Source organism: Belnapia arida (genome assembly GCF_016773205.1).
Lineage (GTDB): Bacteria > Pseudomonadota > Alphaproteobacteria > Acetobacterales > Acetobacteraceae > Belnapia > Belnapia arida.
The window spans coordinates 218562-272422 of the sequence record NZ_JAETWB010000002.1; the positions used below are offsets into that span (position 1 = coordinate 218562).

Annotated in this window: 55 protein-coding genes (2 of these 55 cut by a window edge); 34 read left to right on the top strand and 21 right to left on the bottom strand. The window is 72.8% G+C overall.

The features are described from left to right. From JMJ56_RS08035 to JMJ56_RS08045, 3 genes are all read left to right on the top strand, one after another. On the top strand, positions 1-1068 hold the 3' portion of the coding sequence (locus JMJ56_RS08035) for a gamma-glutamyltransferase (RefSeq protein WP_202831104.1). The gene continues 387 nt to the left of window position 1, outside the view; 1068 of the gene's 1455 nt are visible here — the last part of the coding sequence; the start codon falls outside the window, past its left edge; its stop codon occupies positions 1066-1068. 4 nt (positions 1069-1072) lie between these two features. Then, the gene (locus tag JMJ56_RS08040; protein ID WP_202831105.1) at positions 1073-2254 is read left to right on the top strand and encodes a pyridoxal phosphate-dependent aminotransferase; all 1182 of its coding nucleotides are present in this window, start codon (positions 1073-1075) and stop codon (positions 2252-2254) included. 119 nt (positions 2255-2373) lie between these two features. Further along, entirely contained in the window at positions 2374-3111 is a 738-nt protein-coding gene (locus JMJ56_RS08045) for a DUF4189 domain-containing protein (protein ID WP_202831106.1), read from the top strand. Positions 3112-3115: 4 nt separating this feature from the next. On the opposite strand, the gene JMJ56_RS08050 is transcribed toward JMJ56_RS08045, so the two are convergent. Then, entirely contained in the window at positions 3116-3466 is a 351-nt protein-coding gene (locus tag JMJ56_RS08050; RefSeq protein ID WP_202831107.1) for an antibiotic biosynthesis monooxygenase family protein, read from the bottom strand. Between the two features lie 97 nt (positions 3467-3563). On the opposite strand from JMJ56_RS08050, the gene JMJ56_RS08055 reads away from it, so the two are divergent. After that, a complete protein-coding gene (locus tag JMJ56_RS08055; protein WP_202831108.1) occupies positions 3564-4265 on the top strand; it encodes an ArsR/SmtB family transcription factor in 702 nt (233 codons plus the stop codon). Beyond that, positions 4262-5467 carry an MFS transporter gene (locus JMJ56_RS08060; RefSeq protein WP_202831109.1) on the top strand — a complete coding sequence of 402 codons (1206 nt, stop codon included), beginning with the start codon at positions 4262-4264 and terminating at the stop codon, positions 5465-5467. The genes JMJ56_RS08055 and JMJ56_RS08060 overlap by 4 nt, the downstream gene beginning before the upstream one ends. Positions 5468-5535: 68 nt before the next feature. On the opposite strand, the gene JMJ56_RS08065 is transcribed toward JMJ56_RS08060, so the two are convergent. Then, positions 5536-8487 (bottom strand): Rne/Rng family ribonuclease, encoded by a 2952-nt coding sequence (locus JMJ56_RS08065; protein ID WP_202831110.1) that lies wholly within the window; start codon positions 8485-8487, stop codon positions 5536-5538. An 864-nt stretch (positions 8488-9351) separates the two neighbouring features. Between JMJ56_RS08065 and JMJ56_RS08070 the strand changes: the two genes are divergently transcribed. After that, the gene (locus JMJ56_RS08070) at positions 9352-10500 is read left to right on the top strand and encodes an N-acetylmuramoyl-L-alanine amidase family protein (protein WP_202831111.1); all 1149 of its coding nucleotides are present in this window, start codon (positions 9352-9354) and stop codon (positions 10498-10500) included. Between the two features lie 96 nt (positions 10501-10596). Further along, a complete protein-coding gene (locus JMJ56_RS08075; protein ID WP_202831112.1) occupies positions 10597-13134 on the top strand; it encodes a penicillin-binding protein 1A in 2538 nt (845 codons plus the stop codon). 212 nt (positions 13135-13346) lie between these two features. Here JMJ56_RS08075 and JMJ56_RS08080 read toward each other — a convergent pair whose 3' ends face one another. The 3 genes from JMJ56_RS08080 to JMJ56_RS08090 form a co-directional block, all read right to left on the bottom strand. Next, positions 13347-13718, bottom strand: a complete 372-nt coding sequence (locus tag JMJ56_RS08080) for a hypothetical protein (protein ID WP_202831113.1) — start codon at positions 13716-13718, stop codon at positions 13347-13349. 239 nt (positions 13719-13957) lie between these two features. Further along, positions 13958-15187, bottom strand: a complete 1230-nt coding sequence (locus JMJ56_RS08085; protein ID WP_202831114.1) for a DUF1501 domain-containing protein — start codon at positions 15185-15187, stop codon at positions 13958-13960. Between the two features lie 12 nt (positions 15188-15199). Then, complete coding sequence (locus JMJ56_RS08090) at positions 15200-16762, bottom strand: DUF1800 domain-containing protein (RefSeq protein WP_202831115.1); 1563 nt, start codon at positions 16760-16762, stop codon at positions 15200-15202. Positions 16763-16919: 157 nt separating this feature from the next. Here JMJ56_RS08090 and prfB point away from each other — a divergent pair. Further along, a protein-coding gene (prfB, locus tag JMJ56_RS08095) for a peptide chain release factor 2 (protein WP_202831116.1) occupies positions 16920-18051 on the top strand; the annotation gives its coding sequence in 2 pieces (ribosomal slippage) (positions 16920-16988 and positions 16990-18051; 1131 coding nt in all). A 66-nt stretch (positions 18052-18117) separates the two neighbouring features. On the opposite strand, the gene JMJ56_RS08100 is transcribed toward prfB, so the two are convergent. The 3 genes from JMJ56_RS08100 to JMJ56_RS08110 are packed head-to-tail and all read right to left on the bottom strand — an operon-like array spanning position 18118 to position 20362. Continuing rightward, a complete protein-coding gene (locus tag JMJ56_RS08100) occupies positions 18118-18963 on the bottom strand; it encodes an NHL repeat-containing protein (protein WP_202831117.1) in 846 nt (281 codons plus the stop codon). Then, the gene (locus JMJ56_RS08105) at positions 18960-19886 is read right to left on the bottom strand and encodes a polysaccharide deacetylase family protein (RefSeq protein WP_202831118.1); all 927 of its coding nucleotides are present in this window, start codon (positions 19884-19886) and stop codon (positions 18960-18962) included. Before JMJ56_RS08105 ends, JMJ56_RS08100 begins: the two co-directional genes overlap by 4 nt. Beyond that, entirely contained in the window at positions 19886-20362 is a 477-nt protein-coding gene (locus tag JMJ56_RS08110) for an ureidoglycolate lyase (protein ID WP_202831119.1), read from the bottom strand. Before JMJ56_RS08110 ends, JMJ56_RS08105 begins: the two co-directional genes overlap by 1 nt. An 85-nt stretch (positions 20363-20447) precedes the next feature. On the opposite strand from JMJ56_RS08110, the gene JMJ56_RS08115 reads away from it, so the two are divergent. The 8 genes from JMJ56_RS08115 to JMJ56_RS08150 all read left to right on the top strand — a co-directional run bounded on the left by JMJ56_RS08115 (position 20448) and on the right by JMJ56_RS08150 (position 26097). Further along, the gene (locus JMJ56_RS08115) at positions 20448-21296 is read left to right on the top strand and encodes an urease accessory protein UreD (protein WP_202831120.1); all 849 of its coding nucleotides are present in this window, start codon (positions 20448-20450) and stop codon (positions 21294-21296) included. A gap of 42 nt (positions 21297-21338) precedes the next feature. Then, positions 21339-21641, top strand: coding sequence for an urease subunit gamma (locus JMJ56_RS08120; protein WP_202831121.1), 303 nt, complete (start codon positions 21339-21341; stop codon positions 21639-21641). Positions 21642-21702: 61 nt separating this feature from the next. Beyond that, the gene (locus JMJ56_RS08125; RefSeq protein WP_202831122.1) at positions 21703-22008 is read left to right on the top strand and encodes an urease subunit beta; all 306 of its coding nucleotides are present in this window, start codon (positions 21703-21705) and stop codon (positions 22006-22008) included. Then, complete coding sequence (gene ureC / locus JMJ56_RS08130; protein WP_202831123.1) at positions 22008-23720, top strand: urease subunit alpha; 1713 nt, start codon at positions 22008-22010, stop codon at positions 23718-23720. Before JMJ56_RS08125 ends, ureC begins: the two co-directional genes overlap by 1 nt. Next, a complete protein-coding gene (locus JMJ56_RS08135) occupies positions 23720-24229 on the top strand; it encodes an urease accessory protein UreE (RefSeq protein WP_202831124.1) in 510 nt (169 codons plus the stop codon). Before ureC ends, JMJ56_RS08135 begins: the two co-directional genes overlap by 1 nt. Next, positions 24156-24914, top strand: coding sequence for an urease accessory protein UreF (locus tag JMJ56_RS08140; RefSeq protein WP_456318783.1), 759 nt, complete (start codon positions 24156-24158; stop codon positions 24912-24914). The genes JMJ56_RS08135 and JMJ56_RS08140 overlap by 74 nt, the downstream gene beginning before the upstream one ends. Further along, a complete protein-coding gene (ureG, locus tag JMJ56_RS08145; RefSeq protein ID WP_202831125.1) occupies positions 24911-25534 on the top strand; it encodes an urease accessory protein UreG in 624 nt (207 codons plus the stop codon). Before JMJ56_RS08140 ends, ureG begins: the two co-directional genes overlap by 4 nt. After that, entirely contained in the window at positions 25534-26097 is a 564-nt protein-coding gene (locus JMJ56_RS08150; protein WP_202831126.1) for a HupE/UreJ family protein, read from the top strand. The genes ureG and JMJ56_RS08150 overlap by 1 nt, the downstream gene beginning before the upstream one ends. Positions 26098-26317: 220 nt before the next feature. Here JMJ56_RS08150 and JMJ56_RS08155 read toward each other — a convergent pair whose 3' ends face one another. After that, positions 26318-26509, bottom strand: coding sequence for a hypothetical protein (locus tag JMJ56_RS08155; protein ID WP_202831127.1), 192 nt, complete (start codon positions 26507-26509; stop codon positions 26318-26320). A gap of 157 nt (positions 26510-26666) precedes the next feature. Between JMJ56_RS08155 and JMJ56_RS08160 the strand changes: the two genes are divergently transcribed. Further along, complete coding sequence (locus tag JMJ56_RS08160) at positions 26667-27464, top strand: SDR family NAD(P)-dependent oxidoreductase (protein WP_202831128.1); 798 nt, start codon at positions 26667-26669, stop codon at positions 27462-27464. A 573-nt stretch (positions 27465-28037) separates the two neighbouring features. Further along, positions 28038-30137 (top strand): selenide, water dikinase SelD, encoded by a 2100-nt coding sequence (selD, locus tag JMJ56_RS08165; RefSeq protein ID WP_202831129.1) that lies wholly within the window; start codon positions 28038-28040, stop codon positions 30135-30137. A 3-nt stretch (positions 30138-30140) separates the two neighbouring features. On the opposite strand, the gene JMJ56_RS08170 is transcribed toward selD, so the two are convergent. Both JMJ56_RS08170 and JMJ56_RS08175 read right to left on the bottom strand, forming a co-directional pair. Next, positions 30141-30686, bottom strand: a complete 546-nt coding sequence (locus JMJ56_RS08170) for a hypothetical protein (protein ID WP_202831130.1) — start codon at positions 30684-30686, stop codon at positions 30141-30143. 103 nt (positions 30687-30789) lie between these two features. Next, entirely contained in the window at positions 30790-31239 is a 450-nt protein-coding gene (locus tag JMJ56_RS08175) for a secondary thiamine-phosphate synthase enzyme YjbQ (RefSeq protein WP_202831131.1), read from the bottom strand. Positions 31240-31276: 37 nt separating this feature from the next. On the opposite strand from JMJ56_RS08175, the gene JMJ56_RS08180 reads away from it, so the two are divergent. From JMJ56_RS08180 to JMJ56_RS08210, 7 genes are read left to right on the top strand one after another with little or no spacing between them, the layout of a single operon-like run. Beyond that, positions 31277-32947 carry a stimulus-sensing domain-containing protein gene (locus JMJ56_RS08180; protein ID WP_202831132.1) on the top strand — a complete coding sequence of 557 codons (1671 nt, stop codon included), beginning with the start codon at positions 31277-31279 and terminating at the stop codon, positions 32945-32947. A 57-nt stretch (positions 32948-33004) separates the two neighbouring features. Next, positions 33005-33937: a hydroxyacid dehydrogenase gene (locus tag JMJ56_RS08185; protein ID WP_202831133.1), complete on the top strand. Its 933-nt coding sequence runs from the start codon at positions 33005-33007 to the stop codon at positions 33935-33937. Further along, on the top strand, positions 33937-34767 hold the full coding sequence (locus tag JMJ56_RS08190) for a TrmH family RNA methyltransferase (RefSeq protein WP_236037558.1): 831 nt from the start codon (positions 33937-33939) through the stop codon (positions 34765-34767). The genes JMJ56_RS08185 and JMJ56_RS08190 overlap by 1 nt, the downstream gene beginning before the upstream one ends. 2 nt (positions 34768-34769) lie before the next feature. Further along, the gene (locus JMJ56_RS08195) at positions 34770-35870 is read left to right on the top strand and encodes an ABC transporter permease (protein WP_202831134.1); all 1101 of its coding nucleotides are present in this window, start codon (positions 34770-34772) and stop codon (positions 35868-35870) included. After that, positions 35870-36622, top strand: coding sequence for an ABC transporter ATP-binding protein (locus JMJ56_RS08200; protein ID WP_202831135.1), 753 nt, complete (start codon positions 35870-35872; stop codon positions 36620-36622). Before JMJ56_RS08195 ends, JMJ56_RS08200 begins: the two co-directional genes overlap by 1 nt. Continuing rightward, complete coding sequence (locus JMJ56_RS08205) at positions 36622-37641, top strand: MlaD family protein (RefSeq protein ID WP_202831136.1); 1020 nt, start codon at positions 36622-36624, stop codon at positions 37639-37641. The genes JMJ56_RS08200 and JMJ56_RS08205 overlap by 1 nt, the downstream gene beginning before the upstream one ends. Next, positions 37638-38258 (top strand): ABC-type transport auxiliary lipoprotein family protein, encoded by a 621-nt coding sequence (locus JMJ56_RS08210; protein ID WP_202831137.1) that lies wholly within the window; start codon positions 37638-37640, stop codon positions 38256-38258. The genes JMJ56_RS08205 and JMJ56_RS08210 overlap by 4 nt, the downstream gene beginning before the upstream one ends. Before the next feature lie 84 nt (positions 38259-38342). Here the strand turns inward: JMJ56_RS08210 and JMJ56_RS08215 are convergent, their stop codons facing one another. The 7 genes from JMJ56_RS08215 to hisF form a co-directional block, all read right to left on the bottom strand. Continuing rightward, positions 38343-38756, bottom strand: a complete 414-nt coding sequence (locus JMJ56_RS08215) for a response regulator (RefSeq protein ID WP_202831138.1) — start codon at positions 38754-38756, stop codon at positions 38343-38345. Between the two features lie 105 nt (positions 38757-38861). Next, positions 38862-39920, bottom strand: a complete 1059-nt coding sequence (locus tag JMJ56_RS08220) for a sensor histidine kinase (RefSeq protein WP_202831139.1) — start codon at positions 39918-39920, stop codon at positions 38862-38864. Between the two features lie 45 nt (positions 39921-39965). Then, complete coding sequence (gshB, locus tag JMJ56_RS08225) at positions 39966-40910, bottom strand: glutathione synthase (protein ID WP_202831140.1); 945 nt, start codon at positions 40908-40910, stop codon at positions 39966-39968. A 119-nt stretch (positions 40911-41029) separates the two neighbouring features. Next, the gene (locus tag JMJ56_RS08230) at positions 41030-41881 is read right to left on the bottom strand and encodes a SirB1 family protein (RefSeq protein WP_202831141.1); all 852 of its coding nucleotides are present in this window, start codon (positions 41879-41881) and stop codon (positions 41030-41032) included. A 3-nt stretch (positions 41882-41884) separates the two neighbouring features. Continuing rightward, positions 41885-42271 (bottom strand): histidine triad nucleotide-binding protein, encoded by a 387-nt coding sequence (locus tag JMJ56_RS08235; RefSeq protein WP_202831142.1) that lies wholly within the window; start codon positions 42269-42271, stop codon positions 41885-41887. Positions 42272-42290: 19 nt separating this feature from the next. Beyond that, positions 42291-42809: a phosphoribosyl-ATP diphosphatase gene (locus JMJ56_RS08240; protein ID WP_202831143.1), complete on the bottom strand. Its 519-nt coding sequence runs from the start codon at positions 42807-42809 to the stop codon at positions 42291-42293. A gap of 3 nt (positions 42810-42812) precedes the next feature. Then, complete coding sequence (gene hisF, locus JMJ56_RS08245) at positions 42813-43589, bottom strand: imidazole glycerol phosphate synthase subunit HisF (RefSeq protein ID WP_202831144.1); 777 nt, start codon at positions 43587-43589, stop codon at positions 42813-42815. 40 nt (positions 43590-43629) lie between these two features. Between hisF and JMJ56_RS08250 the strand changes: the two genes are divergently transcribed. From JMJ56_RS08250 to JMJ56_RS08285, 8 genes are all read left to right on the top strand, one after another. Next, a complete protein-coding gene (locus tag JMJ56_RS08250; protein ID WP_202831145.1) occupies positions 43630-43914 on the top strand; it encodes a hypothetical protein in 285 nt (94 codons plus the stop codon). Further along, a complete protein-coding gene (locus JMJ56_RS08255; protein ID WP_202831146.1) occupies positions 43911-45626 on the top strand; it encodes a putative bifunctional diguanylate cyclase/phosphodiesterase in 1716 nt (571 codons plus the stop codon). The genes JMJ56_RS08250 and JMJ56_RS08255 overlap by 4 nt, the downstream gene beginning before the upstream one ends. Next, positions 45623-47338, top strand: coding sequence for an ATPase domain-containing protein (locus JMJ56_RS08260; protein WP_202831147.1), 1716 nt, complete (start codon positions 45623-45625; stop codon positions 47336-47338). Before JMJ56_RS08255 ends, JMJ56_RS08260 begins: the two co-directional genes overlap by 4 nt. Then, positions 47335-47631, top strand: coding sequence for a circadian clock KaiB family protein (locus JMJ56_RS08265; RefSeq protein ID WP_202831148.1), 297 nt, complete (start codon positions 47335-47337; stop codon positions 47629-47631). The genes JMJ56_RS08260 and JMJ56_RS08265 overlap by 4 nt, the downstream gene beginning before the upstream one ends. A 48-nt stretch (positions 47632-47679) precedes the next feature. Beyond that, positions 47680-49104 carry a LutB/LldF family L-lactate oxidation iron-sulfur protein gene (locus JMJ56_RS08270; RefSeq protein WP_202831149.1) on the top strand — a complete coding sequence of 475 codons (1425 nt, stop codon included), beginning with the start codon at positions 47680-47682 and terminating at the stop codon, positions 49102-49104. After that, positions 49101-49865, top strand: a complete 765-nt coding sequence (locus JMJ56_RS08275; protein ID WP_202831150.1) for a LutC/YkgG family protein — start codon at positions 49101-49103, stop codon at positions 49863-49865. Before JMJ56_RS08270 ends, JMJ56_RS08275 begins: the two co-directional genes overlap by 4 nt. Before the next feature lie 86 nt (positions 49866-49951). Beyond that, positions 49952-50404 (top strand): Smr/MutS family protein, encoded by a 453-nt coding sequence (locus JMJ56_RS08280; protein ID WP_202831151.1) that lies wholly within the window; start codon positions 49952-49954, stop codon positions 50402-50404. Continuing rightward, a complete protein-coding gene (locus JMJ56_RS08285; protein WP_202831152.1) occupies positions 50401-50808 on the top strand; it encodes a helix-turn-helix domain-containing protein in 408 nt (135 codons plus the stop codon). The genes JMJ56_RS08280 and JMJ56_RS08285 overlap by 4 nt, the downstream gene beginning before the upstream one ends. Positions 50809-50811: 3 nt before the next feature. On the opposite strand, the gene JMJ56_RS08290 is transcribed toward JMJ56_RS08285, so the two are convergent. The 3 genes from JMJ56_RS08290 to JMJ56_RS08300 form a co-directional block, all read right to left on the bottom strand. Continuing rightward, on the bottom strand, positions 50812-51345 hold the full coding sequence (locus JMJ56_RS08290) for a hypothetical protein (protein WP_202831153.1): 534 nt from the start codon (positions 51343-51345) through the stop codon (positions 50812-50814). A gap of 98 nt (positions 51346-51443) precedes the next feature. Further along, the gene (locus JMJ56_RS08295) at positions 51444-52055 is read right to left on the bottom strand and encodes a Maf family protein (RefSeq protein ID WP_202831154.1); all 612 of its coding nucleotides are present in this window, start codon (positions 52053-52055) and stop codon (positions 51444-51446) included. Then, positions 52052-52945: a pyruvate, water dikinase regulatory protein gene (locus JMJ56_RS08300; protein ID WP_202831155.1), complete on the bottom strand. Its 894-nt coding sequence runs from the start codon at positions 52943-52945 to the stop codon at positions 52052-52054. Before JMJ56_RS08300 ends, JMJ56_RS08295 begins: the two co-directional genes overlap by 4 nt. 312 nt (positions 52946-53257) lie before the next feature. Here JMJ56_RS08300 and hemE point away from each other — a divergent pair, with 312 nt between their 5' ends. Further along, positions 53258-53861 carry the 5' portion of a uroporphyrinogen decarboxylase gene (gene hemE, locus JMJ56_RS08305; RefSeq protein ID WP_202831156.1) on the top strand. The gene runs 455 nt beyond the window's last position, so the window shows 604 of its 1059 coding nt (coding positions 1-604); it begins with the start codon at positions 53258-53260; its stop codon lies off the right edge, out of view.

The following is a 53861-nucleotide window of genomic DNA, read 5'->3' on the forward strand; positions in this document are numbered from 1 at the left end:
GCCGACCGGCCAGCCGCCGTGCCGCTGCTCGCCCGCGGCCTGTTCGGCCTCTACACCCGCAACCCGGGCCGCCCCTTCGAGGAGCTAATGGCCCCGGCCGAGCAACTCGCCCGCTTCGGCACCGAGGTCAGCCGCGGCCTCGCCAGCGACCTCGCCGCCGTCTCCGGCCCGCTCTTCGCCGACCCTGGCGCGCGGGCGGTCTTCGCCCGGCCGGACGGGCAGCCGAAGGGCGCAGGCGAGACGATGGTCCAGCCGGAACTCGCCGGCACGCTCGGCCAGCTCCGCACCGCCGGCGTCGGCGACCTGCATCAGGGGACCCTCGCCCGGCGGCTGGAGATCGCCTCCCGCACCGCTGGCGGCAACCTGACGCTGGAGGAGCTGCGTGCGGGCCTGCCCAACCTCGCCGCGCCGATCGAGCTGCCCGCCCGCAACGGCGACCGCCTTGCCTTCCTGCCGCCGCCGGCCGATGGCGGGCTGGCCGCCGCCGCTACCTTCGCCGCCTTGCAGGGCGGGGCGAACCTCACCGATGCCACCCGCCGCGGCCTCGCCGCCGCCGCTGCCTGGCGCCAGGGCGGGGGCGACCCGCGGGCCATCCTCGCCGCCAGCCTGCCAGTGGCGGAGCCGGGGCCGGTCGGCGCCTCCACCGGCCTCGTCGTCTTCGACCGCAGCGGCAATGCGGTGACCTGCGCCTTCACTGTGAACAACCTCTTCGGCACCGGGCGGGTGGCGCCGGGCTTCGGCTTCCTGCTTGCCCCGGCGCCGAATATCGGCCAGGTGCGGCCGCCGCTGCTCTCGGCGGCGCTGGCCTACAACCCGAACATCAAGAGCTTCCGCCTCGCCGCCGCGGCCTCCGGGCAGGAGGCGGCGCCGGCCGGCGTGGCCGGGCCCGTGGCGCTGCAACTGCTGCGCTCCGCCGCACCGAGGGACGCCGTCGAAGGCGGCTCGCCGGAGCCGGCGCGGACCCAGCTCGCCGTCTGCCCGAACTACCTGCCGGGCTACCCGGACCGCTGCTCCATCGTCACCGACCCGCGCGGCGCCGGCGTCGCGCTGGGCGCGATCGACCAGTAGCGCCATGCCTCTCAAGGTCGGCCGCGGGGCCGCGGCACCGCCCTTCCTGGTGATGGATGTCATCGCCGCGGCCAATGCGCGGGCGGCGGTGCTGCCCGCCGGCGCCTTCCCGGACGGGCTCGGCATCCTGCGGATGGAGGTCGGCCAACCTGGCACCGGCGCCCCGCGCGGCGCGGCCGAGGCGGTGGTGGCGGCGCTCGAGGCCGGGGCGCCCATGGGCTACACGGAAGCCTTCGGCCTCCGCTCGCTGCGGGAGCGCATCTCGACGCATTACGCCGAGCGCTACAGCGCCGCGGTGCCGGCGGAGCGCATCGCGGTGACGGTCGGCGCCTCGGGCGCCTTTCCGCTGGCCTTCCTCGCCGCCTTCGACCCCGGCGATGCGGTGGCCATGGCGGCGCCCTACTACCCGCCTTACGTCAACATCCTGACCGCGCTCGGCATGCGTCCGCAGATCCTCCCCTGCGACGCCTCGACCCGCTGGCAGCCGACGCTCGCCATGCTGGAGGCGCTCGACCCCCGCCCCGCCGGCCTGATCCTCGCCAGCCCCTGCAATCCCGCCGGGACCATGCTGCCGGCCGAGGAGTTCATCGCCATCGCCCGCTGGTGCGAGGCGGAGGCGGTGCGGCTGGTCTCGGACGAGATCTACCACGGCCTGACCTACGGCACGGTGGAGGAGCGGACGGCGGCCGCCCATCCCAGCAGCGCCGTCGTGGTCAACAGCTTCTCCAAATACTTCTCGATGACCGGCTGGCGCATCGGCTGGCTGGTGCTGCCGGAGGACCTGGTCCGTCCGGTGGAATGCCTGGCGCAGAACCTCTTCATCAACGCGCCTCATGTCGCCCAGGTCGCCGCCGAGGCCGCCTTCGCCTGCCGGCCGGAGCTCGAGGCCAACCTCGCCCGCTACCGCCGCAACCGCGATGCGCTGCTCGTCGGCCTACCCGCGGCCGGGCTCGACCGGCTCTCGCCGGCGGACGGCGCCTTCTATCTTTGGGCGGATGTCGGCCACCTGACCAATGACAGCCCGGACTTCTGCCGCCGCCTGCTGGCCGAGGCCGGCATCGCGGCGACGCCCGGCGTCGATTTCGACGCGGAGCGGGGCGGGCGTTTCCTCCGCCTCTCCTATTGCGGGCCGGAAGCAGCGATGGCGGCGGCCCCGGCGCGAATCACCCGCTTCCTTCAGCGGTAACGGCGCCGTGTAGTTCCGTTGCTGGAAGTTATCTTTTTAGTTGATAAAACCTTACCCGTGTGAGCCGTCTCGCGTGAGGCGTGCCCAGCAGCCGAAACGGCGCATCACGGGGAGATCGCATGCCTGGGCCGTTCCGCAGCCTCGCCATATGGCAGGTCGTGCTGGGGTTTCTGCTCGCGCCTGCCCTGGCCAAGGCGCAGCTCACCACGGCGACACCCGCCTGTACCCGGAGCTGCGAGGCCGCCTCGCCCAGTATCCGTGCTAATCCGTCACCCGTGCAGGCCTGCCTGATCCGCTGCGTCGCCGGGCAGAATTTCCAGCGCAGCGGCGGCCAGGCCGCCTTCGCGGGCCGCAGCGTGCCGACCCATGACCCGAACCACGCCGCGTTGCGCGGCCCGACCGGGCAACGCCTGGCCTCGATCGGCAACGGCCCCTACACGCCGCAGGTGCGCGGCCTCGCCGCCCTGCCGGTACCGCCGGCGCATGGCGGGCCCGGGAGCACGGGCGGGCGGAGCGGCGCCGTCTACCTCGCCCCGGCTCCCAGCGGCAGCTTCGGCCTGACCTATGGCATGACCGATCGCATCGCCGCCCATGGCCAGGCGGAGCGGCGCTGCCAGGCCCAGGGTACCGCCTGCCGCCTCGTCTTGGAATTCACCGACCGCTGCGGCGCGGTGGCGCAGGCGCGGCGGAGCAACGGGCTGGTCCGCACCGCCGACCCGAGCACCTACACCATCACCTATGCCGCCGGCGGCTCTGGCCCGACCCGCGAGGCGGCGGAGAGCCATGCGATGGCCAGTTGCGGCAACCGCGACCGCAGCACCGCCTGCGAGGTCGTCGCCAGCGGCTGCGGCGGCTGACCCTTTACCAGCCATGCAGGGCGAGGCTGTCGGCCGGCGCCTGCTCGCGCCGCTCCGCCATCCCGTAGTCGCGCAGCACGGCGGCGACGCGCAGCCTGTAGCCGGCGAAGATGCCCGCCCGCCCCGCCGCCTGGCTGTCGCGGTGGGTCTCGTGGTTGCGCCAGCAGGCGACCGCCGCGTCATCCTCCCAGAAGGAGAGGCTCAGCAGCCGCGCCGGGTTGGTCAGGCTGCGGAAGCGCTCGACCGAGATGAAGCCCGGCACTTTCTCCAGCTCGGGCTTCAGCCGGGCAGCGTGGTCCAGGTACTCGTCGAAGCGGCCCTCGGCCGGCTCGACCTCGAAGATGACGGCGATCATGCAGGTCCTCCCAAGGCCGACCCTGCCACGCCGCGCGGCGCCTGTCCTTCGCCCCATGGCGAAGCACCAAGCCACGATCCGCGCTAGGCTTGGAGTCATGACCAGCCCCGCCGCCTTCGCCGCCACCGCCGTCCTCCTCGCCGACCCGGCACGGGCCGCCATGCTGACGGCGTTGCTTTCGGGCGAAGCGCTGACCGCCAGCGAGTTGGCCCGCGTCGCCGGCATCGGCGCCCCGGCGGCGAGCGCGCATCTCGGCCGCCTCGTCAAGGGCGGGTTGATCGCCGTCCATCCGCAAGGGCGGCACCGCTATCATCGCCTGGCCTCGGAGGAGGTGGCGGCGATGCTGGAAACCCTCGGCGGCCTCACCGAAGCCGTCTCCCCGGCGCGACGCTGGCCGCATGGCGAGGCCTTCCGCACCGCCCGGCTCTGCTACGATCATCTGGCCGGGCGCCTCGGCGTCGCCCTGCATGCGGGGTTGACCGGCCAGAGCTGGATCGTCCCGACAGCCGGGGGCTGGGTGGCGACGGAAGCAGGCGAGGTCGGTCTCACCGCCATGGGCGTCGACCTGGCAGCGGCCCGCACCGCGCGACGCTTCGCCTGCGATTGCATGGACTGGTCGGAGCGCCGCGCCCATCTGGCCGGCGGCCTCGGGCGGGAGATCGCCGCCTGCTGCCTGCGCCGCCATTGGCTCACCCGCATCCCGGCGGAGCGGGAGGGCGACCCGCTCGCCCGCCGCCGCCTGCGCATGACGCCGGAAGGGGCACGGCGGCTCGGCGAGGCGCTCGGCATCGCCGCATGAGCCCCGGGACGCGCCTGCTGCTGGCGCTGACGCTGATGACCAGCGCCAGCCAGTTCCACCGCGCCGCGCTCGGCGTCATCGGCCCGGAGCTGGCACGCGACCTCGGCGCCGGGCCGGGGCTGCTCGGCGCGGCGAACGGCGCCTTCTTCCTGGCGCTGCTCGTGTTGCAGATCCCGGTCGGCCTCGCCCTCGACCGCATCGGCCCGCGCCTGACCGTCGCCGCGCTAAGCCTGCCGGCGGCGGCGGGGGCGCTTGCGCAGGGGCTGGCGCCGGATGCGGCCTCATTCCTGGCCGGGCGCTTCCTGCTCGGCCTCGGCTGCGCCGCTTCCTTCATGGCGAGCGTGGTGCTCTGCGCCCGCTGGCATGCCGGCGAGGGGCTGACGACGGCCCTCGCCCGAGTCTTCGCCTTCAGCCAGATCGGCATCCTGCTGGCCGGCGCCCCCTTCGCCTGGGCGGCTTCGCCGCTGGGCTGGCGTGGGGCCTACGCGCTCTCGGCCGCGCTCACCCTCGGCCTTGCCGCGTTGTGGTGGGGCTGGGTCCGCGATGACCCGCCGGACCGCCCAGCACCTGCGCGGCCCCACGAGACGCTGGCCGGGGCGCTCCGCGGCCAGCTCACCGTCTGGACCACGCCGGGGCTGCTGCCGGTGCTGGCGATGCACCTTGTCGGTTATGCGGCGATGGCGACGGTGCTGGCGGTCTGGGCCGGACCCTACCTGTCCGAGGTGCATGGCCTGGCCCCCGGCCCGCGCGGCGCGGTGCTTGGGGCGATGGGGCTGGCGCTGGTGCTCGGCCTGCTCGGCGTCGGGCCGCTGGAGCGCCGGCTGAACACGCGGAAATGGCTGGTGGCGGGGATGGCGGGCGGGGCCGTGCTGGTGCTGCTGGCGCTCGCCCTCTGGCCGCAGGCGCCGCTGCCGGTGGCGGCGGGGCTGCTGGTGCTGCTCTGCCTGCTGAGCTGCTACCCGGTGGTGGTGGTGGCGCAGGGGCGGTCGCTCTTTCCCGACCATCTGGTCGGGCGCGGGGCGACGACGGTGAACCTGGCGCAGACGCTGGGCAGCGCCGCGCTGCCGGCGATGACCGGGTGGGCCGTGGCAGCCGCCCCGGCCGGCACGGCTTGGCCCGTGGCTTTCGCTACCCTGGCGGGCGCGCTGGCCCTGGGCCTCGCCGGCTACCTGACCGGCGCCGATTCACCGCCCCGGCGCTGAACTCCTTCAGGCCCTTCGGTCTCTGGCGGGACGAAATCGAGGAGGGCTCTGCCCTCCTCGATCCTGGCTTATCGCCGCCACCAGCCTCGCCGCTTCGGGGCTGCCTCATCCAGCGCATCGACGCTGACCGGCTGGATGACGGGCCCTTGCACCACTTCGGGCTCCGGCTCCGGCACCGGAGCGGGCTCGGCTGCGACGGGCTCCGGCGCTGGCTCGGGCGCCGGCTCCGGGGCTGCGGCGACCGGAGCGTCGGCGACAGGCGCTTCCACGACCAGCGCTTCCACGACCGGGGCGGCTTCAACCTCGGACTCCGGCGGCGGAGGCGCAACCTCGGCGGCCGGCTCGGGTGCCGGCGGCGGGGCGGCGCGGGCCGAGCGGCGGGCCGCGGCGGCCGCTTCGGCCGCAGCCTCGGCGGCCTCCATCGCGGCCATGATGTCGTCGACATGGCCGGCGAAGGGATCGGCCGGGGTCGGGCCGGTGTAGCGCGGCTTCGGGGCCGGCTCGGCCTCCTGCGGAGCAGCCTCCTCGCCCTCGCGCGGGGTGCCGGCCCGTGGGCCACGGCGGCCGCGGCGGCGGCGGCGGGGGCCATCGCGGCCGCCCTCGCCCTCGCCCTCGGCGTCGGGCTGTCCTGCCGTCTCGGCAGGCTCCTCCGTGACGGCGACAGCCTCGGCGGCGGCGATGGCCTCGGGGAGAGGCTCGGCGGCGGCAGGCGCTTCGGCCTGCTCCTCCTCGCTCTCACCTTCCTCCTCGCTGTCGCCCTCGGCTTGGCCGTTCGCCTGGGCACCCTCGCCCCGCTGGCCATTGCCGCGACGGCGACGACGGCGGCGGCGGCGCTCGCCCTGGCGCTCGGCCTCGGCGCGCTCGGCCTCGCTGGCCTCGGCCGGCGCAGCGGCCTCGACGGCTTCCTCGGCCTCGGCCTCAGCCTCGACTTCCGCCTCGGGCTCCGGCTCGGGTTCCGGGGCGTAGTCCATGCGGAGCGCGCTGGGCGCCTCGGGGATGCGGCCCGGCTCGGCGGCGCGCAGTCGCTCCAGCCGGAAGGCAGGCGGCATCAGCGTGTCGTCCGGCTCGAAGACGACGGACATGCCGAAGCGTGCCTCGATCGCCTGCAGACGCTCGCGCTTCCGATTCAGCAGGTAGAAGGCGACCTGCGAGGCGACATGGACGCAGATCTCGGCGGAGCGGCGGCGCGCCGCCTCCTCCTCGATGCCGCGCAGCACCTGCAGCGCGCTGCTCTCTAGGCTGCGGACCTGGCCGCGGCCCTGGCAATGCGGGCAGGTGACGAAGGTGGTCTCGGTCAGCGAGGGCCGGAGCCGCTGCCGCGACATCTCCAGCAGGCCAAAATGGCTGATGCGCCCGACCTGGATGCGGGCGCGGTCATGCTTCAGCGCCTCCTTCACCCGGCGCTCGACCATGGCGTCGTGCTTGGCCGACTCCATGTCGATGAAGTCGATGACGATGAGGCCGGCGAGGTCGCGCAGGCGGAGCTGGCGCGCGATCTCGTCGGCGGCTTCCAGGTTGGTGCGGAGCGCCGTGTCCTCGATATGCCGCTCGCGGGTGGAGCGGCCGGAGTTCACGTCGATGGCGACCAGCGCCTCGGTCTGGTTGATGACCAGGTAGCCGCCGGAGCGGAGCTGGACCATCGGCGAGTGCATTGCGTCGAGCTGCGCCTCGACCTGGTGCCGGGCGAAGAGGCCGCCGTCGCGGAACAGCTGGATCTTCCTGGCATGCTGCGGCATCAGCATGCGCATGAACTCGCGCGCCTCCTGGAAGGCGTCCTCGCCATCGACGAGGATCTCCTCGACGTCGCGGGCATAGACGTCGCGGATGGAGCGCTTGATGAGGTCGGCTTCCTCGTAGATCAGCGCGGGCGCCGTGGAGGCCATGGTGCGGTCGCGGATGTTGTCCCAGAGCCGCAACAGGTATTCGCAGTCGCGCCGGATCTCGGGTTTCGGCCGCTGCGCGCCGGCGGTGCGGACGATGAGGCTCATGCCGCCCGGCAGGCTGAGTTCGTCGATCACCTCGCGCAGGCGCTTGCGGTCGGTGACGGAGGTGATCTTGCGGGAGACGCCGCCGCCGCGGGGCGAGTTCGGCATCAGCACGGAGAAACGGCCGGCGAGCGAGATATAGGTGGTGAGCGCCGCACCCTTCGTGCCGCGCTCCTCCTTCACCACCTGGACCAGCATGATCTGCCGGCGGCGGATGACTTCCTGGATCTTGTAGTGGCGGAGGAAGCGGGGCGGGATGCGCCGCTCGCGGGAGACCTCTTCCGGGCCTTCGCCGCCGATGGTCTCGGGGGCGGGGGCGTCCTCGTCCTCCTCGTTGTCCTCTTCGGCCCGGTGGTCATGGCCGTTGGGAAGGGCGCCGTTGGCAACGGGGATGGAAAGCTCGGGCTGTTCACCCTCGCCCGGGGCGGGCGCCAAGGCCGGCTCGGGCGCAGCTTCGAAGCGGGCCTCGGCGGCGATCTCGATGGGGCTGCCGGAGGCGGGGGCTTCGGCAGCAGGCTCCGCTGCGGCGGGCGGGTCCGCCTCCGGGAACGGCGGCTCCGCCGCGGGCTCGGCGGCCAAATCCGCCTCGACTCCAACGGCCGGTTCCGCTTCGGCTGTCGGCTCCGCCTCGGGGGCAACGGCCTCGGCCGGCGGGGCCTCGGGGGCCGCTTCGGGCTCGACGGCGGCGGCTTCCAGGGCATCGGCGAGGGCGGCTTCGCGCTCCTCCGATTCCTCCTCTTCGCGCGCCTCGGCGGCCTGCATCTCGATCAGCCGCTGCCGGTCGGCGACGGGGATTTGGTAGTAGTCGGGGTGGATCTCGCTGAAGGCGAGGAAGCCGTGGCGGTTGCCGCCATATTCCACGAAGGCGGCCTGGAGGCTGGGCTCAACCCGGACCACCTTGGCCAGGTAGATATTGCCCTTGAGGGGCAGTCGGCTCGCGGCCTCGAGGTCGAATTCCTCCAGCCGGTTGCCGTCCAGCACCACCACGCGGGTCTCTTCCGCGTGGGATGCGTCGATCAGCATGCGCTTTGTCATCGAAGCGGTGGCTCCACGCCGCGCGGCACCGGGGTGCGGCACGGCGGATCGGGGTGGCGTGACCCGAAGGCGAGGGATGGCGCGACGCGGCCCGCTATCGCGGAGCGGGGGGCCACACGCTGGCGGCCCTCCTCTCCGGTCCACCGGGCTTCGATCCTGGTGACCTGCATCCTCCCGCTGATCGGCGCCCTATGCGGCCAATCGCGGGGGCAGGGCACGAGCGTCATGCGCCCATCCATCCTCCTCCGGCGGGGGCCGGGGCCCGGGCTGCCGCCGCGCCGAAAGCGGCGCAAGGCATCGGCCCAGGGCGGCACCCCAGGGTTCGCGCCCCCGGTGCCAGACCCGCGGGACGGGGCTGGGGCGACGTCGGCCACGCTTGCACCAGGGACGCCCCGAAGGATTGGAAAGGGGCGCCAAGGGTCCGCACGCGACACGTCCCGCATGGCGACGAAGGCGGCGTCCCGGGCAGCCCCACCGACGCCATGCCCCAGGGCGGACCCAGGGGCCTGTCGGGGAACCGTGGCGGGTGGCGGCCCGGCGAAACGCGGAGGCGGCTACCGCCCCCCATGCCGGACTGCCGCGAACCGCACCGCAGGCCCGGCGGACCGGTCCGGTCCATGGCCTGCAGGCGCGGAAGCGCCGTAATCCTCCGCCGACAGCGGGCGCCGCCGGGGCAAGGCACCATAAGGGAGGGGTTTCGCTTCCACAAGGCTGACGCAACCGTCATCTGCACCACCAGTGGTGGCATCGCCCGTATTCTGGTCATAACGACGCCTTAGAAGGGGGCAATGCCCGGCGATGCGGCTTCACCCGCTACTGGCCGGAGGCTAGATTGGCGCCGCAACGCTGGGGGGCGTGGCATCGATGACCGAAGGGGATGGCCGGTTTCGGCTGGGGCGGCGCGGGCTGATCGCCGGCGCCGCAGGACTGATTCTGCCCGGCCTCGCCGAGGCCGCGGCGCCGCAGGCGCAGCTCAGCGCGGCGCGGGGCGAGACGCGGATCACCCTGCCCATCGGGCCGGGCATCGCCTGGCGCGTCTCCGCGACGCTGCGCCCGGCGCGGCTAGTGGTCGAATTGCCCAACCAGCGCTGGCGCGGCCCGGCCCGGCTGTCCGGCGCCGGCCTCGTCACCGAGGCACGGCGCGAAGGCAGCGGCGGCACGCAGACGCTCATCCTGGCGCTGGCCGGGCCGGTCGCGGCGCCGCAGGTGGCGGCCGCGCCGGGCCAGCTCATCATCAGGCTGCGGCCCGGGCCGGCGGAGGAGTTCGCCCGGCTCGCCCATGGCCGGCCGCTCGCCACCGCAGCCCTGCCGCCGCGCGGCCCGCTGCCGCTGGTGATGCTCGATGCCGGGCATGGCGGGCGCGACCCGGGGACGATCGGCAGGCAGGGCACCCATGAGAAGCGCATCACCCTCGCCGCGGCGCTGGAACTCAAGCGCCAACTGGAGGCCGCCGGCCGCTGCCGCGTGGCGCTGACCCGCGGGCGCGACGTCTTCATCCCGCTCGGCAGCCGGGTGGAGATGGCGCGGCGGCGGGAGGCGGCGCTCTTCCTCTCGCTGCATGCCGACAGCGCGCCGGGGGCGCGAGGGGCAAGCGTCTACACCCTCTCCGAGACGGCGACGGACAGCCTGGCGGCCGGCCTCGCCCGCCGGGAGAACCAGGCGGACCGCAACGGCGGCCTCCGCCTGCCGAGCGTCTCGCCCGAGGTGCAGCGCATCCTGCTCAGCCTGATCCGGCAGGAGACGCGCGCCGGCTCGGAGCGGATGGCACGGCTGGTGGTGGACTCGCTGGAGGGCGAGATGGCGCTGCTGCCGAATACCCACCGGCGCGCCGGATTCGTCGTGCTGAAGGCGCCCGACGTGCCGGCGGCGCTGGTGGAGATGGGCTTCCTGTCCAACGCGCAGGACGAGGCGGCGCTGAACCGGGCGAGCCACCGGGCCAAGGTCGCCACGGCGCTGGCGGAGGCGATCCACGGCTTCCTCGGCGCGTCCGGCGCGGTGGTGGCAGGAGGCTGAGGCAGGCCGCACTTCTGCGTGGCGGCGGCGGGCCGGGGGCCTATATCTCGCCTGGTTGCGTGGCCGCCCGCCCCGCGACGCTGTATTGGGACCGCCATGTCGCCGCCTGATTACCGCCCCGAGCCCGCCCTCGACATCGCGCCGCCGCCCCCGCCGCCGCGCGACCCGCCGCCCAGGGAGAAGAAGCGGCGGCGGACACCCTTCCGCGGCGTCTTCGGCGGGCTGCTGATGCTGCTGGCCGTCGGCCTGGCGGGCGGGGCGGTGGCCGGCTACGGGCTCTATCGCCAGGTGGCGGCCGACCTGCCCGATTACCGCTGGCTGGCCGATTACCAGCCGCCGCAGATGTCGCGCATCTATGCCGCCGACAGCAGGCTGCTGGCGGAGCTGGCCACCGAGCGGCGCGTCTTCGTGCCCATCGAGGCGATCCCCCGCCCCTTGCAGGCGGCCTTCGTCAGCGCCGAGGACCAGCGTTTCTGGGAGCATCACGGCGTCGACCCGATCGGCATCCTGCGCTCGGTGCTGACGGCGGTCGAGAATTACGGCAGCGGGCGGCGGCTCGGCGGCGCCTCGACCATCACCCAGCAGGTGGCGAAGAACATGCTGGTCGGCGCCGACCGCACGCTGACGCGCAAGCTGCGCGAGGCGATCCTCGCCATCCGCATCGAGGAGACGCTGCCGAAGGACCGCATCCTCGAGCTGTACCTGAACGAGATCTTCCTCGGCTACCAGGCCTACGGCGTGGCGGCGGCGGCGCAGGCCTATTTCAACAAGGGGCTCGACGAGCTGACGCTTGGCGAGAGCGCCTTCCTCGCCGTGTTGCCGAAGGGGCCGAACAACTACAACCCCATGCGCTTCCCCGAGGCGGCGCGCGCCCGGCGCGACTGGGTGCTGGACCGCATGGCCGAGGACCGGGCGATCACCCCGGCCGAGGCGGCGGCGGCCAAGGCCGAGCCCATCATCCCCCGCCCGGTGAGGCGGCCCGAGGTGCTGCCGGTCGGCCAGTACTTCACCGAGGATGTGCGGCGGGAGCTTTCGACGCGCTTCGGGCCGGAGCAGACGACGGCGGGCGGCCTCGTCGTCCGCACCAGCCTCGACCCGTCCCTGCAAGCGGCGACCGAGGGCGCGCTGCGCGCCGGGCTGCTCGGCTATGACCGCCGGCGCGGCGGCTTCCGCGGACCGGTGGCGAAGATCTCCGCGAGCCCGACCGAATGGCTGCCGGCGCTGGAAGCCGCCCAGCGGCCGGGCGGCGCGCTGCCCGAATGGAAGCTCGCCGTAGCACTCGAGGTCAGGGACCGCGAGGCGAGGCTTGGCTGGATCGAGCGGCCGGACCCGCGCGGGCCGGCGCAGCCGCGCACCGGCACCATGCCGATCGAGGAGTCGGCCTGGGCGCGGCGGGCGCTCGGCGAGGGGCGGCTCGGCCCCGTGCCGCGGCGGATGCAGGATGTACTGGCGCCGGGCGATGTCGTCCTCGTCGAGGTGCAACCGGGCCAGCCGGCGCAGGGCCGCGCGCCGGCGCGGGCGGAGCGGCTGGCGCTGCGGCAGATCCCGCAGGTGGAGGGCGCCATCGTCGCGCTCGACCCCAGCACCGGGCGCGTGCTGGCCATGGCCGGCGGCTGGTCCTTCGAGAAGAGCCAGTTCAACCGTGCCACCCAGGCGCAGCGGCAGCCTGGCTCCTCCTTCAAGCCCTTCGTCTACCTGCCGGCGCTGGAGGCCGGCATCCCGCCGACGCAGCGCTTCCTCGACGCGCCGATCGAAATCAACACGCCGCAGGGCGTGTGGCGGCCGGGCAACTATGGCGATGGCGTCAGCAACAGCTACGTCTCCATCCGCACCGCGCTCGAGAAGTCGCTGAACCTCGTCACCATCCGCGTGGCGCAGGACGTCGGCATGGACAAGGTGGCGAAGACGGCGGCGGATTTCGGCGTCATCCCCAACATGCCGCGGTATCTTGCTATGTCGCTCGGCTCGGGCGAGACGACGGTGCTGCGGATGGCGGCCGGCTATGCGGCCTTCGCCAACGGCGGACGCGAGGTGGCACCGACGCTGATCGACAGCGTGCAGGACCAGCGCGGCCGGGTGATCTGGCGCAGCGACACGCGGGCCTGCGCGGCCTGCAATGCCACCTCGCCAAGCGAGGGGCCGCCGGAGCTGGTGGACAACCGGCGGCAGATCACCGATCCAATCGCGGCCTACCAGATGGTCAACCTGCTGACGGGCGTGGTGCAGCGCGGCACCGGCACGGCAGCGGGGAAAGGCCTCAACCGGCCGATCGCCGGCAAGACCGGCACGACGAACGACTATGTCGACAACTGGTTCGTCGGCTTCACGCCGGACATCGTCGTCGCCGTCTGGATGGGCTTCGACGAGCCGCGGAGCCTGGGCAATGGCGAGACGGGCGGCGGCAATGCGGCGCCGATCTTCCATGATGTGCTGGGGGCGGCGTTGCAGGGCAGCCCGCCGGTACCCTTCCGCGCGCCGCCGGGCGTCGCGCTGGTGCGGATGCAGGCGGGCAACGGGCAAAGCATCATGGAGGCCTTCCGGCCGGGCACCGAGAACGCAGCCCGGCCGCCGGAGGAGGATCCGGCACGGGGAACGGCCGTGGGACTGGACCGGGGGCTGGGCGGGCTCTACTAGAGCATTTTCCGTTCGTACCGGCTCACGGATCCCGCTCTGGCCTGTTGTTTGGACGGGCAAACTGCTCCGACCAGGTGATTTCACCCGATCGGAGTTTGTTCCGGCCCGTCTCAATTATTCAAGCGCGGCAAGCGCAAGTGGCTGATTTGCCTGGGGCCTGCCGTACGTCTTGAAGGGTTGAGGGATTTAGGCGGGTGGCACGCCTCAGGCCCTCAGGCCAGGAGGTAGCCGCCCTGGCCGAAATCGTTCCAGCCCCCGTCGACGAGGACGTAGTCCACCTCCGTCCCCAGGCCGGACAGCGTGCCGGGAAGGCCCTGGCTGTAGTAGTAGGGCTCGTAGACCCCGCCCGTGATCGGGTCGAAGTAGCTGGACACCCAGGTCACCCCCTCTTGGTGGCCGGTCTCCATGCCGTAGTCGAAGACGTTGGTGATGGTGTAGGTCCCGTATTCCGGCCCGTAGGGCGAGGAGAATATCTGGCCCAGCTCGGCATAGGGCTCGTCGGCGACCGTCACCCCGGTCCACTGGTCTCCGGCCGGCGATGCAAAGGTCCAGTAAAAGGCGGAATCCGCTATCCCATTCGGCATGATTTTCTCCCTGATCCCTTCTTATCGAATGGGGCGCGGCGGAGTTGCTGGCTTCGACCGGGCCGTTGACCGTCCAGGAGACTGGTATTGCTTCGGCAATGCTTGCCGGTGCGATGCGAAGCGCCTGCTGAAGCGGCCGCAGCGGTATATCGGCCGAGCATTATCTGGGATAAAATACCTATATCAGCTCGTCATCGCTCAGGCAACACCTAAGGGCCCCGGGGCCCGTCCGCCCTCGCTCAGCTCCGGGCGAAGGGTGGCGGCGGGGCGCCCGGCGCTAGGTCGGCGATGACGGTGCGGAAGACGGCGCGGTAGTCCGTGGCGACGCGCAGGTCGACGCCCTCGTCCAGCGCATCCGGCGTGAGGCCTGGCCAGTCACCGAAGCGGCGGCCGAGGCCGAAACCACGGCCGAAGGCGAGGATCACCCCCGCCCGGCCGTGATCCGTGCCGTTGCTGCGGTTGGAGCGCAGGCGCCGGCCGAACTCGCTCGCCACCAGCACGGTCCAGCGCCGCGGCAGGCCGGCCATGTCGGCATCGAAGGCGCCGAGGCCGCGGGCAAGGACGCGCATGCGATCGGCGAAGCGGCCTGGCTGGGCCTCATGCGTGTCCCAACCGCCGAGATCGGCGGTCGCGGCGATGAGGGCGGGATTCAGCTTCGCGGTCTGGGCGACGACGGCGAGCGCCCGGCCGAATTCGCGGCCTGGCCCGTAATCCACGCCGGCGGCGGGGGCATAGGCGAGCAGCTTGCCCTCGGCATCGCGCGGCAGCAGCCGGTCGATGCTGCGAAGGCCGGCCAGCGCCTCCTGCCCGGCCGCCGCGGCGGGGCCGTGGCCGCGGCGGTAGAGCGCCTCCAGCATGGCGTCGCCAAAGGCTCCACCGGGCGATGACAGGCCGTCGCCGAGCCCGGCGATGGCGAGGCTGTGCTGCCCGCCCATCAGTTCCGGCGCCAGCCCGCCTTGGGCGGAGAGCGCGGCGACGTCCGCACCGGCGGGGGCGGCGCCGGCGGCCCAGGCGGCGAGCCAGCCGGTGCCGCCGCCCCGCTCGGCACGAAGGCCCTGGCCGAGGCCCATCATGGCCTGGGCCTCGAAATGGCTGCGCGTCGCCTGCGGCACGCCGGCGGCGGGCCAGATCGCCATGCGGCGGTCCTGCCAGATCTCGGCCAGCGGCGCGGCCTCGCGGTGCAGGCGGAAATCCACGGTGGCGGAGGCGTCGAGGCGGAGCCCGGCCTGCGGGCCGGCGGACGGGTTGCGCAGGCTTTCCGCGCGCTGGTCGACGAAATCGGCATCGTCGGCGGGCGAGAGCGCGTGCAGCCCGTCCATCCCGCCGCGCAGGTTGACGAGGACGAGCAGCGGGGCTCCCCGTTGGTCGGCGCCCCCTTGGTCGGCGAAGGCGAGGCTGCGGAGGCCGGGCAGGGCGGCGGCGCCGAGGCCGGCGCGGAGCAGGTGGCGGCGGCCGAGCAGGATGGGCATGGCCTCTCTCCTTCAGGCGATCTGGAAGGCGGGGGCGTTGAGCACCCAGCCGGCCAGCTCGGCGACCTCGCCCGGGGCCGGGCGGGAGTTGCGGCCGGCGGCGGCCCAGACGCCGGCGACGGTCTCGGCCACCGGCGCTCCGGCGGGGCCGAGCGACAGCGCGGCGAGGCGGTGGGCGACGGCTTCGGCCGGAGCCTTGGCGAGTTCCGCGTAATGCGGCGAGAGGCCGGTGCCGCTGCCGTTGCGGGCGAGGTTGAGCAGCATCTGCCAGCGGGCCCGAAGCGCGGTGGCGCCGAGGTAGGGGGCGGCGTCGAGCGGCTGGCCATCGGGGGGCACCCAGCCGAAGGGAAGCTGCCCGGCCGTGGCGAGCTGGCCGATCAGCGCGATGTTGGGCGCGAATGGGATGTCGAGCGCGCGAACCGCCGCGGCCATGACATCGACGGGGCGGCGGGTGCGGCTGAGCGCGGGGTCCAGGACCTCGGGGCCGGTCAGCAAAGCCTGCGCCGTCCGGGCGATCTGGTCGTCGCGGCCGAGGCTGCGCGTCCAGGCGGCTTCGGCGCGGGCAATGGCGGCGGCGGGGGGCGGGTCGCCGAGCAGGAAGCGGGCGAGCTTGGTGCAGAGGAAGCGCGCCGTCGCCGGGTGGGCGGCGAGCGCGTCCAGCACCGCCCTTCCATGCGCCATGGCGGGGGCGAAGGGGTCAAGGTCCTGGCCGAGGAAATGCTTCTGGTAGGGGTCGTGCCACTGGGCGACATAGGCGAACTCGCCGGTGCGCGGCAGGGCGCGGGCGCCGTCGAAGGCCTGGCCGCCGGCGACGCTCCAGCCGGTCAGCGCCCGCGCGGCCTCCCAGACATCGGCATCGACATAGAAGGCGGGGCGGCCATCCGGCAGGCGGGGCACGTCCCGCGCGGTGCGGGCGCTGCCGCGATAGGCGGCGCGGCCGAGCGTGTGCAGCTCCAGCAGCTCCCGCGCATAGTTCTCGTTGGGGGCGCCGGCGCGGGAGCTCTGGTTGTTCAGGTAGAGCAGCATGGCGGGGCTGGTCGCCATCGCCTCCAGCAGGGCGCGGAAGGAGCCGAGGGCGTGGTCGCGGATGCGCCGGTCGTGGTCGGGCAGCGAGGCGGCGACGCGGCCGTCGGCCTGGAAGGCGACGTTGAAATGGTCGTGCCAGAATTCGGCGAGGCGCTCCCGGAGCTGGGCCTCGGCGGCGGTCCGGCGGAGCAGGGTGGCGAGGGTCAGCTCCAGGCGCGGGCGCTCGCGCTCTGCCGGCGGGATGCGCAGGCCGGGCCGGAATTCGCCGAGCCGCCAGCGCTCCGCCTGGGACTGGCGCAGGGTGGCGGGCGGGCGGTGCTCATCGAGGATCTGCTCGCCGGGGCCGGCGGCGTAGCGGATGGGAATGAGCAACCCGTCGACCCGCGCCTCGACCGCCGGCTCCGCGGCGGGCAGGGCGAGCTGGCGGTCGAGCCAGGCGGCGAGGCCGGTGCGGGCCAGCGCCTCCGCCTCGCCCGGCCGGGCGCCATAGCTGGCGCGGGCCAGGATGCGGTGGGCGGTGGCGAGGTCGATCGGCGCGGCGGCTGTCATGGCCCGGTGGGCCCTCCATGCGCGGCCCCGAGGGCCGCTTCCGTTCAGGGCAGATCCTACACCTGGGGTATGACCAAGGTCGAATGAACTTCTCTTCTTTATCCTGTCCATGCCCACGGGCTGGACAGGCTGCCCGGCTTGGCCTAATCGCCCGGCCATGCGCGCTGATGCAGAATCCCTGAACGAGCAGATCACCGCTTCGGTGTCCCTGCTGAGGAGGCATCTTTGACTGGGATGCCGCCCTTCGCCGCCTCGATGAGCTGAACGCCCGGGCGGAAGACCCGAGCCTCTGGAACGATGCCGAGGCCGCCAACAAGCTGATGCGGGAGCGCTCGCGCCTGGCCGACCAGACCGAGGGCGTGCGGCGGATGGAGCAGGCCGTCGCCGATGCTTTGGAATTGATCGAGCTGGCCGAGGCGGAGGGCGATGCCGCGACGGCCGATGCCGCGGTCGCCGATCTCCAGGCGCTGGCCATCGAGGCCAAGCGGCGCGAGATCGAAAGCCTGCTCTCCGGCGAGGCCGACCAGAACGACGCCTATCTCGAGGTAAATGCCGGCGTCGGCGGCACCGAGGCGCAGGACTGGGCCGAGATGCTGCTGCGCATGTACCAGCGCTGGGCCGAGCAGCATGGCTACAAGGTGGCGCTGACCGAACAGTCGGACGGCGAGGAGGCAGGCATCAAGTCGGCCACCCTGCAGGTCACCGGCCCTGCCGCCTATGGCTGGCTGAAGACCGAGACGGGGGTGCACCGGCTGGTGCGCATCAGCCCCTTCGGCGGCAACGACAAGCGGCAGACCAGCTTCGCCAGCGTCTACGTCTACCCGGTGGTGGACGACAAGATCGAGATCGACATCAACCCGGCGGACATCAAGACCGACACCTTCCGCGCCTCCGGCGCCGGCGGGCAGCACGTCAACAAGACCGAATCCGGCGTGCGCTTCACCCATATCCCGACCGGCATCGTCGCGGCCTCGACCCAGGACCGCAGCCAGCACAAGAACCGCGCCATCGCCATGAACATGCTGAAGGCGCGGCTGTATGAGCTGGAGCTGTCGAAGCGCGAGGCGGTGGCGGCGGGCATCGAGGCGGGGAAGACGGATATCGGCTGGGGGCACCAGATCCGCAACTACGTGTTGCAGCCCTACCAGCTGGTGAAGGACCTGCGCACCAATGTCGAGAAGGGCAATCCGGCCGCCGTGCTGGATGGCGACCTCGACGAGTTCATGGCGGCGGCGCTGGCCTCGCGCGTGGGCGCGACGCGGTCGGAGGCATCGGCGGCGGCGAGGTAAGGCTGAGGGGGCTTTGCCCCCTCATACTCCCCCACCAAGGGCCGAAGGGCCCTTGGAACCCTCACGTTAGATCGGGACTAGGCGGGTCAGGCGATTGGGGTTCTGCTCGCTCTGGTAGATGATGCCGCTACGGGGTTCCCACCACATGCCATGGGCGCCGTTCAGCACGGGACGGCAGCGGCCGATCAGCCTTCCCTCGCGGCTGAACTGGCTGAGCCGGGGGGTTTGGTCCGTCACGTAGAAGCTGCCATCCGGGCCGCCATGCACATCCATCGGCTTGTGCAGATCGCGCACATCGAGCAGATGCACGCCCTCGGGGGTGAAGACCTGGACGCGGTTGTTCTCCCGATCCGCCACCAGCACCCGGCCATCCCCCAGCACCCAGACGGAATGCGGCGTGGCGAACTCGCCGTTGCGCTGGCCAGGCCGGCCCCAGGCACCGAGCGGCGTGCCGTCCGCGGCGAAGCGGTGGACGAGCGAATTCCCGTAGCCATCGGCGACGTAGCTGCTGCCGTCGCGGGCGAAGGCGATGTCGCAGGGGGCGTTGAAGGGCTCGCCCGGTGCGTGGCGCTTGCCGAGGGCGCCGAGCCGCTGTCCCGTCTCCGAGAAGATGATGATCTCATGCGCGTCGCGGTCGACGACGAAGACGCGGCCATCGGGGTGGACGGAGACCATGTGCCCGTCCGCCACTTCGCCGGCGCCCCAGGCGCCGATGCGCCGGCCCTCCGGCGAGAGGACGATGATGGCCGCCGCCTCCGGGTCCACATAGGGGTCCGTGCGGTATTGGACGAGAACGTTGCCGGCCGCGTCGCAGGCGACGTCGCTGATGCGGCCGGGCCCCTCCGGCAGGTCGCCCCAGGGGCGCTCGATGCGGTAGCGCCGCTCGCCGAGTGCTACGACCAGGGGCGTCATTCGTTCAGGCCCCGGCCGGAATAGGGATGGGTGGCGGCCCAGTGGCGGGCGATGTCGAGCCTCCGGGCGATCCAGATATCCTTCTGCTGCATCATATGGTCGAGCACGCGTTGCAGGCCCATGGCGCGGGCGGGGTGGCCGATCAGGCGCTGGTGCAGGCCGACGGACATCATCTTCGGCCGGCCGGCGCGGCCTTCGGCGAGCAGCATGTCGAAGGCGTCGCGGATGTAGGAGAACCACTGGTCGCCGGTGCCCATCCAGCCGGCGTATTTCCCGTCGTTGTTGGTGAGCGAGTAGGGCACGACGAGGTGGCCCTGGCCCTCCACCGTCAACCAGAAGGGCAGTTCCTCGCCGTAGTAGTCGCTGTCATAGAGGAAGCCGCCATGCTCGATAACGAGGCGGCGGGTGTTCTCGCTCGGCCCGTAGCGGCAGTACCAGCCAGCAGGCTTCTCGCCGGTGGTGCGCTCGATGCTGGCGACGGCGCGGGCGATGTGCTCGCGCTCCTCCGCCTCCGACAGCTCGAAATGCTTCACCCAGCGCCAGCCATGGCTGCACACGTCGTAGCCGGCGGCACGGATGGCCGCCGCCGCCTCGGGGTTCTGCTCGAGCGCGAGGGCGCAGCCGAAGATGGTGAGCGGCAGGCCGCGCTCCTGGAACAGCCGCGTCAGGCGCCAGAAGCCGACGCGGCTGCCATATTCGAACATGCCCTCGGCGGCGAGGTCGCGGCCCTTCGTCACCTGCCGCACACCGTAGGATTCGGTGAGGCCGTTCTCGGTATAGCCGTCACCCAAGGCAATGGAGGGCTCGGAGCCTTCCTCGTAGTTGATGACGAAATTGACGGCGAGCTTCGCGCCGCCCGGCCATTGCGGGTCGGGCGGGTTGGCGCCGTAGCCGATGAAGTCGCGCCGCACCTCATAGGGCATCAGGGCAGTTCCACGGTGAATTCGGGGACCTCGGCGAATTCCTCGTCGCCCTTGCTGCCGTCGCGCCACATGGTGATGACGAAGCGGGCCGGCGCGTCGAGCACGGTGAAGGGGTGGTGCCAGACATTGGCGCCGAAGGTGACGCCCTGCATCGGCCCGGCGAGGAAGGCGCGGGCGCGGGCCATGTCGGGGCCGCCATCCTTCGCATGTGGCGCGACGATGACGAGCCAGCGGCCGGCCTGCTGGGGGATGAAGCTCTGCGAGGAAAATTCGTGCCGCTCCATGGTGGTGGAGCGCAGCGGCATCGTGGCCGGCTTGTCCTTCACCGTGAGCGAGATGCTGGGCCTGGCATGGGGGCGGTGATTGGCCAGCGCATCCTCGAAATAGGTGCGGCCCGCGATGTCCGGGCATTCGATCACCTCGCCGAAGGCCAGGAAGGCGGCGGAGGTCAGGGGTTCGGCCCGCAGGATCATCATCGGCACCTGTGCTTGATCGCGCGCAGCATGTGCGCGCGGGGCGCGGAACGGAAGGGGGTTCCGGCGCTTGCGCCCGGGCGCGGCCATGCCATGCTCCGCCGCGATGCCGCGCGACGCCCCTGCCCCGCCCTTCCGCCACCAGCGGGCCGATGGCGCCTTCGAGCTGGGCTTCGCCCCTTCCCCGCGCGGCACCGTGCTGCGGCACCTCTTCCAGCAGGCGCCGCTGCGGGTGCTCTTTCCCAACCCGGAGCCGGGCGAGCCGCCGACGGCCGCACTGCTGAACTGCGCCGGCGGGCTGGCGGGGGGCGATGCCCTGCGGCAGTCGGTGCGGCTGGAGCCGGGAGCGCGCGCTACGCTCTGCACCGCGGCGGCGGAGAAGCTCTATCGCAGCCTCGGGCCGGAGACGCGGATCGGCACGCATCTCTCGCTCGGCGCGGGGGCGGTGCTGGAATGGCTGCCGCAGGAGGCCATCCTCTTCGACGGGGCACGGATGGCGCGGCGGATGCAGGTGGACCTGGCCGAGGGGGCGCGGCTGCTGGCCGTCGAGATGCTGGTCTTCGGCCGCGCGGCGGCGGGGGAGCGGATGCGGACGGGCTCCGTCCTCGATTCCTGGCGGCTGCGGGGGCCGGGGGGGCTGCTTTGGGCCGATGCGCTCGCCTTCGACGACCCCGAGGCTGCGCTGGCCGCCCCATTCGGCTTCGGGGGGGCGGAGGCGATGGCCATGCTGCTGCTCGCCGCGCCCGAGGCGGAGGCGATGCGGGACCTGCTGCGCGAGGCCGGCGCCGCCGCCACGCTGCCGCGGCCTGGCCTGCTGCTGGCCCGCTGGCTCGGCGGCGCGAGCGCGGTGCGGCGGGCGGCGGGGGCGGCGATTGCGGCGGTGCGCGGTGCGGCGCTCGGCTTGCCGCCGCGGCTGCCTCGGCTGTGGACGACATGAGGCGGGCCGGGCCATGATCGCGCCGACCCGGATGAGGCCCGCATGAACCTGACGCCGCGCGAGAAGGACAAGCTGCTGATCGCCATGGCCGCGCAGGTGGCGCGGCGCCGGCTGGAGCGGGGCGTGAAGCTCAACCACCCGGAGGCGGTGGCCCTCATCACCGATTATGTGGTGGAGGGCGCGCGGGACGGGCGCAGCGTCGCCGAGCTGATGCGCGATGGCGCCACGGTGCTGACGCGGGACCAGGTGATGGAGGGCATCGCCGAGATGGTCCATGAGATCCAAGTGGAAGCGACCTTCCCGGACGGCACCAAGCTCGTCACCGTGCATGAGCCCATTCGATGATATCCGGTCGCGGAGGACCGCAGCGCAGCGAGGACCGGAGCGTGAATCGGATGTCCAGGCCATGATCCCGGGCGAGCTGTTCCCCGCCGCGGGCGAGATCGAGCTGAACGTCGGCGCCGAGAGCGTCGAGATCGAGGTCGGCAATGCGGGCGACCGGCCGATCCAGGTCGGCAGCCACTACCATTTCGCCGAGACCAATCCGGCGCTGACCTTCGACCGGGCCCAGGCGCGCGGGCGGCGGCTCGACATCCCGGCCGGCACCGCGGTGCGGTTCGAGCCGGGGCAGAGCCGGACGGTGCGGCTGATCTCCTTCGGCGGCAAGCGGCTGGTGCATGGGTTCCGCGGCGAGACGGAGGGGCAGGTCTGATGCCGGCACGGCTTTCGCGCAGCGCCTATGCCGGGATGTATGGGCCGACGGTCGGCGACCGGCTCAGGCTCGCCGATACCGACCTCATCCTCGAGGTGGAGAAGGACTTCACCACCTATGGCGAGGAGGTAAAGTTCGGCGGCGGCAAGGTCATCCGCGACGGCATGGGGCAGAGCCAGGTGACGCGCGCCGGGGGCGCGATGGACACCGTCATCACCAATGCGCTGATCATCGATCATTGGGGCATCGTGAAGGCCGATGTCGGGCTGAAGGACGGGCGGATCGCGGCCATCGGCAAGGCGGGCAACCCGGATACACAGGCGGGCGTAACCATCGTCATCGGGCCTGGGACGGAGATCATCGCGGGCGAGGGGCGCATCCTCACCGCGGGCGGGTTGGATGTGCACATCCACTTCATCTGCCCGCAGCAGATCGAGGAGGCGCTGGCCTCCGGCGTCACCACCATGGTCGGCGGCGGCACGGGGCCGGCGCATGGCACGCTCGCCACCACCGCGACGCCGGGGCCGTGGCACATGGCGCGGATGCTGCAGGCCGCCGAAAGCTTCCCCGTCAATCTCGGCTTCCTTGGCAAAGGCAACGCCGCGCTGCCGGCGGGGCTGGAGGAGCAGGTGCGTGGCGGGGCCTGCGGGCTCAAGCTGCACGAGGACTGGGGGACGACGCCGAAGGCGATCGACACTTGCCTGGCGATCGCCGATGCCTTCGACATCCAGGTGGCGATCCATACCGACACGCTGAACGAAAGCGGCTTCGTCGAGAGCACCATCGGCGCCATCAAGGGCCGCACCATCCAGGCCTTCCATACCGAGGGCGCGGGCGGCGGGCATGCGCCGGACATCCTCCGCGTCGTGGGCGAGCCGAACTTCCTGCCGTCCTCCACCAATCCGACGATGCCCTATACGGTGAATACCGTGGACGAGCATCTCGACATGCTGATGGTCTGCCATCACCTCGATCCGCGCATCCCGGAGGATGTGGCCTTCGCCGAGAGCCGTATCCGGCGCGAGACCATCGCGGCGGAGGACATCCTGCACGACCTCGGCGCGATCTCGATGATGAGCAGCGACAGCCAGGCGATGGGGCGCGTCGGCGAGGTCATCATCCGCACCTGGCAGACGGCGCACAAGATGAAGCAGCAGCGCGGCAGGCTGCCGGGCGAGCAGGGCGAGAACGACAACCTGCGCATCCGGCGCTACATCGCCAAATACACCATCAACCCGGCGATCGCGCAGGGCATCTCGGCGCATGTCGGCAGCGTGGAGGTGGGGAAGCTCGCCGATCTCGTGCTGTGGTCGCCGGCCTTCTTCGGGGTGAAGCCGGACATGGTGCTGAAATGCGGCTCCATCGCCATGGCGCCGATGGGCGACCCCAATGCCTCCATCCCGACGCCGCAGCCGGTGCATTACCGGCCGATGTTCGCAAGCTTCGGCCGCGCGATGGTGGCGAGCGCCGTCACCTTCACCTCCGCCGCGGCGCTGGAGGATGGGATCGGGGCGCGGCTCGGGTTGCAGCGGGAGTTGCTGGCGGTGCGGAACACGCGGGGGGGCATCGGCAAGCGCGGCATGGTGCTGAACGACGCGCTGCCGAGGATCGAGGTCGATCCCGAGACCTATGAGGTCCGAGCGGATGGCGAATTGCTCACCTGCGAGCCGGCGAAGGTGTTGCCCATGGCGCAGCGGTACTTCCTGTTCTGATGAGCGGCGATCTTCCCCGCGCCACCCAGGTACTGCCGGCCGGCGGATGGGTGGAGCGCACCGCGCGCCATGTGGTGACGCTCGACTTCGACGACCGCTTCCGCCGCCGCAGGCGCTATGTCGCCGAGGATGGCTTCGCCTTCCTGCTCGACCTTGAGGAGGCCGTCGCGCTGCGCCAGGGCGACGGGCTGTTGCTGGAGGAGGGTGGCGTCATCCTCGTCCGCGCCGCGCCGGAGCCGCTGGTGGAGGTGCGGGCGGAGAGCGCGGGGCGGCTGATGCGGCTGGCCTGGCATCTCGGCAACCGGCATCTGCCGACGGAGATCCAGCCGGAGCGGCTGCTGATCCGCGACGACCATGTGATCGTCGCCATGCTGCGCGGCCTGGGCGCCGAACTGCGCAAGGTGGAGGAGCCCTTCAACCCGGAGGGCGGCGCCTATGGCGAGCACAACCGGCAGCCGGGGCATCACCATCATCACCATGACGACCATGACCACGACCATCACCACTGAAGACATGGGTACTGGGGGCGCGGCGCTCTACAGGCTGCTGGCCTGGCTGTCGCCGGCCTATCCGGTGGGGGCCTATACCTACAGCCATGGGCTGGAGACGGCGGTGGAGGATGGCGCGGTGCGCGACCGCGCGGCGCTCGTCGGCTATATCCGCACGGTGCTGCTGGCAGGCGCCGGGCGCGTGGACGGAGCACTGCTGGTCGCTGCCTGGCGCGCGGCGGGGGATGATGCCGCGCTGGACGAGGTGGTGGAGCTGGCGGCGGCCTGGCGGGGGTCGGCGGAGCTGGCACTGGAGAGCATGGCGCAGGGCACGGCCTTCACCAGCGTGACGCAATCGGCCTGGCCGGAGCCGCGCTTCGCGGCGCTCGCCGCGCGGCATCCGCGGCGGCTGGCGCATCCGGTGGCCTTCGGGGCGGCGGCGGCGTTCCATGGGCTGCCGCTGCGGCCTTCGCTCGCCGGATGGCTGGCGGCGTTTGCGGCGAACCTCGTCTCCGCCGGGGTGCGGCTGGTGCCGCTCGGGCAGACGGATGGGCAGGTTGCGACCGCCGCCCTGCATCCTGTCGTCGAGGAGGCGGCGGATGCGGCGCTCGCCGCCGATCCCGATGCGCTGGGCACGGCGGCGCCGATGCTCGATCTTTTCTCCATGCGTCACGAGACGCAGTACACGAGGCTCTTCCGCTCATGAGCAACGGACCGTTCAGGGTAGGCATCGGCGGCCCCGTGGGCTCTGGCAAGACGGCGCTGACGGAGCGGCTCTGCCGGCATCTGCGCGGGACGCACGACATCGCCGTCATCACCAACGATATCTACACCAAGGAGGACGCAGAATTCCTGACGCGCGCGGGGGCGCTCGATCCCTCCCGCATCGCCGGCGTCGAGACCGGCGGCTGCCCGCATACCGCCATTCGCGAGGATGCCAGCATCAACCTCGCCGCGGTGCATGACATGGTGGAGCGCTTCCCCGGGCTCGAGGTGCTGTTCATCGAGAGCGGCGGCGACAACCTGGCCGCGACCTTCAGCCCGGAGCTGGCGGACGTGACGATCTACGTCATCGACGTCTCGGCCGGCGACAAGATCCCGCGCAAGGGCGGGCCCGGCATCACCCGCTCCGACATGCTGGTGATCAACAAGATCGACCTCGCGCCCCTGGTGGGCGCCGATCTCTCCGTCATGGACCGCGACGCGCGGCGGATGCGCGGGCAGCGGCCCTTCATCTTCACCAACCTCAAGGAAGATCTCGGCGTCGCCGAGATCGCCGACTTCATCCTCACCCAGGGCGGGATCGCCCCGCGAAAGGCTGCCTGATGCACCCGATCATCCTCCTCGTCACCGTGCTGCTGCTGCCGGCCACCGCCTTCGCCCATCCGGGCACGGCACTGGACCATGGGCTGACGGTGGGCTTCCTCCACCCCTTCTCCGGCGCGGACCACCTGCTGGCCATGGTGATGGTCGGGCTTTGGGCCGGGCTGCTCGGCGGGCGGGCGCGCTGGGCACTGCCGGGGGGCTTCCTCGCCGGCATGGCGGGCGGGGCGCTGATGGGCTTCGCGGGACTGGCGCTGCCGGGGGTGGAGGCGGGCATCCTCGCCTCGGTCATCCTGCTCGGGGCGCTGGCAGGGCTGGCGCTGCGGCTGCCGCTGCCGCTCGGGATGGTGCTGGCGGCAGGCTTCGGGCTGCTGCATGGGCATGGGCATGCGCATGGGACCGAGATGCTGGCCGGGACGGCCTTCCTCGGCATGCTGGCGGGCACGGCGCTGCTGCACGGCGCCGGGCTGGCGCTGGCGAGCCCCGCCGCCCCCTGGGCGCGCCGGGCCGCGCAGGCGGCCGGCGGAGCGGCGGTGCTGGGCGGCGTGGTGCTGGCGCTGGTCTGACGACGCCGCCAGCCTGCCGGCCCCTCGGCGTCCGCGCTCACACGCGGCAGGCGACGCGCGGCAGGGTCCCGGCAGCGGCGGCAACGCCGCTGGTATCCGGCCGCACCTCGCACGCCCACGCTCCCGCCGCGCGATACAGGCCGGCGAAGATGGAAGAGGTTGGCGATCTGGGCGTGGGTGGAAAGGAAGCGCTGTGCCGGCCGAGGCGGCTTGAAGCGCTTCATCCCTGCCCGTTCCGGCGGTGGCCGCGGCGGCGCCACTCAGCCTCGGTCATCTCCGCCGGCCCCTCGGCGTCACGCCGCATTCCCATGGGCAGGGCCGCCGCATCGTGCGGTCGGGGGCGATGATGCGCGATACGCCGGAAATCCCGGCGCAGATCGCGGTCGCCTGCGGCGTCGCCGACCAGGCGCATCCCTCCCGCCTGTTCTGCTGCCAGCATGGGAGTAGCACGCCGGGCGCCGGGGAAAGGCAATCCGGGCGGCTTGACAGCTTGGATGACGATCGTAATCTATTATACATAGCGGTCGTCATGTAAGGGCCGCTGCCTCCAACCCCGTGGGGAGCCCCTTATGACGCAGCCCACCGCCCTCATCACCGGCGCCTCCTCCGGCATCGGCGCGATCTACGCCGACCGCCTCGCCCGGCGCGGCCATGACCTCATCCTCGTGGCCCGCAGCGCCGAGGCGCTTGAGGCGCTGGCCGGCCGGCTGCGCCGGGAGGCCGGGTGCCAGGTGGAGGTCCTGCCCGCCGACCTGGCCGATCCCGGCGACCTCCGCCGCGTTGCCCGGCGCCTGGAGGAGGACCGCGGCATCGGCCTCCTGGTGAACAATGCCGGCATGGCGCTCGGCGGCCCGGTGCTCACCGCGGACCCCGACCGGCTGGAGGCGATGGTGCAGCTCAACGTGATCGCCGCCACGCGGCTGGCGCGGGCGGCGGTCGCGGGCTTCGCCGTGCGCGGCGACGGCACGCTCGTCAACATCTCCTCCGTGCTCGGCCTGGCGCCGGAGCGGTTCAACGCCGTCTATGCCGCGACCAAGGCCTATGTGCTGGCGCTCAGCCAGGGGCTGCATGCCGAGTTGGCCGGGCGTGGCATCCGCGTCCAGGCCGTGCTGCCGGGCGCGACGCGCACCGCGCTCTGGGGCCGGGCGGGCGTCGATGTCGCCACCCTGCCGGCCGGGATGGTGATGGAGGCGGAGGAGATGGTGGATGCCGCCCTCGCCGGCCTCGACATGGGCGAGCTGGTGACGCTGCCCGCCCTGCCCGACATCGCCGCCTGGGAGCGGGCGGATGCCGCGCGCCTCGCCCTCGGCCCCGACCTCTCCCGCAGCCAGGCGGCGGCGCGCTACTGGCAGGAGGCTGCCGCGTGATGCCGCCGCGGCTGCCATGCCGGCGATAAGCCTTGCACGCTGCGGCTGCTGAAGGCCCCGATCCTGCGGGTGCTCTGCGGATGGCCTGTCCCAACATCCCGACCATGTTGGCCGAGGCCTCCATCGCGCTGATCGAAACCCGGTGGTTTCGCATCCCGGCACCGAGGCGCCGGCATGGCGCTGGTCTTCCCGGCGGTGATGTTGATGCAGATGGTCTCCGGCGGCGCGTCGGGCGGCATCTCCTTGACCATCGCGCAGGCGCGCCCCTTGACCGGCTGCGTCATGTGCCGGGCGAGGTCGGCCAGTTCGACCGCCAGCGGGATTACCGTCCAGCGCGTGGCAGAGACGGCCCGTCCTCGGCGGCAGGGTAGAGGGCGGGCCGCTGGCGGCGACGCGATCCAGCAGCAGCGGTTCGCGGCTGGTGGCAAGGGGAGGCCGGGCGCCCCGGCCAGCGGCGCCTGCCGCTGGATGGCCGCGAGGGCGAGGCCGCGTAGGCGTGGCCTTCGCCGGCAGCCCTGGCGCCCCGCTGGCACCCCGATGGCGGCCCCGTGCCAGTTCCGATAGATGGGGCGTATGCCGAGAGACCTGGACCCGACGCGGCCCGCCGAGGGCCGCGAATTGCTGCTGGTCGGCGGGGGCCACGCGCATCTCGGCCTGCTGCGCTCGCTGGCCATGCGGCCCATCCCCGGGCTGCGCGTCACCCTGGTCGCCGATGAGCTGGCGCCGGTCTATTCCGGCATGCTGCCGGGCCTGGTCGCTGGCCTCTATGCGCCGGAGGAGTGCGTCGTCGAGTTGCCGCGCCTGGCGCTGGCTGCCGGGGCGCGGCTGATCCAGGACCGCGCCACCGGCCTACGCCCGGCCGCCAGCCGCTTGTTCTGCGCCCGCCACCCACCGCTGCGCTATGACTGGCTCTCCATCGATACCGGCTCCGTCGCCCGCCCGCTGCCGCCGGGCGAGGGACCGCTGCTGCCCGTCCGCCCGATCGGCAGCCTGGAGGCGCGGCTGGCCGCCGCCCTGCCGGCCAGCCGCGCCGCGGTGGTTGGTGGCGGCGCGGCGGGTGTGGAACTGGCCTTCTCGCTCCGCCACCGGCTCGGCCCGGGGGCGGAGGTCGCCTTGCTTCCCGGCGCGGGGCTGCTGCCCCGCGCCGGGCCGCTGGCGCGCTGGATCGCCCGGCGGGCCCTGGCGAGGCGCCGTATCACGCTCATCGAAGGCGCCCCGGTGGAGGCGGCGCAGCCGGATGCGCTGCTGCTCGCCGATGGCCGACGCATCCCCTGCGACCTCGCCCTCTGGACCACCGGCGCCGCCGCCCCGGCCTGGCTGCGCGAAACCGGCCTCGCCCTCGACGCGCAGGGCTTCATCGCCGTGGACGAGACCCTCCGCTCCCTCTCCCACCCGGAGGTCTTCGCCGCCGGCGACGTGGCCGCCATGCAGGCGCATCCCCGCGAGAAGTCCGGGGTCCACGCCGTCCGCCAGGGGCCGGCCCTGGCCGATGCCATCCGCCGGCTGGTGGCCGGCGAGGCACCGCGCCCCTTCCGCCCGCAGCGCCACGCCCTCGCCCTGATCGGCACCGCGGATGGCGAGGCGATCGCGCTGCACGGCCGGCTGGCGCTGGCGGGCCGCTGGGCCTGGCGCTGGAAGCGGCGGATCGACCGCGACTGGGTCGCCCGCTTCGCAACCCTGCCCACCGTCCCGCCGATGGCGATGCCCGCGCCGATGCGCTGCGGCGGCCAGCCGGCCGCGCCGGTGCTGTCCGCCGCGCTCCGCCGGCTCGGCCTCGCCGATGGGCCGGGGCCGCTGGACGATGCCGCCCTGCTGCGCCCGCCGCCCGGCGCCTTGCCGGTGCAAAACGTCGACCAGTTGCGCGCCTTCGTCACCGACCTTCACCTGTTCGGCCGCATCGCCGCCAACCATGCGCTCGGCGACATCCACGCGATGGGCGGACGGCCGCTCTCGGCGCTCGCGCTCGTCACCCTGCCGCATGGCCCCGCCCCGTGGCAGGGGGAGGACCTGCACGCCATGCTGCTCGGCGCGCAGGAGGTTCTGGAGGCGGCCGGCGCATGCCTCACGGGCGGCCATAGCGGCGCGGGGGCGGAGCCGGCGCTCGGCTTCGCCGTCACAGCCGAGACAGCGAGGCGGCTGCGCAAGGGCGGCCTTCGCCCCGGCGACCGGCTGGTGCTGACCAAGCCGCTCGGCACCGGAGTGATCCTCGCCGCCGCCATGCGGGGCGAGGCGCGGACTGCTTGGCTGGAGGCCGCCTTCGCCGCCATGCAGCAACCGGGCGGACCGGTCGTCGCCGCTCTCGCCGGGCATGGCGCCACGGCCTGCGCGAGTGTGACGGGCTTCGGCCTGCTCGGGCACCTGGCCGAGATGCTGCGCGCCGGCGGCTGCGCCGCGCGGCTGGAGGTGGGTGCCATCCCCCTCCTCCCCGGCGTGCGGGAGGCGCTGGCCATCGGCATCCGCAGCGCCCTGCACGATGGCAACGAGGCGGCCGTCGCCGGCTTCGTCGAAGACCCGCCTGCCGCCCTGCTCGATCCTCAAACCGCCGGCGGCTTCCTCGCCGGCCTGCCCGAGGCTGCCGTCGCACCCTGTCTGGCGGAACTCCGCCGGCTGGGCGCCGATGCCGCGCTCATCGGCACGGTGACGCCCGGGCCGCCCGCCATCCGCCTGGGCTGAAGCCTATCGGCCTGCGCCGGAGCCGCTCCGCGCCGGGCCGCCGCCCGCCTCGGCGCCGCTGCCCATGCGGGTCGCCAACGCACCGACCGCCTTGGCCGCGTCACCCAGCGCGCTCGCCACCTGCTGCTGATCCGGACGCTCGCCCTGCAGGGATTGCTGCACCTGCTCCAGCTTCTGCCGCGCGTCGCGCCAGTCCTGCTGCCCCTGGACCTGTTGCGGCACCTCCCGGATCGTCCGCAGCCCGGCCTCCACCGTGCTGCGCGCCTGCGGGAAATTCGGCTGCTGGCCGCCCGAGACCTCGCTCTGCGTCTGGTGCAGCGCCTGCTCCACCGTCCGCAGCCGGCCGACCACTTCGGGCTCCGCACTGCCGGGCTGCTGGGCCGGCGCGAGAGTGGGCGGCGTCTGGCTGGTCTGGGCCTGGGTCTGGGCCTGGGCCGTGGCCATCATGCCGAGGGCCAGGATCGTCGCCGCTCCCGTCAGCAGCAAGACCCGCCGGAGGTCGCGTTGGGCCGCAGCGGCCCTCGGCGTGTGGTGAAGCATCCTTTGCATCGCTCGTTCCCTCTGGCGCCGCCGGCCCACGGGCCAGCCTGTGACCGGAGCGGAGCGCCACAGCCACATGCCCGGTTCCATCGGAGCAGCGCCGGGCCCTGCCTCAGGGTCCGGCGCGCCGTGGCCGGCCCGGCTCTCCCAGCAGGTGCAGCGCCAGTTCCCGCCGGTGCGGCCGGGTCCGGTGCTCATAGAGGAAGATGCCCTGCCAGGTGCCGAGCACCGGCACCCCTTCCGCCACCGGGATCGAGAGCTGGGTCTGGGTCAGCATCGCGCGGATATGCGCCGGCATGTCGTCCGGCCCTTCCTCCTCGTGCCGGTAGCGCCCGTCCCCGCCATCCGGCACCAGCCGGGCGAGGAAGGCCTCGAGGTCCGTCCGCACCTCCGGCGAGGCGTTCTCCTGCACGACCAGCGAGGCCGAGGTGTGCCGGCACCAGATGGTCAGCAGCCCGGTGCCGAGGCCCTGCTCCGCCACCCAGCGCCGCACCGGCCCGGTGACCTCGGTAAGGCCCCGCCCCCGCGTCGCAACCTCCATGGTGTGGATGCGCTGTTCCATGCCCCTCTCCCGCCTCAAATCGCTGTAGGATGGCCCCATGCCCGATGTCGGCGTCCTCCAGGACCAGCAGATCGCCCCCGGCCCGCCCCGGCGGAAGCGCTGGGTCTCGCCCCTGCTGCGGCGGATCCTCCTGCTGAACGTGCTGCCGCCGGCCTTGTTGGCAGCCGCCATGCTGTATCTCGACCAATACCAGAACGGCCTGCTCGCCGCCGAGGTGGAGGCGCTGCGCACCCAGGCGCGCATCTATGCCGGCGCCATCGCCGAGGCCGGCACCCGCATGCAGGACGACCGCGCCGTGCTGGTGCCGGAGGCCGTCCGCCCGCTGCTGCGGCGCCTGGTCGACCCCTCGCCCAACACCCAGGCGCGGCTGTTCGACAACACCGGCCTCGTCGTCGCCGACAGCCGGGTGCGCGAGGGCTCCGGCGGCGCCGTGGTGACCGAGCCGCTGCCGCCGCCCGAGCCGCGCGGCGCCTTCTCCATCACCATCGCCGGGCTCTACGACAAGCTGCTGCGCCTGGTGCCGCGCGACAGCCAATCGGATGTGGCGGTGGATATCGCCCCCGATGCCCCCTCCTTCGATTGGCAGCCCAATCTCGGCCCCGACCGGCGGGAGGAGCTGCGGCTGGCCCTCGAGGGCGGCGTGACGCCCTACATCCGCCGCACCGCCGATGGCCGCCTGCTGGTCTCGGTGGCGGAGCCGGCGCGGCGCGGCAACCAGTCGGTCGGCATCGTCCTGCTGACGCGGGAGGCGCGGGAGGTGGACCAGCGCCTGTTCGAGATCAGGGCGAGCGTGCTCGGCATCTTCGTCATCGCGCTGATCCTGACGGTGCTGCTCTCGCTCTACCTGGCGCAGACGCTGGCCAGCCCGATCATGCAGCTCGCCGGCGCGGCGGCGGCCATGCGCCAGGGCGAAGGGCGCGGCGGCAGCGTCCCCCCCGCCGTGCTGGCGCGGGAGGACGAGATCGGCATCCTGGCGCGGGACCTGCAATCCGCCGCCCGCGCCCTCTGGGCCCGCATCGACACCAACGAGCGCTTCGCCGCCGACGTGGCGCACGAGCTGCGCAACCCGCTGACCAGCGTGCGCAGCGCCATCGAGACGTTGCGGCGCATCGAGAACCCCGACCAGCAGCGGCGCCTGCTCGCCATCATCGCCGAGGATGCGGTGCGGATGGACCGGCTGATCGCCGACATCTCCGACAGCTCCCGCGTCGATGCCGAGCTGTCGCGCACCGTGGCCGTGCCGGTGGACATCTCCCCCATCCTCTCGACGCTGGCCGAGCTGCACAACGCCACGCGCGGGGAGGACGACCCGGAGGTGGTGCTGGAGGCGCCGGCCGGCCCGCTGGTGGTGCGCGGCGTGGAAGGCCGGCTGGTGCAGGTGATGCGCAACCTGCTCGGCAACGCCCTCTCCTTCAGCCCGAAGGACGGCCGCGTCTGGGTCCGCGCCCGGCCGACCGGCGCCATGGTCGAGGTGGTGGTGGAGGACGAGGGCCCCGGCATCCCCGAGGCCAAGCTCGAGGGCATCTTCGAGCGCTTCTACTCCGAGCGGCCAAGCGGCGAGCATTTCGGCAAGCATTCCGGCCTCGGCCTCTCGATAAGCCGGCAGATCGTGGAGGGGCTCCGCGGCCGCATCGCCGCCGAGAACCGGCGCGATGCCGAGGGGAAGGTGACCGGCGCGCGGTTCATCATCCAGTTGCCGGTCGGATAAGCCCCGCAACATCCGCTCACGCGACTTCCGGGCGGAACCGGGCTATCCTCTCCCGCCATGGGTCATATCATCATCACCGAGTACATGGCGGAGACGGCCATCGCCCAGCTGAGCGAGGCCCATCCGACGCTCTACGACCCCGATCTCGGCACTGCCCCTGACCGCCTGCGCGGCCTGCTGGGCGAGGCGCGGGCGCTGATCGTCCGCAACCGGACCCGCGTCGATGCAACCCTGCTCGACGCCGCGCCCCGGCTCCGCGTGCTCGGCCGGCTCGGCGTCGGCCTCTACAACATCGACCTCGACGCCTGCCGCCAGCGCCGGCTGGAGGTGATCCCCGCCGCCGGCGCCAATGCCGATTCCGTTGCCGAATACGCCATCCTCTCGGTGGGGATGCTGCTGCGCGGCGCCTTCCAGGCGAGCGCCGCCGTGGCCGCCGGGGAGTGGCCGCGCGAGCGCCTCAGCACGGGTCGGGAGATGTCGGGCAAGACGCTCGGCATCCTCGGCTTCGGCGATATCGGCCGCCGCGTCGCCCGGCTGGGCCGCGCCTTCGGCATGCGCATCGTGGCGCATGACCCGATCCTGCCGCTCGACCATTCCGGCTGGGCCGAGACCGGGACGGAGCCCGTCCCCCTCGACCGGCTGGTCGCCGAGGCGGATGCCGTCACCCTGCATGTCCCGCTGGAGGCGGCGACGCGCGGCCTCGTCTCCGCCGAGTTCCTGGCGGCGATGAAGCCCGGCGCCATGCTGGTCAACGCCTCGCGCGGCGGGGTGGTGGACGAGGCGGCGCTGGCCGCGGCACTCCGCGCCGGCCATCTCGGCGGCGCCGTGCTCGACGTCTTCGAGGAGGAGCCGCTGGCCCCGGGCAACCCGCTCGCCGGGGTGCCGAACCTGATCCTCACGCCGCACATCGCCGGCGCGACGCGGGAGAGCAACCTCCGCGTCTCCTCCCTCATCGCCGCCCGGGTGCTGGTCGCCCTGGCGATGGACTGATGCACGTGCTGCCCGAACCTTCCTCCTCTCCTGGCCACATCCCCCGCCCGCCGGAGCCGCACCGCATCTGCGGCGCCGCGCCGGTGCGCGCCCTTTTCATCCGCCGGCCCGAGGCGGTGCTGCGCCTTTTCTACACCGAGGCGATGCGGCGCATGGCCGGGCCGCTCTGCGCCCATCTCGCCCGCACCCGCCGGCCCTACCGCGAGGTCCCGCCGGAGGAGCTGGCGCGCATCGCCGGCACGCCGCACCATGGCGGCATCTGCGCCATCGCCCAGGTGCGCTTTGCCGAGCGGCTGCAAGGTCCCGTCCTCCCGGCCGACCTGCCGATGGCGCCGCTGCTGCCGGTGCTGGACGGCATCGGCAACCCGCATAACCTCGGCGCCATCGCCCGCTCCGCCGCCTTCTTCGGCTGCCGCGCCCTGCTGCTGTCGGAGGACGGGCGCCAGGCCGACCTGTCGGATGCCGCCTTCCGCACCGCCGAGGGCGGGCTGGAGCTGCTGCGGGTGATGCGCGCGCGCGACCTGCCGGCGCTGCTGCGGGCGATGCAGCCGCGCTTCCTCGTCGTCGCCGCCACCGCCGCCGGCGGCCTCGCCCCGGAAGCGCTGCCGCGCGACCGGCCCGTTGCCCTCGTCCTCGGCAATGAGGAGCAAGGGCCCTCCACGCCCGTGCTGGAGGCCTGCCCGGCGCGGGTGACGCTGGCCGCTGCCGGGCCGGTCGAGAGCCTCAACGTCTCGGCCGCCGCCGCGGTGCTGTTCCATGCGCTGGGCGGCGCGCCCCAGCCAGCCCCGCCGCCCGCCCCGCCGGCGCAACGCCCCCGGCCCCGCCGCTGAGCATGCCGGCGACGCTCGCCGCCACGGTGGACGGCCCGGCCGCCCGCCTCGCCTTCGCCGGCAGCCTCGATGCCGCCGCCACCGCCCGGCTCTGGCCGGAGGCGATGCGGTGGATGCGCGGCGTCCATGTCCTCACCCTCGACCTCGCCGGCCTGACCGCGCTCGACACCGCGGGCGCCGTGCTTCTTCTCCGCCTGGAGCACATGGCGCGGGAGACGGCGTGGCACGGCCTGCCCGCCGGTCCGCTCCGGGCGGTGCTGGACCGCACCCGCCAGGCGCTGGCCGCCCCCTCGCCCGCCGAGGCGCCGCGCCTGCCCCCGCTCGCGCTGCTCGGCCAGGCGACGCTGCGACGCGGCCAGGACCTGCTTGGCCAGGTCGCCTTCCTCGGCGAGGCGGTGGTCGCCGGGATGGGCACGCTGCGCCGCCCCTGGCGCCTCCGCCTCGGCGAGGTGCTGCGCCACCTGGACGAGGCTGGACTGCGCGCCTTCGGCCTCACCCTGCTGCTCGGCGTGCTGATCGGGGTGATCCTTGCCTTCCAGTCCTCCATCCCGATGCGGCGCTTCGGGGCGGAGATCTTCATCCCCAACCTCGTCGGCATCTCCCTGCTGCGCGAGCTCGGGCCGCTGATGGCCGCCGTCATCCTCGCCGGCCGCACCGGCTCCGCCTTCGCCGCGGAGCTCGGCACCATGGTGGTGAACGAGGAGATCGACGCGCTGCGCATCATGGGCATCGACCCGGTGGCCTGGCTGGTGCTGCCGCGGCTGCTGGCGGCGATCCTCGTCATGCCGGTGCTCGCCCTGCTGATGGACCTCGCCGGCCTCGTCGGCATGGCCGGGGTGATGGCCTCGCTCGGCTTCCCGCCCGTCAGCGTCGTCAATCAGCTCCGCCGGGCCATCGGCCTGCACGACCTGCTGGGCGGGCTGTTCAAGGCCGCCGTCTTCGGCCTCTCCATCGGCCTCGTCGGCTGCCGCGCGGGGCTCTCGGCCGGGCGCGGGCCGCGGGCGGTGGGCGATGCGGCGACCATGGCCGTGGTCGGCGGCATCGTCTCCATCGTGATGCTGGACGGCGTCTTCTCCATCCTGTTCTTCCGGCTCGGCTGGTGATGGGCGAGGTCGTCCTCCGCGTCGAAGACCTGGCCGCGCGCTTCGACGGGCGCACCATTTTCGAGCACGTCTCCTTCGAGGTGCGGCGCGGCGAGGTCTTCGTCATCCTCGGCGGCTCCGGCTCCGGCAAGTCGACGCTGCTGAAGCGCGTCATCGGCCTCTATCCGCCGGCCGAGGGGCGCGTCGCCATCCTCGGCGAGGCGATGGAGGGGCTCTCGGGCGAGGCGCGCAACGCCCTGCTGCGGCGGATCGGGGTGATGTGGCAGTCGGGCGCGCTGTTCGGCTCCCTGACGCTGGCCGAGAATGTCGGAGTGCCGCTCGAGCAGCACACGGACCTGCCGCCCGAGGCGCGGGCCCTGGTGGCGCGGGCGAAGCTTGGCCTGGTCGGCCTTGCCGATGCCGCTGGGCGGCTCCCGGCCGAGATCTCGGGCGGCATGGCGAAGCGGGCGGGCATCGCGCGCGCCATGGCGCTCGACCCGCCCATCCTCTTCCTCGACGAGCCCTCGGCGGGGCTCGACCCGATCACCTCCGCCGGGCTCGATGCGCTGATCAAGCAATTGGCCCGCGACCTGGGCACCACCTTCGTCGTGGTGACGCACGAGCTGCAATCGATCCTCGCCATCGGCGACCGCTGCATCATGCTTGACAAGGCGGCACGCGGGATGATCGCCGAGGGCGACCCGCGCCAGCTGCGCGAGGAGAGCGACAACAAGGTGGTGCGGGCCTTCTTCCGCCGCGAGGTGCTGGACTGATGCCGCAGAGCCGTGGCCTCTATTTCCGCGTCGGCGCGCTGGTGCTCGCCGGCCTCGCCCTGACGGTCGGCTTCGTGCTGTTCTTCACCGCCAGCCGCTTCGGCCGCGGCGCCGTCGTCTACGAGACCTACCTGCGGGAATCCGTCCAGGGCCTCGATGTCGGCTCGGCGGTGCGCTACCGCGGCGTCGCCATCGGCCGCGTCACCGAGATCGGCCTCGTCACCGCCGAGTACCGGGTGCCTGACCGCACCGCCTTCGGCGCCGTCTTCCAGCTCGTCTATGTGCGCTTCGCCGTGGACCTCTCCAGGGCGGGCGAGGTGCCCTCGGTCGACGAGGCGGTGCGCCTCGGGCTCCGCGTCCGCATCGCCGCGCAGGGCATCACCGGCGTGAACTACCTGGAGATGGACTTCCTCGACCCCGGCCGCTTCCCGCCCCGCGAGGTGCCCTGGGAGCCGCACTACCCCTATGTGCCGGCGGTGGCCTCCACCGTCGCCCAAGTGCGGAACGCGGCGGAGGACCTGTTGCAGAAGTTGCAGAACGCGGACCTCGCCGGCCTGCTCGACAACGGCATCGGCCTGGTTGCCGAGCTGCGCGCCCAGCTGCGCGACGGCGACGCGGCCGTGGCGCTGCGCGAGGCGGCGAGCCTGCTCCGCAGCCTCCGTGCCCAGGCCGAGGGCGCCGATCTGCCGGGGCTGGCCGCCGAGCTGCGCGGCACCGCCGCCGAGGCCCGAGCCCTGCTGACCGCGCGCGAGACGCAGCAGACCCTCGCCAACGCCGCCGCCGCCATGGGGGAGTTGCGCACGGTCGTCGCCCGCCTGCCGAACACCGTCGCCACGCTCGACGGCAGCCTGCGCAACGTCCGCGGCGCCACCACCGACCTCCAGGCGGAGCTGGGCCCGATCCTGCGCGACCTGCGCGTCGCCATCGCCAACCTGCGCGAGACGACGGAGCAGCTGCGCCGCTATCCCTCCCAGGCCATCCTCGGCGCGCCGCCGCCGGCGCCGGAGACCCGCCGATGACCGCCCGCCGTGCCGTCCTGCTGCTGCCGCTGCTGGCCGGGTGCAGCGTGCTGCCCAACCGGCCCTACCAGGAAACGCAGCGCTTCAGCCTCTCGCCCGAGCGCCCCGGCCGGGCCACGCCGCCGCGCCAGGCTCCGGTGCTGCTGGTCCGCAGCCTGCGCGCCGCGCCGGGGCTGGAGGGACGGGGGCTGCGCAGCCTCACGGCCGATGGCCAGGTCGCCACCGCCTATTGGCAGGAATGGGTGGCACCCCCCGCCGATGCGGCGGAAGAGGCGCTGCGCCGCTGGCTCCTGGCAAGCGGCCGCTTCGCCGCCGTCACCCAGCCCGGCTCCCGCCTGCGCGCCAACCTGGTGTTTGAGGGCGAGCTGATCCGCCTTCAGGCCGAACCGGCCGCCGGCCGTGCGGTGGCCGCGCTTTCCATCCTGCTGCTGGCGGAGCCGCCATCCGGCCCCGGGGAGGCCCGCATCCTCGTCCAGTTCACAGCCGAGGGCCGCGCGCCCTTGCCGCCGGGCCTCGACCCGCGCGCCCCGGGGCCGGAGGCGGCGGCTGCGCTCTCCGCCGCACTCGGCGAGGCCCTGGGCCGGGTGGAGGAGGGTCTGGCCGCCGCCAGGCGGTGACGCGCCTCATGCCTCGTGCTCCGGCCATGATCCGATGTCACCGGATCGCAGGTCATGGTCTGTCCGCTGGTCGTGTCGCCCGGGTCAGGCCTCCGGCGGTTCCAGCCTCCGGCGATCATGCTCCAGCCGCTCCACCTCATCGGCCAGGTGGCCGAAGGGGGTCGGCTTGGTCAGGATGGTGATCGGCCCGCCGAGCGCCCGCAGCGCCGCCGACGCCTCCGGCACATGATTGGCCGACATCACCACCACCGGCAGGCCGGGCAAGCGGCGTCGCAAGGCCTGCACCAGCTCGTCGCCCCGCATACGGGGCATCTGCATGTCGGTCACCACCACGTCGAAGGGGCCGAGCCGCGCCTCCAGTTCCAGCGCCGCCTGGCCGTCGCTCGCCATGGTGACGGCGTGGCCACGCTCTTCCAGCTCCTGCTCCACCGCCAGGCCGATCAGGGCCTCGTCCTCGGCCACCAGGATGCGAAGCCTGCGATAGGCGGGGCCTCTCATCCTGTCGGTATCCCTCGTTGCAATAGGCGGACGCGCTTGCACCGAACAAGCCACAGCAACGGCGGAAGGTCCAAGGAAAACTCATGCAGATGGCGCGGCGCAGGATCACGGTGCGGAAAACCGCATGACCCAACGCAGTCCCGGCCGGTTGCTCCCCGGGCTCAACGCCGAGGCCTCCAGGCTGCCGCCGAGCTGCCCCGCCAGCGCCCGGCCGATCCGGGTGCCGAGGCCGCTCCCCTGCGGCGGCGCGCCGGGGTCGAAGCCGATGCCGTTATCCTCGACGGCGAGCACGAACTCCGCCTCATACTGCCGGAAGCTTACCCGTATCCGCCCCTCCATCTCTCCGGGGAAGGCGTATTTCAGCGCATTGCCCACCAGCTCGTTCACCGTCAGCCCGACCGGCACGGCGCGCGCCATCGGCAGCGGATGGTCCTCCGCCTGCACCATCATGGCGATCGGGCGCATGTCGACGGCAACCTCCCGCAGGTCCTGTACCAGCCCCTCGATAAAGCCGCGGCTGCTGACCACCGCCTGGCCGTCATCCCGGTGCCGGTCGAGCCGGGCATTGATCCGCGCCAGCGCCATGATCCGGCCGGAGGCATCCTGCAAGGCCTGGCGTGCCTGCGGCTCCGCCGCCGCCCCGGCCTGCAGGTGCAGCGTCGCCGCCAGCCGCTGCAGGTCGTTCCGAGCGCGGTGAACCGCCTCGCTCAGCAGCGTGCCGCGCGCCTCGGCCATCCGCGCCAGCTCGGCATTGGCGATGGCGAGGCCCGCCCGCTCCTGCGCCAGCCGGCGCAGCGCGACGTGCAGCGCCTCCATCAGGAAGGCGGTGAAGAGCGCGATGGCGAGGAAGATCATCAACGCCAGCAGGTCCGAGGCATCGGTGATGCGCAGCAGGCCACCCGGCTCGAGCAGGAACCAGACCGCGAGTGCCCCGCTCAGTAACGCGGCGTAGATGCCGGTGCCGCGGTCGAAGGTCAGCCCGGCGACGATCACCGCCGGGAAGAACAGCAGGAAGGGCAGCCCCGGCTTGTCACCGAAGATCCAGAGCCGCAGGCCGAGGCAGATCACCACCAGCAGCGTCGTCGCGCCGTAGCGCATCCAGACGGGCAGGCCGCGCGACCGCGCCGAGAGCAGGAAGAGCCGTTCCATGATGTACCAGGGCAAGCGGACGCCGGAATCGACGCCGCCAGGCCCAACGCCAGCGGGGTGTCAGCGTTTCGCCTCGATGGCGTCCCAGATCGCCCGCTCCAGGTGCACGCCGTCGAAGCGCGCGATCTCCTGCAGGCCGGTCGGCGAGGTGACGTTGATCTCGGTGAGGTAGTCGCCGATGACGTCGATGCCGACGAAGATCATCCCGCGCTCGCGCAGCGCCGGCCCGATGCGGGCGCAGATCTCCTGTTCGCGCGCGGTCAGCGTCGTCTTCTCCGGCCGCCCGCCGACATGCATGTTGCTGCGCGCCTCGCCCGCCGCCGGCACGCGGTTGATGGCGCCCATCGGCACGCCGTCGACGAGGATGATGCGCTTGTCGCCCTGCCGCACCTCGGGGACGTAGCGCTGCACCATCAGCGGCTCGCGCGAGCGCTCGGTGAACATCTCGACCAGGCTGTTGAGGTTGGAGTCGCCCGGCTTGATGTGGAACACGCCCGCCCCGCCATTGCCGAAGAGCGGCTTGACGATGATGTCCTGGTGCTTCTCGCGGAAGGCCTGGATCTGCGCCCGGCTCGCCGTCACCAGCGTCTCCGGCATCAGGTCCTGGAACTGCAGGACGAAGAGCTTCTCCGGCGCGTTGCGCACGCTCGCCGGGTCGTTCACCACCAGCGTCTTTGGGTGGATGTGCTCCAGCAGGTGCGTCGCGGTGATGTAGGCCATGTCGAAGGGCGGGTCCTGCCGCATCAGCACGACGTCCATCGTCGAGAGGTCGATCTCCTCCCGCGGCCCGAAGACGTAGTGCGCGCCGAGCTTGCGCTCGACGGTGACGGGCTCGCCCTGGGCCAGCAGCCGCCCGCCGACGAGGGCCAGGTCCCGCACATGGTAGTGCCAGAGCCGGTGGCCGCGGGCCTGCGCCTCAAGCATCAGGGCGAAGGTGCTGTCGGCGTCGATGTTGATGCCGGCGATCGGGTCCATCTGGACCGCCACCCGGAGGGCGCGCGCCATGGTCGTCTCCACTTGGTTCGGAGCGATTCCGTGCCCCGAACCGCGGGAAAAGGCCAGCGCTAAAGCCGGCCCGATTCAGCCCCTCGCGCTCCGCGCCGCCCTGGCCATCGGGCCGGGCCTCAGTTGAGGCGGTGCCGCAGTTCCTCGACCACCAGCCGCGTCCGGCTGGCCGCCGGTCCCTCCGGCTCCAGCTCCAGCGAGCGCTCGAGGCAGCCGAGCGCGGCGGCGATGCGGTCCAGCCGCTGGTTCATCAGCCCGGCCTCGCGCCAGAGCAGCGCCTGGTCCGGGGCGAGGCGCAGCATGTCCTCGGAGCAGGCGAGCGCCCCGGCCAGGTCCTGTGCGCGGAGCCGCCGCAGCTTGATGTTGTTCTGCAGGCGCAGCAGCACCGCCCGCTTGTCCATCAGCCGGACGAGGCCCGGCCGCAGCTCCGCCCGCTCGCCCTCGATCCGCTTGATGAGCGCGCGGAGGTCCGGCGCCTGCAGCCCCGCGCCGCCCGCGAAGACATCGACCAGCGCCTGGCCCCGCCCGCCCTCGACGGCCAGCAGGAAATGGCCGGGGAAATCGACGCCATGCGCCGCCCAGCCCGCCGCCTCCGCCGCATGCAGCCAGAGGATGCCGAGGGCGACCGGCAGCCCCCGCCGCCGCTCGGCGACGCGGATGAGGTTGGCGTTGTCGAGGTTCTCGTAATCCTCGGTATCGCCCCCGAAGCCGAAGCGGCCATGGATCACCTCGGCCAGCACGGAGCGGCGCCGCTCCGCATCGCCCGCATCGGCCGCGGGGTCGGCCGCGGCGGCGGCGACGGCCGCCTGCGCCAGCTCCGAGAGCAGGGCGGAGGCCGCGCGCCAATCCGCCTCCGGCGCATCGATCCGCGCGAATTGCAGCGCGACGGCGGCCAGCTCGATCTCGGCATCCGGCAACTGCCCGGCGGCGGCGAGGGCGGCGCGTGCCTCATCCTCAGGGCTCAAGGCCATGCACTACTCCCGCGTCTGCGGCACCATCCGGCCGAGGCGGCGGCCACCGAAGAGATGGACGTGGAAATGCCCGACCTCCTGGCCGGCATCCTCGCCCATGTTGGAGAGAAGCCGATAACCATGCTCCTCCAGCCCGAGTTCCCGCGCCACCCGCCCGACCGCACGCCAGAAGCCTGCAATCGCCTCGGCCGGCGCCTCGGCATGGAAGTCGGCGGCGCTGACGTAAGGGCCCTTCGGGATCACCAGCACATGCACCGGCGCCTGCGGGGCGATGTCGTGGAAGGCGAGCGCATGCTCGTCCTCGCTGACCTTCTTGCAGGGAATTTCGCCGCGCAGGATGCGGGCGAAGATGTTGCCGGGATCATAGGGTGGCTTGCCGGAGACGGACATGGCGATCCTCCAACCTCTGTCAGGCGAGCTTGGTCGTGCGCGCGGCGCGGACGATGCCCTTCGGCCGCGCGGCCTTCTCGGCGATGCCGCTGATGCCCTCGCGCCGCCTGAGCTCCGCCCAGACCTCCTCCGGGCGGATGCCGGCATCCACCCAGACGACGACGAGATGGTAGAGCAGGTCGGCAGATTCCAGCACCGTCTCGGTGCGGTGGCCGAGCGTCGCCTCGATGACGCATTCCACCGCCTCCTCGCCGAGCTTCTGCGCCACCTTCGCCGTGCCGCGCGCCATCAGCCGGGCGGAATGCGAGGTCGCGGCATCGCCCGCCAGCCGCCGGCTCTCCACCGTGTCCCAGAGCCGGTCGAGCACCGCCGCATCGCCGTCCCGCGGCCCTTCCAGCGGGGTGAGGTGGCGCGCCTCCACCCGGCGCACCGCCTTCTTCGGCTTGGCCCCGGCGGCGGGCAGCCCGGCCGGCATGGGCACCGCAGCACGCTTCTTCCCGGCCTTCGGGGCCGGCTTCTTCTTGGTGTCCTTCGCCATGTGTCAGGCGGCCTCCGTCTCGGGCAGGGGGCGGACCGGCAGCCCGGCCCGGGCCAGCGCCGCCTTGGCATCGGCGATGCGGAATTCGCCGTAATGGAAGACGCTGGCCGCGAGAAGGCCCGTCGCTCCGACCCGCGCGCCCTCGACGAAATGCTCCATCGTGCCGACCCCGCCCGAGGCGACGATCGGCACCGGCACCGCAGCGCGGACCGCCCGCAGCAGCTCGAGGTCGAAGCCGGACTTGGTGCCGTCCCGGTCCATGCTGGTCAGCAGGATCTCGCCGGCGCCGGCCTCCGCCATGCGCCGCGCCCAGCCGACGGCATCGATCCCCGTCGGCTTGCGCCCGCCATGGGTGAAGACCTCCCACCGCCCCTCGCCCACCTTGCGCGCATCGACGGCGACCACGATCGCCTGGCTGCCGAAGGCCTCCGCCGCGCGGGAGACGAGCGCCGGCTCGGCGACGGCGGCGCTGTTGATGCTCGCCTTGTCGGCACCCGCCAGCAGCAGCCGCCGGATGTCCTCGACCGAGCGCACCCCGCCGCCCACCGTCAGCGGGATGAAGACCTGCGCCGCGGTGCGCGAGACGACATCGAGAATGGTGTCGCGGTTCTCGTGGCTCGCCGCGATGTCTAGGAAGGTGACCTCGTCGGCCCCCTCGCGGTCATAGGTGCGCGCCTGCTCCACCGGGTCGCCGGCATCGCGGAGAGCGACGAAGTTGACGCCCTTGACGACGCGGCCGTCCTTCACGTCGAGGCAGGGGATGACGCGGAGAGCGAGCACGGTTCACCGATCCGGTTGGAGGGGAGGGCCGGTTCACCGCATGGCGAAGAAGCGGCCGGGGGTCAAGCGGCGAGGTGCCGCCGGGGGTGGCGGGCCGCTGTACGGCTACGTACTCATTGACGGCAAAAACGAGAAGTTGCATAGTGTCTTGTCCGTGCATGTCCTGCGCGAGCAGCTTTTGGTGTTCCGCGACAGTAAAGTTCGGACCAGACATTATGATTTTTCCCGGCGCCGGCTGTCGCGCATGACTCGCCGGGCCACGGCCACCTTCCGCATCACTTCGGTCCGATGTTCCGACAGGTCGCCAGCGGCGGTCACCTCGTGAGCCGCTTCTTCGAACGGACTATCGGCCGCGCCGAGGCCACCGGCCTCAGGCTCGCCCTGAACGAGCAGACCCTGGAGGGCTTTTCGGACGGCATCGCCATCGCCGACCTCGCCTTGCAGGACCACCCGCTGGTCTACGTCAACAGCGCCTTCGAGCGCATCAGCGGCTACCGGCGGGAGGAGCTGCTCGGCCGCAACTGCCGCTTCCTCCAGGGCACCGAGCGCACCCAGCCCGCGGTCCGGGAAATGGCCGGCGCCGTCGCCGAGGGGCGCGACACCACCGTCGTCCTGCGCAATTTCCGCCGCGACGGCACGCCCTTCTGGAGCGAGGTGCGCCTGCGCCCGCTGCGCGACGCTGAGGGCCGCGTCACCCACTATCTCGGTACCACGCGGGACGTGTCCGAATTCCGCGACGTCAACGAGCGGCTCGCCCGCGCCGCCACCTTCGACGAGGTCACCGGCCTGCTGACCCGCCGCGGCCTGCTCGACCGGCTGGCCCTGCTGGGGGCGGACGAGCCGCTGCTGATGCTCTGCTGCGACGTCGATCAGCTGCGCGACGTCAACGCGACCTACGGCCGCTCCGCCGGCGACCTCCTGCTGCTCGAGCTGGGGCGGCGGCTGGGGGCGGTGCCCGGCCTGGTCGCCGGCAGCCGTCTCGGCGCCGGGCAGTTCGCCGCCGCGCTGCGCTGCCCCGAGGCGGCGGAGGCGACGGTCGCCGCGCTGCACGGCATGCTGCGCCAGCCCTTCACCCTGCCCGGCGCCACCGTCGCGCTCACCGTCACTCTCGGCTGGGCCAAGGGCGTCTGGACCGCCTCCCAGGGCGAGCCGCTGCTGATCGAGGCGGAGGCGGCGCTCTATGCCGCCAAGGCCGCCGGCCGCGGCGAGCGCCGCGCCTTCGACCCGGCGGTGGAGCGCGAGGCCCGCCGCCGGCTGCGCATGACCGCCGACCTTCGCAGCGCCCTCGCCAATCGGGAATTCGTGCTGCACTACCAGCCGAAGGTGGAGCTCGCCACTGGCCGCATCCTCGCCGTCGAGGCGCTGCTGCGTTGGAACAACCCGATCTTCGGCCTGCAATCGCCCGACCGCTTCCTTCCCGTCGCCGAGCAGAGCGGGCTGGTCGTCGAGATCGGCGCCTGGGCCCTGGCCGAGGCCGCCCGCACCGCTGCGGCGCTGCATCGTGGCGGCCATGCCGTGCAGGTCGCCGTCAACGTCTCGCCGGTGCAGTTCCACCGCGACGACGTCCCCGCCCTGCTCCGCCGCATCCTGGCCGAGACCGGGGCGGAGCCGGGCTGGATCTCGATCGAGCTGACCGAGACGGTGCTCGCCGATGGCAGTGCGCGTACCCTCGCCTGCTTCCAGGCGCTGCGCGAGATGGGCATCGGCCTCGCCATGGACGATTTCGGCACCGGCTTTGCCTCGCTCGACCAGCTCCGCAGGCTGCCCTTCACCGAGGTGAAGCTCGACCGCAGCTTCGTCCGCAACCTGCAGGCGGACCCGGTGCAGTCCGCCATCGTCACCGGCACGCTCGGTGTCGCCCGCGCCCTCGGCATCACCGCCACCTGCGAGGGTGTGGAGACGGAGGCGGAGCGGCAGCATCTCCTGGCGCTCGGCTGCCCGGTGGCGCAGGGCTACCTGTTCAGCCTGCCGCTCGCCAAGGAGGACCTGACCTGGCTGCTGGAGAAACACGCGGTCCTGCCGGTGGCGGCTGCATGAGCGGCGACCCGATGCCTCGCCTGGCGACCGGCATCGCCTGGTTCGACCGGCTGACGCAGGGCGGCATCCCGGCCCGGCGGCTGACCGTGATGCTCGGCCAGGCCGGCGCCGGCAAGACGCTGCTCTCCTGCCAGATCGCCGCCGCCCGGACGCGGCTTTCCGGCGCCGGCGTCGTCTTCGCCGCGCTGGAGGAGCCGCCGTCCGACATCATCCGCAACGCCGCAGGCTTCACCTGGGACCTTGCGGCGCTGGCCGGGCAGAGTTTCCACGCCCTCGACCTGCGGCCGGACCCGGACATGGTCTTCGCCGGGGATTTCGACCTGCGCGGCATGCTCGCCACCCTCTCGGCCAAGGCGCGGCAGACCGGGGCGGAGCTGGTGGTGTTCGACGGGCTGGACACCGTGCTCGGCTGGCTCGCCAGCCCGGCCCGGCGCAGCGCGGAACTCGCCCGCATCGGCCGCTGGCTGGAGGAGGAGGACCTCACCGCCATCATCACCGCCAAGGCGGAGCGCCATGGCGGCCCGGTCGATGCGCTCGGCCCGCTGGAATTCGCCGTCTCCCTCGTGGTGGCGCTGGAGCAGCGGGAGGAGAGCGGCGGCACCCTCCGCGCGCTGCGCATCACCAAGTCCCGCGGCAGCGGCCACAGCAGCAGCGCCCATCCGCTGTTCTTCTCCCGCCACGGGCTGGAGCCGCTGATGTGGCCGGGCGGCGACCCATCGCCTGCCTCGCGCGAGCGGGTCGGCTCCGGCATGGCGCGGTTCGACGTGCTGCTCGGCGGCGGCTACCTGCGCGGCAGCACGGCGCTGCTCTCCGGCCCGCCCGGCACCGGCAAGTCGACCCTCGCGGCGCTCTTCGCCGCCTCCGTCTGCGCCGCCGGCGGCCGCGCGGTGCACGTCGTCTTCGACGAGGGGCCGGAGCAGGCCATCCGCAACATGCGCTCGGTCGGCATCGACCTCGCCGCCCACCGCGCCAGCGGCGCCCTCCGCCTGATCGGCCTCCAGCCCGGCCGCGACGGGCCGGAGCAGCTGCTCTCCGAGATCCTCGCCGCGGTCGAGACGCAGGACGCCACCGCCTTGGTGGTCGACCCCGTCTCCTCGCTGATGCGCGGCGGCGTCGCCGATCTCGGCCAATCCGCCATCCGCCGCCTGGTGGAGGAAGCCCGCGCCCGCGGCATGACCGCCCTGCTCACCTCCCTGGTCGAGGTGGGGGACGATCCGTCCACCAGCACGCTCAGCGCCGTCTCCACCATCGCCGATGCCTGGATCGCCCTCGGCTATGCCGAGCGGGGCGGCGAGCGCAACCGCACCCTCTCCATCGTCAAGGCGCGCGGCAGCGCCCATTCCAACCAGACGCGCGAACTCATCATGACCGCCGAGGGATGCACCCTGGCGGATGTCTACACCGCCGGCGGCACGGTGCTGCTCGGCACCGCCCGGATGGAGCGGGAGGCTGAGGAGCGCCGCCTCGAGGCCCTCGCCAGCCTCGACCACCAGCGCCACCTGCGCGAGCTCCAGGCCCAGCTCACCGAGGCCGAGATACGCCAGCGCCAGTCCGGCCTGCAATCCGAGGCGGCGCGGGCCGAGCTCGCCCTGCTGGAGACGGCCGAGGCCGCGCGCCGCGCGGCCCGGGCCGACCGCCTCCTCCGCATTGCCACCAGCCGCTCCGCCGATACGCCGGCGGAGGGGGGAGCGGAGGAAGGGTCGGCAGCATGAGCTTGGCCGCCGTCGCCCTCTTCGTCGCCGGCGGCGCCCCGCGCTCCGCGGCGGCCCTGCGCAACCTCACCACGGCCATCGTCGCCACCGGCCGGCCCGAAGGCACCTTCCGCGTCGAGGTCATCGACGTGCTGCGCGACCCGGCCCTGGCGCTGGAGGCCGGGCTGCTGGCGACGCCGAGCCTCGCCCTCACCGGCGCCAATGGCCGCCGCCGCTGGTTCATCGGCGATTTCGACCGGCCGGAACTGCTGGCCGGATGGCTCGCCGACGTACTGGACGGCGACCCCCCCTGACCTCCGCCGCGTCAGGCTCTATATCTGGCGGCCAGCAGGAGCTTGCCCGTGGTCGCCATCACCTCGCCCGCCTTCAAGGAGAATGCCCGGACCGCCCTCGCGGACCCCGGCCTGCAGAAGGCGCTTGGCACGGCGAAGGGCGCCTTCCTCCAGCGCCGCGCTCAGGCCGTCGCCAACCTTCCCGAGTTCGAGCAGCTGCGCGACATCGGCCGGGACATCAAGAATCACACCCTGGCCAACCTGGACTTCTACCTCGAGGCCTATGAGGCCAAGGTGAAGGCGGCCGGCGGCCAGGTCCATTGGTGCTCCACCGCCGACGATGCCCGCGCTGCCGTGCTGGAGATCTGCCGCAAGGCGAATGCCCGCACCGTCACCAAGGGCAAGTCGATGATCTCCGAGGAGCTCGGGATCAACGCCCATCTCGAAGCCCATGGCATCCGCCCGGTCGAGACCGATCTCGGCGAGTACATCCTCCAGCTCCGTCAGGAGCACCCGAGCCACATCATCGCCCCCGCCTTCCACCTGAACCGTGAGGATTGGGAGGCCGATTTCCGCCGGTTGCACACCGACCTGCCGCCCGACCGCGTCTTCGCCGAGCGGCGCGACATCCTGGCCGAGGCCCGCACCAAGCTGCGCGAGAAATTCCTCCAGGCCGATGTCGGCATCACGGGGGCCAATTTCCTCATCGCCGAGACCGGCAGCAGCGTCATCGTCACGAACGAGGGCAATGGCGACCTGACCCAGACCCTGCCGCGGGTCCATATCGCGCTCGCCAGCATCGAGAAGGTCGTCCCCACGCTGGAGGATGCGACGAGCCTGCTCCGCCTGCTCGCCCGCAGCGCGACGGGTCAGGACTTCTCCGTCTACACCACCTTCTCGACCGGCGCCCGCCGCCCGGCCGATCTCGACGGGCCGGAGGAGTACCACGTCGTCCTGATCGACAACGGCCGCTCCAACATGCTCGGCACCGAGTTCCAGGAGATGCTGCGCTGCATCCGCTGCGCCGCCTGCATGAACCACTGCCCGGTCTATGGCGCGATCGGCGGCCATGCCTATGGCTGGGTCTATCCCGGGCCGATGGGCTCCGTCCTCACCCCCTCCCTCATCGGGATCGAGAAGACCGGGATGCTGCCCAACGCCTCCACCTTCTGCGGCAAGTGCGAGAGCGTCTGCCCGGTGAAGATCCCCCTGCCCAAGATGATGCGCCACTGGCGCGAGCGGGAGTTCGAGCGCCACCTGACGCCGGCGACCCAGCGCAGCAACCTCGCCCTCTGGGGCTGGTTCGCCCGCCGCCCCGCCCTCTACCGGGCCGCCACCCGCGCCGCCAATGCCGCGCTCGGCCTGCTCGGCCGCGGCAAGGGCAGCTTCCACTCCCTGCCGCTCGCCGGCGGCTGGACCGCCGGGCGCGACCTGCCCGTCCCCGAGGGCGGCACCTTCATGGCCCGCTACGCGAAGGAGCAGCGCCGCCGATGACCAAAGAGGCCATCCTCGGCGCCATCCGCCGCGGCCTGAAGCGCGGGCCGCTGCCGGCCGACCAGCAGGCCATGCTGGGCGGGCGGCTGGCGACGCATCCCCGCCACCTCATCCCCTCCCGCTCGCGCCTGCCGCGGCCGGACCAGGTCGCCCTCTTCATCCGCAACGTGGAGAAGGAGTTCGGCACGGTCGAGCGCGTCCCGAACGCCGAGGCCGTGCCCGCCGCCATCGCCGACTACCTGGCAGCGCAGAACCTGCCCTCCCGCTTCCCCATGGCCCCGCATCCGGAGCTGACGGCGATCCCCTGGTCGGAACGCCCCTTACTGGAAATCGAGCAGCGCCGCGCGGAGGCCACCGACCAGGTCAGCCTGCAGCATGGCTATGCCGGGATCGCCGAGACGGGGACGCTGATGCTCCCCTCCGCGCCGGAGCGCCCGACCACCCTCAACCTCCTCGCCGAGACCGAGATGGTGGTGCTGCGCGCCAGCCGCATCGTCGGCGCCTATGAGGAGGCCTGGGACCGCCTGCGCGCCGAAAGCCGCGACGAGCGCAGCGGGGGATTCATGCCGCGCAACATCATGTTCGTCACCGGCCCCTCGCGCAGTGCCGATATCGAGCAGACGCTGGAGCTCGGCGCCCATGGCCCGCGGCGCCTGCACATCATCCTGATCGACGACGACCCCGCCGCCCTGCCGATGGGCGAGGCCACGGCCCCGCCACCGGTCGCCGTTCCGGGCGGTCCCGCCGCCCCGGGGGATTGAGCCCGCCCGCCCGGCCGCGCCGGGGCCTGACCGAGCTCGATCGCCGTCTCTGGCAGGCCTATACGGCCCATGCTCATGTGGCGCCCATGCCCGGCAAGGCCCTGCCACCGCCGCCGGAGCCGACGCTGCCCGGCCCCGCGCCTGTTGCTCCCCTGGCCGTTCCGCCGCCGCGGCCCGCCGCCCCGCGCCCTGCCCCGGAGCTTCAGGTCGGCACCCCGCCCCCTGGCCTCGACGGCAAGCGCTGGCGCGAGCTCCGCCGCGGACGCACCAAGCCCGAGCGCACCCTCGACCTGCACGGCCGCCGCGCCCAGGACGCGCATGCCGCCGTCCGCCGCTTCCTCCAGGAGGCGCAGGCCGACGGCCTCCGCTGCGTCGCCATCGTCACCGGCAAGGGATCGAGCACCGAAGGGGGCGTGCTCCGCCGCGAACTGCCCTTCTGGCTGAACGCGGCCGAGATGCGGCCCCTCCTGCTCGGCGCCGCGCATCCGCATGCCAGCAACCCCGGGGCCGTCCACCTGCTGCTCCGCCGGCGCCGGTGACGCCCTTTGGCCAGAGGCTCCGCGCCCTCCGCGAGGCCCATGGCGTCAGCCAAGCCGCTCTCGCCCAGGCGCTGCACGTCTCCCCCGCCTATCTCTCGGCGCTGGAGCACGGCCATCGCGGCCGCCCCTCGCCGGGGCTCATCCATCAGGTGAACGAATTCTTCGGGCTGATCTGGGACGATGCGGAGGAGATGGCGCGCCTCGCCCGCCTCTCCCACCCGCGCGTGGTGCTGGATACGGCGGGGCTGAGCCCGGAGGCGACGGCGCTGGCCAATCGGCTGGCGCGGGATATCCGCAAGCTGTCGCCGGACACCATCAGAGCCTTGCTCCAGACGCTGGATGGAGGTTCCACCCCCATGCCCCCGCCGGGGCCAAAGCTTGGCCCCGGACCCCGCCACAAGTAGGGCTCAGAAGCGCAAGCGGGGCCCTGCCGCCAAGTGCGCGGCATGCGTGACGCGGCGGCGGCCATGGGTCTTGGCGGTCAGCACGGCGGCGGTCAGGCGGTTGTCATGCACCGCCGCCAGGCCGAAACCCAGGTTGTTCAGCAGCAGGAAGTGATCCGTCACCCGCAGCAGGTGCCAGCCCGGCGCCAGCCCCCCGCGCACCAGCCCGAGCAGGCTCGGCCGCCGCTCCGGCAGCGCGACCGGCGCATGCGCCACGCCGAGCTGCTCCAGCGCGCCGAGGATGTCCCGCCAATAAGCCGTCACCACCGGCCCGGTGCCGGGATACCAGTCGGGCGCGATCCCCCGCAGCAGGGTGCTCGCCGCCCGGTAGGGCAGCCCGCTCGCCAGGGCGAGCGTCGCCGGCCCGCACCACGGCACCAGCCCGCCATTCTCCGCCATCAGGTCGTCATGGCTGCGCAGCCCGGCCGGATGCTCGACGATGGCCGCCTCGGCCACCGGCCCGGCTTCCGTAAGGCGCCCATCCTGACGATCCGGCATCGCGCGATCCCGCAAGCAGCCAGGCGCGGAAGGGCGCCCGAATGCTCACAAGATCGTGTGTTCTCACCTTGTCGTCAATATACGATTTCAGGGAACCCTTACCCGAGCAGCACGCCATGCTGCCGCAGGAAGTCCAGCAGCGGCAGCAGGGGCAGGCCGAGGATGGCGCTCTGCTCGCCCTCGACCGCATGGAACAGCTGCACGCCCGGCCCCTCCAGCCGATAGGCCCCGACCGAGCCGAGCACCGCCTCTCCCTCCGCCGCCAGATAGGCATCGAGGAATTCCTCGGAGAATTCCCGCATCGTCAGCCGCGGCCTTGCCAGGTGCTGCCAGACCCGCTGCCCGCCGCGCCAGCAGACCATCGCCGTCATCAACTCATGCGGCCGGCCGCGCAGCGCCAGGAGTTGCGCCCGCGCCGCCGCCATGTCCGGCGGCTTGTCGAACCAGCGCCCCTCGCAGACCAGCAGCTGGTCGGCGCCGATCACCAGCGCCTCCGGATGCCGCCGGGCGATGCGTTGCGCCTTGGCCTCGGCCAGCAGCATCGCCGCCTCGCCGGGAGGGATGCCCTCGGCGCGGGCGCTCTCCTTGATCGCCGCCTCGTCCACCGCTGCCGCCTCGGCCGTGAAGCGCAGCCCCGCCGCCGCCAGCACCGCCCGCCGCGCCGCTGAGGCCGTGGCGAGGACGAGGGCGGGCGCCTCCTGCTGGATCATGCCGTCCCTCCGCTGAGCACGGCTGCCGCCGGGTCCGCCGGCGCGTGCTCCGCCGCCGCGCCCCGCCGCGCATGCCAGGCCTCCATCAGCTGGAGCACGGTCGCCGCCGTCTCCTCGATGCTGCGCCGCGTCACGTCGATTACCGGCCAGCCATGCTGGTTGCAGAGCCGCCGGGCGGCGAGGATCTCGGCTTTCACGCTGTCATGGTCGACATAGTCGTTGGTGTCCTGCCGCACGCCATCGGCACCGATCAGCCGCAGCCGGTGCCGGCGGATCTCGATCAGCGCCTTGGTCTCGATGGTCAGCCCCACCACCGGGCAGGGCGAATCCGCCAGCTCCGGCGGCAGCTCAGAATTGGGAACGATCGGAACGTTGGCCGCCTTGATCCCCCGGTTCGCAAGGTAGAAGCAGGTCGGCGTCTTGCTGCTGCGCGAGACGCCGACGAGGCAGACATCCGCCTCGTGAATGCCCGCCGTTCCCTGCCCGTCGTCATGCGCCAGCACGTAGTGCATGGCGTCGATCCGGCGGAAGTAATCGGCATCCATCACATGCTGCGCCGCCCGCTTCTCCCGCGCGCGTGCGCCCAGCTGCCCCTGCAGCAGCTCCACCACCTGGTCGAGGACCGAGAGGCAGGGCACGCCGAGTCGCATGCAGGCCTCCTCCAGCGCCAGTCTCAGGCTCTTGTCGACCAGGGTGAAAAGCACCGGCCCCGGCTCGTGGTCGAGCCCCTCCAGCACCCGGTCGAGCTGCAGGCGGGAGCGGATGAGGCTCCAGCGATGATGCACCACATGATGGTCCTCGAACCGCGCCAGCGTCGCCCGGGCGATCGAATTGAGCGTCTCGCCCGTGCTGTCGGAGACCAGGTGCAGGTTGACGGTTCTGTGGGGCATCCCGGGAGAATAGCGCAGCGCGCTGGGGACGAAGTGGAAAACTCAAGGCCGGCGCCGCTCTCCGGTGGATCGGGGGGGTGACTCGGTACGTCCCACACAGGCGGGAGAGGATTCCCGACTGAGTCGGGCGACTCCGGGACGAGGGGGGATTCACCTAACGGAGTCAGCGAGTCGCCGACTCAGGTGATGGTGGACAGGGCTGTGGATGGAATCCGGAGTAATTGCCTCCACAGCATCCACAGGCCCTATCACTACAGCATCCTTTCAAGACTCTTGTTTTCTTGCGAAGGGTAGGGCTCCAGGGAGGAAGACATGCCAGGCGTGAGCGAGAGTCCGAGTCAGAAGCCCCTGCTCCGTGCCCTGGCCGGCGAGGCCGTCTGGCCGCCGCCGATGTGGCTGATGCGCCAAGCCGGCCGCTACCTGCCCGAGTACCGAGAGATCCGCGCCGAGGCCGGTGACTTCATCGCCCTCTGCACCGCCCCAGCGATGGCAGCCGAGGTGACGCTCCAGCCGATCCGCCGCTACGGCATGGACGGGGCCATCCTCTTCTCCGACATCCTCATGGTGCCCTGGGCAATGGGCCAGCCGCTCCACTTCGCCGAGGGCGAGGGGCCGATGCTGGAGCCGGTGCGCGACGCCGCGGCGATCGGCCAGCTCGACCCCTCGGTCTGCGCCGCCAATGCCGCGCCGATCATCGAGACGGTGCGCCTGGTCCGCGCCGGGCTGGCCGAGGAGGCGCCGCGCACCACGCTGATTGGCTTCGCCGGCAGCCCCTTCACCGTCGCCTGCTACATGGTGGAGGGCCATGGCAGCCGCGACTTCGCCGCCGCCCGGGGCATGGCCTATGGCGACCCGGCGCTGTTCGGCCGGCTCATCCGCATCCTGATCGATGCCAGCGCCGACTATCTCTGCGCCC

Excerpts from the sequence above, each read along its gene's own strand:
- JMJ56_RS08240 (WP_202831143.1), bottom strand. The coding sequence starts at position 42,809 with ATGGCGAAGGACACCAAGAAGAAGCCGGCCCCGAAGGCCGGGAAGAAG.
- JMJ56_RS08215 (WP_202831138.1), bottom strand. The coding sequence starts at position 38,756 with ATGAGAGGCCCCGCCTATCGCAGGCTTCGCATCCTGGTGGCCGAGGAC.
- JMJ56_RS08210 (WP_202831137.1), top strand. The coding sequence starts at position 37,638 with ATGACCGCCCGCCGTGCCGTCCTGCTGCTGCCGCTGCTGGCCGGGTGC.
- JMJ56_RS08105 (WP_202831118.1), bottom strand. The coding sequence starts at position 19,886 with ATGCCCTATGAGGTGCGGCGCGACTTCATCGGCTACGGCGCCAACCCG.
- JMJ56_RS08185 (WP_202831133.1), top strand. The coding sequence starts at position 33,005 with ATGGGTCATATCATCATCACCGAGTACATGGCGGAGACGGCCATCGCC.
- JMJ56_RS08295 (WP_202831154.1), bottom strand. The coding sequence starts at position 52,055 with ATGATCCAGCAGGAGGCGCCCGCCCTCGTCCTCGCCACGGCCTCAGCG.
- JMJ56_RS08040 (WP_202831105.1), top strand. The coding sequence starts at position 1,073 with ATGCCTCTCAAGGTCGGCCGCGGGGCCGCGGCACCGCCCTTCCTGGTG.
- JMJ56_RS08195 (WP_202831134.1), top strand. The coding sequence starts at position 34,770 with ATGCCGGCGACGCTCGCCGCCACGGTGGACGGCCCGGCCGCCCGCCTC.
- JMJ56_RS08070 (WP_202831111.1), top strand. The coding sequence starts at position 9,352 with ATGACCGAAGGGGATGGCCGGTTTCGGCTGGGGCGGCGCGGGCTGATC.
- JMJ56_RS08080 (WP_202831113.1), bottom strand. The coding sequence starts at position 13,718 with ATGCCGAATGGGATAGCGGATTCCGCCTTTTACTGGACCTTTGCATCG.
- JMJ56_RS08060 (WP_202831109.1), top strand. The coding sequence starts at position 4,262 with ATGAGCCCCGGGACGCGCCTGCTGCTGGCGCTGACGCTGATGACCAGC.
- ureG (WP_202831125.1), top strand. The coding sequence starts at position 24,911 with ATGAGCAACGGACCGTTCAGGGTAGGCATCGGCGGCCCCGTGGGCTCT.
- JMJ56_RS08100 (WP_202831117.1), bottom strand. The coding sequence starts at position 18,963 with ATGACGCCCCTGGTCGTAGCACTCGGCGAGCGGCGCTACCGCATCGAG.
- JMJ56_RS08275 (WP_202831150.1), top strand. The coding sequence starts at position 49,101 with ATGACCAAAGAGGCCATCCTCGGCGCCATCCGCCGCGGCCTGAAGCGC.
- JMJ56_RS08120 (WP_202831121.1), top strand. The coding sequence starts at position 21,339 with ATGAACCTGACGCCGCGCGAGAAGGACAAGCTGCTGATCGCCATGGCC.
- JMJ56_RS08090 (WP_202831115.1), bottom strand. The coding sequence starts at position 16,762 with ATGACAGCCGCCGCGCCGATCGACCTCGCCACCGCCCACCGCATCCTG.
- selD (WP_202831129.1), top strand. The coding sequence starts at position 28,038 with ATGCCGAGAGACCTGGACCCGACGCGGCCCGCCGAGGGCCGCGAATTG.
- JMJ56_RS08155 (WP_202831127.1), bottom strand. The coding sequence starts at position 26,509 with ATGCGCCTGGTCGGCGACGCCGCAGGCGACCGCGATCTGCGCCGGGAT.
- JMJ56_RS08180 (WP_202831132.1), top strand. The coding sequence starts at position 31,277 with ATGCCCGATGTCGGCGTCCTCCAGGACCAGCAGATCGCCCCCGGCCCG.
- JMJ56_RS08200 (WP_202831135.1), top strand. The coding sequence starts at position 35,870 with ATGGGCGAGGTCGTCCTCCGCGTCGAAGACCTGGCCGCGCGCTTCGAC.
- JMJ56_RS08045 (WP_202831106.1), top strand. The coding sequence starts at position 2,374 with ATGCCTGGGCCGTTCCGCAGCCTCGCCATATGGCAGGTCGTGCTGGGG.
- JMJ56_RS08135 (WP_202831124.1), top strand. The coding sequence starts at position 23,720 with ATGAGCGGCGATCTTCCCCGCGCCACCCAGGTACTGCCGGCCGGCGGA.
- JMJ56_RS08055 (WP_202831108.1), top strand. The coding sequence starts at position 3,564 with ATGACCAGCCCCGCCGCCTTCGCCGCCACCGCCGTCCTCCTCGCCGAC.
- JMJ56_RS08290 (WP_202831153.1), bottom strand. The coding sequence starts at position 51,345 with ATGCCGGATCGTCAGGATGGGCGCCTTACGGAAGCCGGGCCGGTGGCC.
- JMJ56_RS08175 (WP_202831131.1), bottom strand. The coding sequence starts at position 31,239 with ATGGAACAGCGCATCCACACCATGGAGGTTGCGACGCGGGGGCGGGGC.
- JMJ56_RS08150 (WP_202831126.1), top strand. The coding sequence starts at position 25,534 with ATGCACCCGATCATCCTCCTCGTCACCGTGCTGCTGCTGCCGGCCACC.
- JMJ56_RS08170 (WP_202831130.1), bottom strand. The coding sequence starts at position 30,686 with ATGCAAAGGATGCTTCACCACACGCCGAGGGCCGCTGCGGCCCAACGC.
- JMJ56_RS08140 (WP_456318783.1), top strand. The coding sequence starts at position 24,156 with ATGGCGAGCACAACCGGCAGCCGGGGCATCACCATCATCACCATGACG.
- JMJ56_RS08050 (WP_202831107.1), bottom strand. The coding sequence starts at position 3,466 with ATGATCGCCGTCATCTTCGAGGTCGAGCCGGCCGAGGGCCGCTTCGAC.
- JMJ56_RS08280 (WP_202831151.1), top strand. The coding sequence starts at position 49,952 with ATGCCCGGCAAGGCCCTGCCACCGCCGCCGGAGCCGACGCTGCCCGGC.
- JMJ56_RS08115 (WP_202831120.1), top strand. The coding sequence starts at position 20,448 with ATGCCATGCTCCGCCGCGATGCCGCGCGACGCCCCTGCCCCGCCCTTC.
- JMJ56_RS08125 (WP_202831122.1), top strand. The coding sequence starts at position 21,703 with ATGATCCCGGGCGAGCTGTTCCCCGCCGCGGGCGAGATCGAGCTGAAC.
- JMJ56_RS08250 (WP_202831145.1), top strand. The coding sequence starts at position 43,630 with ATGGCGAAGAAGCGGCCGGGGGTCAAGCGGCGAGGTGCCGCCGGGGGT.
- JMJ56_RS08260 (WP_202831147.1), top strand. The coding sequence starts at position 45,623 with ATGAGCGGCGACCCGATGCCTCGCCTGGCGACCGGCATCGCCTGGTTC.
- JMJ56_RS08265 (WP_202831148.1), top strand. The coding sequence starts at position 47,335 with ATGAGCTTGGCCGCCGTCGCCCTCTTCGTCGCCGGCGGCGCCCCGCGC.
- JMJ56_RS08160 (WP_202831128.1), top strand. The coding sequence starts at position 26,667 with ATGACGCAGCCCACCGCCCTCATCACCGGCGCCTCCTCCGGCATCGGC.
- JMJ56_RS08205 (WP_202831136.1), top strand. The coding sequence starts at position 36,622 with ATGCCGCAGAGCCGTGGCCTCTATTTCCGCGTCGGCGCGCTGGTGCTC.
- ureC (WP_202831123.1), top strand. The coding sequence starts at position 22,008 with ATGCCGGCACGGCTTTCGCGCAGCGCCTATGCCGGGATGTATGGGCCG.
- JMJ56_RS08075 (WP_202831112.1), top strand. The coding sequence starts at position 10,597 with ATGTCGCCGCCTGATTACCGCCCCGAGCCCGCCCTCGACATCGCGCCG.
- JMJ56_RS08190 (WP_236037558.1), top strand. The coding sequence starts at position 33,937 with ATGCACGTGCTGCCCGAACCTTCCTCCTCTCCTGGCCACATCCCCCGC.
- JMJ56_RS08235 (WP_202831142.1), bottom strand. The coding sequence starts at position 42,271 with ATGTCCGTCTCCGGCAAGCCACCCTATGATCCCGGCAACATCTTCGCC.
- JMJ56_RS08300 (WP_202831155.1), bottom strand. The coding sequence starts at position 52,945 with ATGCCCCACAGAACCGTCAACCTGCACCTGGTCTCCGACAGCACGGGC.
- JMJ56_RS08230 (WP_202831141.1), bottom strand. The coding sequence starts at position 41,881 with ATGGCCTTGAGCCCTGAGGATGAGGCACGCGCCGCCCTCGCCGCCGCC.
- JMJ56_RS08085 (WP_202831114.1), bottom strand. The coding sequence starts at position 15,187 with ATGCCCATCCTGCTCGGCCGCCGCCACCTGCTCCGCGCCGGCCTCGGC.
- gshB (WP_202831140.1), bottom strand. The coding sequence starts at position 40,910 with ATGGCGCGCGCCCTCCGGGTGGCGGTCCAGATGGACCCGATCGCCGGC.
- JMJ56_RS08110 (WP_202831119.1), bottom strand. The coding sequence starts at position 20,362 with ATGATGATCCTGCGGGCCGAACCCCTGACCTCCGCCGCCTTCCTGGCC.
- JMJ56_RS08065 (WP_202831110.1), bottom strand. The coding sequence starts at position 8,487 with ATGACAAAGCGCATGCTGATCGACGCATCCCACGCGGAAGAGACCCGC.